This window comes from Pseudomonas donghuensis (assembly GCF_000259195.1).
In the GTDB taxonomy this organism is placed as follows: Bacteria; Pseudomonadota; Gammaproteobacteria; order Pseudomonadales; family Pseudomonadaceae; genus Aquipseudomonas; species Aquipseudomonas donghuensis.
In genome coordinates this window covers 135,740-193,410 of the sequence record NZ_JH650758.1, presented here as the reverse complement: position 1 = coordinate 193,410, position 57,671 = coordinate 135,740, and the positions used below count along the sequence as shown (strand labels likewise).

Genomic DNA, 57,671 nt, shown 5'->3' with positions numbered 1-57,671 from the left:
TGATGACGACGGCGGTAATGTTGTCGGGGGCGCCCCGGGTCAGGCCCAGGTGCACCAGGCTGCGCACCACCTGATAGGGGTCGCTGTGGCCCAGCACTTCGCGAATTTCATGGTCTTCGACGGTCTTGTTGACGCCGTCGCTGCACAGCAGGTAGGTATCGCCGGGGAGGATGTGCAGGGGCACGCTTTCGAGCTCCAGCTCAGGCTCGACGCCGATTGCCCGGGTCACGATATTGGCCCGCGGATGCACCCGTGCTTCAGCCTCGCTGAGCAGGCCGCTGTCCTGCAGTTCCTGTACATAACTGTGGTCGCGGGAGATACCTTCCAGGCGCCCATCGCGCAGGCGGTACAGGCGGCTGTCGCCGGCCCACAGGCAGACGCCCTGATCACCACGCACCGCCAGCAATACCAGGGTGCTGCCCATCATCGCCACACCACGCCGGACACTTTCTTCGCGCACCGCCGCATTGACCGCCGACAGCCTCCCGCGCAGCACCTGCGCGTAATCGTCCAGGGACGGCGTGGACGGTAACCGGCGCAAGGTATCGACGATCAGGCAACTGACGTAATCGCCCGCTGCATGCCCGCCCATGCCATCGGCAACCGCCCACAGGCCTTCACTGCCAAGGTCCAGGCAGGCGTCTTCGTTGATGCTGCGCACCATGCCGACATGGCTGTAGCTGGCTGCGGTGTAATGCAATGCCGTCATCTAGCGCGCCGCCTCATTGCCCAAAAGAAAACTGGCGAAATCCTCGCTGCGCGGCAAGCCGGCACAGCGTAACAATCCCGCCTCGATACGCTCCGATCCCCGCCCCCACCACAGGCTCATGCCGGCACAGGCACTTTCGGCCAACGCTGCCTGGCGGGCCTCGGGGGTCACTGCGCCAAAGCGCTGCAAACCAGCAACCGCAGGGCTCGAAACCACACTGAGACGAGGTACGGCACAGCCCTGCACCGCCGCATCGAACGCCTCGAAAGTGGCTTGCGGCTCCAGGGTTGCCAACAGCTGCGCCTCGCAACGCTCGAACCAGTCATCCGGGCCACTGACCACGGCCGCCAGCGACTCATCCGACAGCAGAACCTGGGCCAGGGTAAGCGGGAAATAGCGCCCTACCCGGTCGATGCTGGGCATCAGCACGCCCACTACAGCCTGCGGCCCGCACACCCCCGGCGCCAGGGCGAAGCGCCACAGCGGGCTGACCAGGTAGGCCGGCAACCAGTGCTCGGCCAATTGCTGCTGGCTGGCCATCAGCCCCGCCGCCAGCCACTGGTCCCAGGGCTGGATAAAGCTGTGCGGCAAGCCACGGCTGACAAAGTCGCCGCGGCTGGCCAGCTTGCCGTAGAAACCAACGCCATCCATCACAGCCGCTCCGGCAGGCTGAAGCCGCTGAGCACGCGGCTCTTGAACGGGTTGAAGGCGCTATTGGCACGCAACTCGTAAGACACGCTGGCACCATCGACGCGCAGGCGCAGGCTGAAACGATCCGGGCCGTTGCCAGCCACCAGGTCCGACTGGTCGAGCAGGCGGAACCAGGCCCACGGCCCTTCCAGGGTCAACCCTGAACGGCCCGTGGCAGACGGCGGCATGATCGACAGGCGCACCACGCCAATGCTGTTGGGGTTCGGCCACTGCATCGCTACCGGGCGGCTGGGGCCGTGGTCGTAGCTGATCTGCTGGCCGTCGAGATCAAGCAGGAACTGGGTGATCGAGGCGTCCATGGCCACCGGCTTGAGCTCGAAGCGCACAGTCGGCTGCAGGCCGCCAGAGCGGAAGAACGCATCCCGAATCGCGGCCGAGCGCTGGAAGGTGTGCAGCACGCCAGGGCCGATGCCAAGCTTCTGCGCCGCGCCCGGCTGCCAGCGCCAGGGGTTGGTCGAGGTATCGACGTACGGCTGCAGGTATTTGCGGAAATAGCTGTCCATCACCCCGCCAACGCCGAAAAACTGGCCGAAGTCATCCAGGGTGGCGTCCCTCGAGCTGCCCGGCGCCAACGGGTAACGACCGCTCAGGGACTGGCGGTAAACGTTGACCACCTCGCTGACCCAGGCGGCGTTGAGTTGGTTGCGCACGCCGCCCATCATGGTGTTGGTGGTCGAAGTCACCACCGATTTGACCAGGCCCTGAACCATCGGCGGCTGGCGTTGGGCGGTGAGGCTGACGCGGTTGGCAGCGGCAGTGGCCTGGTTCTTGGCTTCGCCGAGCAAGGCATCGCCGCTGGCACCGACCATGGCGCTGACCTGCACGTACAAGGCGTTCATGTCGGTGAGCAGGCCGTCGATGGCTGCCGGCTCGCCCTCGCCCTTGCTGACCAGGCTGGCCAGTTCGGCAAAGTGCGCGGTGACCGGGTCTTCAGTTTGCTGCGCCTGGCGGCTATCTGCCGGTGCATCCTGGCCCAGCAGGTTGCCCAGGCGTTGCTTGAGCTGATCGACACCGGCTTCGCCAGCCTTGGCCTGGGCGGCGGCAAGCGGGTCCTGCTGTTGCAGGTTGGTTTCCTTGGCGACTGCGCCAAGCAGTTTTTTCAGCGGCGAAGTCGGCCCGGAAATCACCCGCAATACATCGGCAGCCTGGGCCACGCTGGTGATCGGCACGAAGTCGATATCGGCCAGCAGCGCGTCCCAGTGGCGGATGTAGTCGGCGAAATACAGGCGGCGCACATCGGCGGCCAGGCTGCTGACATCGCCTTCATCGGCTTGTTCGCGGCCCAGCACCCAGCGCTCTTCGGCCAGGGTGTTGCTGTGCTGCAGACTGGTAGCGAGGAACGCCTTGCGATACCCCTCGACGGTGAACAGCCCGCTCAATGGCTCGCCCAACGGCTTGCCGCTCTTGCGGCTGAACACCAGCGCAGCATCGCGGCCAGCGGCTTCGCTCAGGCGAAAATCGCTGACGCCGTCTGGCAGCTTCTGGCGCTTGACCCGGTCATAGACGCGCTGGGCCACCGGCAGTTGCTGCAGTTGGCGACGCAAGTCTTCGATCAGGTTGGCATCCAGGCGTGCATTCGGCGGCCGTTTTGCAAACAGCGCCTGCAGGTGCTCACCCAGCGCAGCACGCTGCTCTGGGGCCAAGTCACGGGGCAGGCTTTGCTCCCAGTCGAGGGTGACCCAGGCCTTGATGAAATCCGGGTCGTAATGCTCGCCATCGGCCAGCATCAGGTAAGCCTTGAGGCCTTCGTAGAGGAAGTCCGAACCGCCGCCACTGTGCAGTTGCTCTTCGATGCGGGTGACCAGGCGCGGGGCGAACACGGCAATCAGCAACTTGCGGTAGACGCTGGCCGATTCGGCCTCAAGCATGTCGCCCTGGTACAGCCCCAGGCCCTCGGCCCAGCTGGGCGGATCTTCGGCCAGGTGGCGCACGGCATTGAGCAGCGGCAGCACTGCCAACACATCACGCTGGGCCGGGCTCAGGGTTTGCAAGGTTTGCCCCAGGGGCGCGAGCTTGTGTTCGACCTGGGCAATGTAGGCCTGGTTGGCGCGATAGCTCACCGCCCACAAGGTGCCGACCAGCACTACCAGGGCAATGCTGGCAGCGAGTGCGCCACGGGCCAGCCATTTGCGCCGGCGCTCGACCTTCGGGTTGACCCCGACCAGGCCGCGCTCGGCAAAGGCCACGGCGTTGAACAGTTTTTCGATGAAATAGCTGCGCCCGCTGCCGCTCTGGCGCGCCAGGTGCTGGCGGTCCAGGCCCATGCTTTGGGCCATGGCGCCGATCAGGCGGTCGATCGGGCTGCCTTCCTGGGTACCGCTGGTGAAGTACACGCCACGCAACAGTGCGCGCTCTTCATAGGCATTGGGCTTGAACACGCCGTCGAGGAAGCTCTGCAGATTCGAACGCAAGGCGGCGAACTGCTGGACAAAGCCGTAGACCAGATCGCGCCGCGCCGGATCCCGCTCCTGCTGCAGGCGTTCGACCAAGCGTGCGTTGAGGCGCTGCTCAAGGCCGGCAAACTCGCTCTGGAACTGCGCCAGCGGCCCTTCGGCCGACTGGTCGTCGTCCAGGGCAAAGGTCATGCCCCACACTTGGGCGCGCTCTTCCTTGCTCAGCGTGTCGAAGAACTCCATGAAGCCCGGCACCAGGTCGAGCTTGGTCAGCATCAGGTAGATCGGAAAGCGCACGCCCAGCTGGCTGTACAGCTCCTGGATACGCGAGCGAATGGCCGCCGCATGGGCGGCACGTTCCGCGTCGCTGCCCAGCAGCAGGTCGGACAGACTGATGGCGATGAAGGCGCCGTCGATCGGCCGGCGCGCGCGCTGCTTCTTCAGCAGGTCAAGGAAACCCAGCCAGGCCGCCTTGTCGACCTGGGCATGACTGTCCTGGGTGGTGTAGCGCCCAGCGGTATCCAGCAGCACAGCCTGGTCGGTAAACCACCAGTCGCAGTTGCGGGTGCCGCCAACGCCGCGAATCGCCCCGGCGCCAAGCTGCGCCGCGAGCGGAAAATGCAGGCCGGAGTTGACCAGTGCGGTGGTCTTGCCCGAGCCCGGCGGGCCGATGATCACGTACCACGGCAGCTCATACAGATTGCGCCGCTCATCACCGCCAAGACGGGCCTTTTTCAGCAGTGCCAGGGCCTCGTCCATGCGCTGGCGCAGGGTGGCCAGTTCTTCAGCGGTGGCAACGCTGGCAGGGTCCGGGGCGGTTTCTGCGGCCAGGCTGCGCATGACTTCTGCCGCCTGGCGGCGGGCCTGGATGAAGCGCCACAGGCGATAACCGATCCACGCCGCAAACAGCAGCGCGATTAGGGCCCAGCGGCGCCCCGCCGGGACCAGCACGTCCCACAGCGGGCCGATGAACCAGATGATCAGGCTCAGGGCGATCAAGCCTAGCAGCGGGATCACCCAGCGAACGACAAAACCGAAAAACGCCTTCACTCGACCCCCTCCGCCAATACAGTGATTTCAACCCGGCGGTTCTTTGCCCGGCCTTCGGCCGTGCTGTTCGGTGCCAGTGGTTCAGTGTCGCTCAGGCCCTGCGCGCTAAAGCGTGCGGGCTGGCCGGTCTTGGCTGCCAGAATCTGCTGAACCTGCTCGGCACGGGCCTGGGACAGCGCCCAGTTGGACGGGAAGCGCAAGGTTGCAATTGGCCGGTTGTCACTGTGGCCGGTGATCCGCACCTGGCCCTTGACCTGGCCAATGGCGTCGGCGATGCGCAGCATCAGTGGCTGCAAGCTGTCGTTGATACTGGTACTGGCCGAAGCGAACAACTCGTCGCCGCGGATGGTCACCACCGAGCGGTCGACGGCGTCTTCGACACTGACCCGCCCGGCCTTGATATCGCTGGCCAGGAAACCCGCCAGGCGCGGGCGTTCCACTGGCTTGGGCTGGGTCACCGGGCGGTCGATGGCCTGCACCGGGATCTCGCCCAGGGCATGAATGTTCTTGAACACCGGTTCGGCGTCGGCCGCGAGCATGAAGCGCAGGGCGAACAGCAGCGCCAGCAACAACGCCAGGGCAATGGCCAGGCCAACCCAGGGCGGCATGAACTGCGACAGTCGATCACGCGTGACGCTGACCCCGCGCCAGTGCGGCGACAGCTCGCGCTCGAACTCGCCACGGGCGCTGCGAATGGCGGCCGCAGTACGCTCACGCAAGGCGTCAAGCTGGGCACGACCGCCGTTCATGACCCGATAGCGGCCTTCGAAGCCCAGGCACATGCACAGGTACAGCAACTCCAGCAGATACAGGCGTTCGCGCGGGCTCTGCAGGCAGTGCTCAAGCAACTGGAAAACCTTCTCGCCGCCCCAGGCTTCGTTGTGCACAGTGATCAGCAAACTCTGCTTGCCCCAGTCACTGCCACTGCCCCAGGGCGTGCTCAGTACGGCTTCATCGAGGGCGGTACACAGGGCGTAACGGGCCAGCAGCACTTCGTTACGCGCCACACCGGCGGCTTCGGCGCGCTCTTCGAACTGGCGCAGGTAGGCCAGCAACTGCGCACGCAGGCTGGCCGGGGCCGGATGGGCAATGGTGCTGCGCAAGCGGGTCAGCAACGCCAGCAATGGCCCGGCGGCGCTTTCCAGCGGGTTCAGGCCAAGCGCCTGGCCACCGGGCAACGGCTGCGCCGGCATCGACGGCGGCACGGCCGGCTCCGGCGTACCGGCTTGCGGGCCACGGCCACCGGGGCGCGGCATGAACTGGGTGCGGTCGTTGGCCGGTGGTGCCGATGGGTCGTTAGGCTGCATCGCGGCTTATCCTCGGATGGCCCAGAAAGCCAGGTTCAAGCCCGGGAACTCGCCAGCAACATAGAAGGCAAAGCCGCCGGCGTTCTGCAGTTGCTGCCAATGCTCGCTACCGCGATCGAGTTCGTAGTAGGTGGAACCGGCATGGAACGGGATCTGTCGTGGCGCCACCGGCAACGGCAGCAGGCCGATGCCCGGGAGCTGCAGGTTGACCAGGTCGCGGATATGTTCGACCGCACCGATCTTGCTCTGCTGGGCGAAACGCCCGCGCAGGGTTTCGCTCGGCACATCGGCACGCACCACGAGGATGAAGCTGGCGTTGTCGAGCAGGCTGCGGTCGGCAAGCATGGCCACGTGGATACCGTAGGCCTTCTCGACGATCGGGATTGGCGTGGCCTTGCTGTCGATCAGCATCGACAGGGCTTCGCGCAGCGCCTGCATGACCGGGGCGAAACTCGCTGCCAGGTCATCATGCTGATACACCGGGAACTCACCCGGGCGGCGGTTGCTTGCACAAAACGTGGCGAACTCACCGGCCAGGCTGACCAGCTCGCTGTACAGGCGCTCCGGGTGCAGCGGGCTCAACTGGCTGAGGTGCTCAACCAGCGGTTGGGCGCGGTTGACCAGTTGCAGAAGCATGAAATCCGCGATCTCCGAAGCACCACCCGCGCCCGAGGCCACCACCCGCCCGGCCAGGGCCTCGCCACGTTGGTGCAGCAGGCCCAGCAGTTCGCTGCGAAACGCCGACAGGCTCTTGCTCGCCGACACATCCAGCACCGGCGCGATGTAGCTGTCATCCAGGACCAAAGCACGGTCGGCGCGTTTTTCCTTGATGCGCACCAGGCCCAGCGCGGCATAGTCGCTCAGGCCTTCTTCGGCGGTGATCAGGCGCAAGGCCCGGGAACCGAGGGCCACCGGCGCGCGGTTCTCGAACGGTGCGTTGTCATCGCGCACCTCCGCCACCCGGCTGACATAACGCGCACCGCCCGGGGCCTCACCTTCGTCGACCGTGTCGCGGGCGCCAGCGCGCTTGAGCGGCAATGCCAGGTACACCAGGCCATCGCGCAGGTTGTCGTCGATGTTCAGCGGGCTTGGCGCCAGGTCGTCCTGGGGGATATTGAACGGCGTACCGTCCGGGAGCAGGCCGCGGGCCGAGATGATGGCCAGCTTGCCCTGAGCCAGCAGGCCCTGGTCGATCAGCAGCTCGGAGAAGCCCCAGGCGCCTGCCGACAGCGGCCGGCTGCGGGCATCGATCAGGTTTTCGAGATAGCGGTCATGCTGTTGAAAATGCTGGGTTCCGAGGAACATGCCTTCCGACCAGACCACACGATTGTTCCAGGACATGGCTTCTCCGATCGCCTATTGGGCGGTACTGGTTGGGGAGGAATGAGCAGCGCTGCGTACAGCACGAACATCAAGGCTGACCTGGTAATCCAGCGGCGGCACCGGTAGCAGGCTGCGCCACTGCGCCTGGTCAACTTCGCGGTAGCCGACCACCAGGCCAATCTGGCGGGTCGTCGGGCTCAGTGGACGCTCGATGCGCAACTGCTCACCGGGCTGCACCAGTACTTCATCCTGATCGACCAGGTCGGCGCCCAGGGTCGCGGGTGCCCGATCGGCCAGCGCGAAGTAATCGGCGCGATTGAAGTTGGCGCTGTTCTTCAGCTCGTAGATACGCACGCGCACGGGCGCGGCCTGGCCGTTGGCGCCCGGGTTGAGCCCGGCGGCGGCACTGAAGTACAAGGTGACGCTGGTCGGCCCTGCCACCTCGGGCTGGGCCGGTACTGCAACTTCATCCTTGCTACAACCACTGAGCAGCAGTGCGGTTACCGCTGCCATCAGCATTGTTCGAATCATCCTGCGTCCTCAATGACGTGGCACTTTCCGTTTGTTTCAGGAGCGCTGCAGACGCGCGCTGTGCTCCTCATAGGCGCGGCTGAATTCGCGCCCGAACAGGTCCTGGAAGTCGTCTTCGGCTTCCCGGGAAATCTTGCTGTACAGCTCGGTGAACTGCTGCCAGTACTGGGCCTGGCGGGAGCCTGCGAACAGCTTCGACAAGCCGGCTGGCTCACCTAACCGCGACTCCAGCTGGGCCGGTTCGAAACGCGCGAGCAGGTGCTTGATGGCGGCCTCGACACCCGCCATCACTGCCAACTGGTGAGCACGCAGGTCATCGAAACTGTCACGTACTGCCTGGTCCGGCGCCATGAAGGCGTGATTGCCGTGACGCAGCAGTAACAGCAACGCTTCATCGGCATTCGGAGCAAACTTGAGCGGGTTGTTCTCCGCCGGGCGGATCATGGTCTGCTGCATGCGGAATTCGCCCTTGAGGCTGCTGCGCGCACGCAATACGTCGATCAAGCCCTCGACCATCAAGCGGTAACTGCGGCCAAGGGCCTCCATCTGCGCCTCGACCTGCGCGCTGTCGATACGCAGTTGCTCAAGGCCTGCCCCGCGCAGGAAAGCCTGGACCAGCGCTGCTGATTCGGCAGGCTGGGCCGGGGCCTCGACGACGGCCACCGGCGCAGGCGCTGCGGTCGCGACAGGCGTCGGTGCGGGAGCGGGAGCAGGTGCAGGTGCAGGTGCAGGTGCTGAAGGCTCGGCAAACAGGTCCCAATCTGCGGGAATCACCCCAGGGCTCGCCGGGGCCGGCACCGCCACAGGGACGATCGGCGCGGGCGGACGAAAGTCATGCTGCTGGGCAGGTACATGGTCAGGCTGGGTTACCGGCGCAATGCTTGCCGGCGCGAGAAAATCAAACAGGTCCGGCAGGGTGTCGCTGCTTGACGCACCGTGCACGAGCGCCGGTGTGCCTGCGTGAGAAAGGACAGGCGCAGGGCTGGCCTGGTTAGCCATCAACGCTTCGAAACTATTGCTGGCATCGCCGCCGATCGGATTGCCATCCCCTACCTTGAAGCTCGAATCAATCCGCGCCTGGATCTCGTACTCGCCAATACGGATGATTTCGCCATCCATCAAGGGCTCGCTATTACCGCGGCGCAAGCGAATACCGGCGTGAATTAACTCGACACCGTTTGTGCTGTTATCAGTCAGGTAGTAGCGGCCATCTTTATATTGAATGACACAATGTTGCGAAGAGACCAGACGCTCCGGATCGGGCAATACCCAATCATTATCAGAGCCACGTCCGATGCTGATGGCGCCTGATTCGATGAACTTTTCAGGACATTGGCCAGGGGTAATCTTGTGATAACTGGTAATAGTCAGACTCAGCGACATCACGCCTCCTTAGCCACATCCCGAACCGTCTGCTGGCCCGCTGCAGGCCTGACACAGAAAAGCGATTCGCTTCCAATCCCTGAAAAACTCTACTGAATATCCGATTTTCGGCAGTTTCTAGCCGAACCATGTCAGTTTCAAATGACATCCACCGCCGCCCTGACCAACAAGTCAAAAACCCTGTTTGGCCCAGCACTCAGGTCACGGTGGGCCGATAGCTTACCTTGACAGCCAATTGGAAATAAACCAAAAATGCGCAACTTGCTGAACGAGCGTGATATCACTTTGATATCAACTAAGGATAACTCAGCAAAATATGTGCGCCCTGTCACAAAATTAACTTGCGCACATTAGCTACCCCCACCACGGGACGATACGGAGATCGATATCTGGTGAACTCAGCGCATTTGCTCGCTGCCGTTTCGGAGAACTTCCCCTGCGGCGACGACCTTGAATACGACCCGGACTTCCTGCAATTGGAGCGTGATGCCCAAGGCAAGCCCGAGCGTGTCATGGGTGATGCCATCCAGCCTGCCGAGCCTCCCCAGTGGCGGCAGATCGAACAGTCCTGCACGGCCCTGCTGCAACGCAGCAAGGACCTTCGGGTCACGCATTTCCTCTTGCAGAGTGCCCTGGCCCTGCACGGTATTGCCGGCCTGGCCAGCACCCTGCAACTGATCAACGCGCTGCTGCGCCAGTACTGGCCACAAGTGCACCCGCAACTCGACGCCGATGACGACAACGACCCGACGGTACGCATCAACGCCCTCGCAGGTCTGGTCTGCGAGACCAACATCACCCTGCTGCGTGAAAGCCTGCTGACCCGCTCCCGTGCATTCGGCCCGGTCAGCCTGCGCGCGGCCCTGCACGCCAGTGGCCTGCAGCACTTTGCCAGCGAGACGCTCAACGCCGACGAGCTCGGCGGCGCCCTGCGCGACAGCGATGCCGACCAACTGCAGGCCACCCGCGAGGCCCTGCAGCAAGCCCGCGAAGCCGCCGAGGCAATCGAGCAGTACGTCAACGAGCAGGTCGGCTCGGCCAGCGGTATTGATCTCGGCGCCCTCAAGCAACCGTTGCGCCAGGCTGCACAGATCCTCGCCGAACAGGCGCCGGCAGGCGAGCAAGCCGCCAACGACACCGCAGCCGAAATCAGCACGGTTGCCGACAATCCGCCGCCTCTCGACAGCGCCGTTCCCGCAGCCCCTGTTGCCCGTGCCTCAGCGGATATCGCCAGCCGCGACGAGGTGCTGCGCAGCCTTGACCGAATTCTCAAGTATTACGCCCGTCACGAGCCCTCGAGCCCGTTGCCGGTGCTGTTGAATCGCGCGAAAAATCTGGTGAATGCCGATTTCGCCGCGATCGTCCGCGACCTGATCCCCGATGGCCTGTCGCAGTTCGAAACCCTGCGCGGGCCGGAGACCGACTGAGGGCTGCGGGCCAGGCCCAACGCAATTACGCAACACCGTTACCGGCAACGATCGATGACGCCAATACCGTCGCACCTGCGACCAGGAGGAACAACGTGGCGAACCCCAGTTCTCAGAAATTCATTGCGCGCAATCGCGCGCCGCGGGTGCAGATCGAGTATGACGTCGAGCTCTACGGCGCCGAAAAGAAGGTCCAGCTGCCTTTCGTCATGGGCGTCATGGCTGACCTCGCAGGTAAGCCCGCCGAGCCGCTGGCGCCGGTGGCCGAACGCAAGTTCCTGGAAATCGACGTCGACAACTTCGACTCGCGCCTCAAGGCCATGCAGCCACGGGTAGCCTTCCACGTCCCCAACGAACTCACCGGGGAAGGCAACCTGAGCCTGGACATCACCTTCGAGAGCATGGACGACTTCAGCCCTGCCGCCGTAGCGCGCAAGGTCGACTCGCTGAACCAGCTGCTCGAAGCGCGGACCCAACTGGCCAACCTGCTGACCTACATGGACGGCAAGACCGGCGCCGAAGAAATCATCATGAAAGCCATCAAGGATCCGGCCCTGCTCCAGGCCTTGGCCAGTGCGCCAAAGCCCCAGGATGCCGAGCCGAACGCTTAATCAGGACAAAGCCTCATGACCGATCCGATGCGTGATACCCAGGCCCAGCCAGCGGCCACCGAGCAAGCCAGCGAGTTCGCCTCGCTGTTGCTGCAAGAATTCAAACCCAAGACCGAGCGCGCCCGCGAAGCGGTCGAAACTGCGGTGCGCACCCTGGCCGAACAGGCCCTGGCGCAAACCGACCTGGTGTCCAATGATGCGATCAAGTCGATCGAATCGATCATTGCCGCCATCGACGCCAAGCTCACCGCCCAGGTCAACCAGGTCATCCACCATCCCGAGTTCCAGAAGCTGGAAAGCGCCTGGCGTGGCCTGCACTACCTGGTCAACAACACCGAGAGCGACGAGCAGCTGAAAATCCGCGTGCTCAACATCTCCAAGCCCGATCTGCACAAGACCCTGAAGAAATTCAAGGGCACGGCCTGGGACCAGAGCCCGCTGTTCAAGAAGATGTACGAAGAGGAATACGGCCAGTTCGGCGGCGAACCTTACGGCTGCCTGGTCGGCGATTACTACTTCGACCAGTCGCCACCGGACGTCGAGCTGCTCGGCGAGCTGTCCAAAGTGTGTGCCGCCATGCACTCGCCATTCATCGCTGCGGCCTCGCCGACCGTGATGGGCATGGGCTCGTGGCAGGAACTGTCGAACCCGCGCGACCTGACCAAGATCTTCACCACCCCCGAGTACGCCGGCTGGCGCTCGCTGCGTGAATCGGAAGACTCGCGCTACATCGGCCTGACCATGCCGCGCTTCCTCGCCCGCCTGCCGTATGGCGCCAAGACCGACCCGGTGGAAGCCTTCGCCTTCGAAGAAGACACCGACGGCGCCGACAGCGCCAAGTACACCTGGGCCAACGCCGCCTACGCCATGGCGGTGAACATCAACCGTTCGTTCAAGTACTACGGCTGGTGCTCGCGGATTCGCGGCGTCGAGTCCGGTGGCGAAGTGCAGAACCTGCCGGCGCACACCTTCCCCACCGATGACGGTGGCGTGGACATGAAGTGCCCGACCGAAATCGCCATCTCCGATCGCCGTGAAGCGGAACTGGCGAAGAACGGCTTCATGCCCCTGCTGCACAAGAAGAACACCGACTTCGCCGCGTTCATTGGCGCCCAGTCGCTGCAAAAGCCTGCCGAATACGACGACCCGGACGCCACCGCCAACGCCAACCTGGCGGCGCGCCTGCCGTACCTGTTCGCCACCTGCCGCTTCGCCCATTACCTGAAGTGCATCGTGCGCGACAAGATCGGCTCGTTCAAAGAGAAGGACGAGATGCAGCGCTGGTTGCAGGACTGGATCCTCAACTACGTCGATGGCGATCCGGCCCACTCCACCGAGACCACCAAGGCCCAGCACCCGCTGGCAGCGGCTGAAGTGGTGGTCGAAGAAGTCGAAGGCAACCCGGGCTACTACAACTCGCGTTTCTACCTGCGTCCGCACTACCAGCTTGAAGGGCTGACCGTGTCGCTGCGCCTGGTATCGAAGTTGCCATCGGCCAAGGGCGCCTGAGCCCTGGCTCGCTGAAGCGCCCCGCAATGCGGGGCGTGCACTGAAAAACAATGTGGTAGATGCCACACTCTGGAGACAACATGGCAGTTGATATTTTCATCAAGATCGGCGACATCAAGGGCGAGTCCATGGACAAGGCCCACAAGGACGAGATCGATGTGCTGAACTGGAACTGGGGCATGTCCCAGTCCGGCAACATGCACATGGGCGGTGGCGGTGGCGCCGGCAAGGTCAACATCCAGGACCTGTCGCTGACCAAGTACGTCGACAAATCCAGCCCCAACCTGATGATGCATTGCTCCAGCGGCAAGCACATCGACAAGGTCAAGCTGACCGTGCGCAAGGCCGGTGGCGAAAGCCAGGTCGAGTATCTGGTCATCAACCTCGAAGAGGTGCTGATCAGCTCGCTGAGCACCGGTGGTTCGGGCAGCGATGATCGCCTGACCGAAAACGTCACCCTGAACTTCGCCAAGGTCACGGTCGATTACCAGCCGCAGAAAGCTGACGGCACCAAAGACGGCGGCCCGGTCAAGTACGGCTGGAACGTGCGCCAGAACGTCAAGATCTGACATGCGCGTCGCCCTTATCGCTGGACAAACCCACCGTGTAGGGGCGGGCTTGCCCCGCGATAAGGCCAACGCAATCTTGAATCCCACCACCGGAGCCGCCCCTTGGTAGCCGAAATCGCTGCACGTGACCGCCTGCAGCCTTCGCTGCTCGATCGTCTGACCGACGACGAGCCCGGCAACCTGCAAGAAGCCAACGACAAACGCGTGCTGTCGCTGAACCAGCTCAAGGCCTCGGTTCTGCGCGATCTCACCTGGCTGCTCAATACCACCTCACTGCTCGATGCTGCCGCCACGCTCAATACCCAGGCCGGCAACTCGGTAGTCAACTATGGCCTGCCGGCACTGGCCGGTAACAGCGCCTCGAACATTGATATCAGCGCACTGGAGAGCATCATTTACCAGGCCATTGCCACTTTCGAACCGCGCATCCTGCGCAGCAGCCTGCGGGTTCGCGCTCAGGTCGCACCAGGGGAAATGAACCACAACGCCCTGAGTTTCGAGATTGAAGGCGATCTGTGGGCCCAGCCAGCGGCACTGCCGTTACTGCTGCGCACCGATCTGGACCTGGAGTCCGGGCATGTCCGGGTCGCCCCTGCCGAGCGCCGGAGACGTCCATGAACCCGCGCCTGCTCGAGCTGTACAACCAGGAGCTGCAACACATCCGCGAAAGCGCCGCCGAGTTCGCCAGGGAATACCCGAAAATCGCCGGGCGCCTGACCCTGTCCGGTATCGACTGCGCCGACCCCTATGTCGAACGCCTGCTCGAAGGCTTTGCCTACCTGACCGCACGGGTGCAACTCAAGCTCGACGCCGAGTACCCGACCTTCACCCACAACCTGCTGGAGATTGCCTACCCGCACTACCTGGCACCGACACCGTCGATGACCGTGGTGCAGATGCAGGCCGATCCCGACGAAGGCTCGCTCAGTGCTGGCTTCACCCTGCCCCGTGGCAGTGTGTTGCGTGCCACCCTTGGCCGCGATTCGCAGACACCGTGTGAGTTTCGCAGTGCCCACCCGGTCACCCTGTGGCCACTGCAGGTAACCCAGGCCGAATACTTCGGCAATCCGGCGGCCAGCCTCGGGCGCCTTGCCGCCAGTGAACCGAAAGCCCGCGCCGGGTTGCGCATTACCTTGCGTACCGGCGCCGAGCTGCCGTTCAACGCGCTCGATCTCAGCAGCCTGCCGCTGTACCTGAACGGCGCCGATGAACTGCCGTTTCGCCTGTACGAGCAACTGCTGGGCAACGCCTGTGCCGTTTTTGCCCGCCAGCCTGGCAGCGACTGGGTCGAGCGCATTGCGCCCTCGGCCCTGCGCCCTTGCGGCTTCGATGACCGCGAAGCAGCCCTGCCTGTGGTCCCGCAGGCATTCCAGGGTTACCGCCTGCTACAGGAGTACTTCGCCCTGCCGCAGCGTTTCCTGTTCGTCGAATTCGCCGAACTGGAGCGCGCAGTCAAACGTTGCGACGGTCAGGAGCTGGAGCTGATCGTGCTGTTCGAGCGCTACGACCAGACCCTGGAAGGCAGCGTCGGCGTCGAGCAGTTCGTGCCCTTCTGCACCCCGGCGATCAACCTGTTCCCGCGCCGGGTCGACCGCATCCACCTGAGCAACCGGGTCAACGAACACCATGTAATCGCCGACCGCACCCGGCCGACGGATTTCGAGATCCATTCGCTGAGCAGCGTGACCGGTCATGGTACCGGCCCCGACCAGGGTTTCCTGCCCTTCTATGCCGTGCGCGACCCGTCCCGTTATGGCCGTGACCAGGCGTATTACATCGTGCGCCGCGAGCCGCGCATGCTCTCCAGCGAGCAGCGCCGCAACGGCACCCGTTCGACCTATATGGGCAGCGAAACCTTCATCAGCCTGGTCGATGGCCAGCAGGCGCCTTACCGCCACGACCTGCGCCAACTGGGCGTCAGCGCCCTGTGCACCAACCGCGATCTGCCGCTGTTCATGAATGTCGGTGATGGCCGCAGTGATTTCACCCTGGCCGACAGCGCCCCGGTAGCCGCCATTCGCTGCCTGGCCGGGCCAAGCCGACCACGCGCCAGCCACGCCCACGACAACAAGGCCTGGCGATTGATCAGCCAGCTGTCGTTGAACTACCTGTCGCTGACCGAACAGGGCCAGGGCGCCGCCGCCCTGCGCGAGCTGCTGCGCCTCTACGGCGACAGCCATGACGCCGCCCTGCAATTGCAGATCGACGGCCTGCGCGAAGTCAGCAGCAAAGCCTGCACACGGCGGCTGCCGATGCCCGGGCCGATCGTGTTTGGCCGTGGCCTGGAGATCACCCTGGAATTCGATGAAAACGCTTTCCGCGGCACTGGAGTGTTCCTCCTCGGTGCAGTGTTCGAGCGCTTCCTGGCACGTTACGTGTCGATCAACAGCTTTACCGAGACGGTGCTTCGTACCACCGAACGCGGCGAGATCATGCGATGGAAAGCCAAGCCCGGACGCCGTCCGACCCTGTGAACATCCTCAGCGAGATGCAGGCCGAACCCTGGAACTACGATTTCTTCCAGGCCCTGCGCCGACTGGAGTGCGAGTCGCCGCAATTGCCGCGCTTCGGCCATTCCCTGCGTCTGGCCGATGAGCCGATTCGCCTCGGCCAACAGCTCGACTGCGCTTTCGCACCGGCAACCCTGGCATCGCTGACCCCTGCCACAGAACAGGGCCCGGCGCGCCTGGAGCAGTTCTTCTTTGGTCTGGGCGGCCCTAACGGACCGCTGCCGCTGCACCTGACCGAATACATGCGCGAACGTCAGCGCAACAACGCCGACAGCACCAGCAAGCGTTTTCTCGACGTGTTCCATCACCGCCTGCTGAGCCTGTTCTACCGGGCCTGGGCCGAAGCACGGCCAACCGTCAGCCATGACCGCCCCGCTGACGACTACTGGGCCGCGCGCCTGGCCGCCCTCAGCGGCCGCGGCACCCCGGCACTGCGCGACCAGGGCCCGTTGCCGGACACCGCCAAGCTGCATTACAGCGGACACCTCGCCGCCCAGACCCGCTATCCGGATGGTTTGCGCGGCATTCTCGGGGCGTATTTCGGCGTGCCGGTGAGCATCGAGGAGTATGTCGGCCAATGGCTGCAACTGCCCGAGCGTAGCCGCCTGGGCGCAAGCGCCAACCAGTTGGGCATGGATGTATGCCTGGGCAGTCATGTCTGGGATCGCCAGCATAAATTTCGCATCTGCCTGGGGCCGCTGAGCCTCGAGCACTACCTGGCGCTGCTGCCCGACGGCAGTGCCTTTGCTGAACTGGTGGCCTGGGTCGCCGAGCACCAGGGGCACGAGCTTGACTGGGACCTGAAGCTGATCCTGCAGCAGGACGAGATACCCGCCCTGCAACTCAACACCGGCCGACGCCTGGGTTTCGATACCTGGCTCGGCCGCCCGCAACACGATGCCAGCGACCTGACACTGGCTCGGTACTACGCCGAGCAGGCGACCGCATCGCAATCCACAAGGAGTCCGGAACATGGGTGAAATCAGCCGCGCCGCGCTGTTCGGCAAACTCAACAGCGTCGCTTACAAGGCCATCGAGGCCGCCACGGTGTTCTGCAAGTTGCGGGGCAATCCCTATGTGGAACTGGCCCACTGGTTTCACCAATTGCTGCAACTGCAGGACTCGGACCTGCACCGCATCATCCGCCAGTTCAACCTTGAGCCTGCGCGCCTGGCCCGCGAGCTGACCGATGCCCTGGACCGCCTGCCCCGCGGCTCGACCTCGATCACCGACCTGTCCTCCCACGTCGAAGAAGCCGTCGAGCGTGGCTGGGTGTATGGCAGCCTGATGTTCGGCGAAAGCCAGGTGCGCACCGGCTACCTGGTGCTCGGCATCCTCAAGACGCCGAGCCTGCGCAATGCCTTGCTCGGCCTGTCGTCGGAGTTTGCCAAGATCAAGGTCGAAGCCCTCAGCGAGCGCTTTGACGAGTATGTCGGCGACTCGCCGGAAAACGCCCTGAGCGCCAGCGACGGTTTCAATGCTGGCGCCGTGCCGGGCGAAGCCAGCGGTGCCATGGCGCCCAGCGCCCTGGGCAAACAGGAAGCGCTCAAGCGCTTTACCGTCGACCTCACCGAGCAGGCACGCAGCGGCAAGCTCGACCCGATCGTCGGCCGTGATGAAGAGATCCGCCAGTTGGTGGATATTCTCATGCGTCGCCGGCAAAACAACCCGATCCTCACCGGTGAAGCCGGTGTGGGCAAAACCGCAGTGGTCGAGGGTTTTGCCCTGCGTATCGTCGCCGGCGATGTCCCGCCATCGCTCAAGGACGTCGAACTGCGCAGCCTGGATGTCGGCCTGTTGCAAGCCGGGGCGAGCATGAAAGGCGAGTTCGAGCAGCGCCTGCGCCAGGTCATCGAGGACGTTCAGGCCTCGCCGAAACCGATCATTCTGTTCATTGACGAAGCCCACACCCTGGTCGGTGCCGGTGGCGCTGCCGGTACCGGCGATGCCGCCAACCTGCTCAAGCCAGCCCTGGCCCGCGGCAGCCTGCGTACCGTGGCCGCCACCACCTGGGCCGAGTACAAGAAACACATCGAGAAAGACCCGGCCCTGACCCGCCGCTTCCAGGTGGTGCAGGTCGCCGAGCCGAGCGAAGACAAGGCGCTGCTGATGATGCGCGGCGTGGCCTCGACCATGGAGCAGCACCACCAGGTGCAGATCCTCGATGAAGCCCTGGAAGCCTCGGTCAAGCTCTCCCACCGCTACATCCCGGCGCGCCAGCTGCCGGACAAATCCGTCAGCCTGCTCGACACCGCCTGCGCCCGCGTCGCCATCAGCCTGCACGCCGTGCCGGCCGAAGTGGATGACAGCCGCCGACGCATCGAAGCGCTGGAAACCGAGCTGCAGATCATCGCCCGCGAACTGGCCATCGGTATCGCCATCGGCAACCGCCAGCAACAGTCTGAAACCTTGCTGGCGGCCGAGCGCGAGCGCCTGGCCGAGCTGGAAAGCCGCTGGGCCGAAGAAAAAGCCCTGGTCGACGAACTGCTGGCCACCCGTGCGCAATTGCGCGAAAACGTCGGCGTGGTCGACCGCGACACGGGCAGCGAACAGAGCCATGAGCTGCGCGAAAAACTCATCGACCTGCAACAGCGCCTGAGCGACCTGCAAGGTGAAACCCCGCTGATCCTGCCGACCGTCGACTACCAGGCGGTGGCCTCGGTGGTTGCCGACTGGACCGGCATCCCGGTCGGGCGCATGGCGCGCAACGAGCTGGAAACCGTGCTCAAGCTCGACCAGCACCTGGCCAAGCGCATCATCGGCCAGGACCATGCCCTGCAGATGATCGCCAAGCGCATCCAGACCTCGCGCGCCGGCCTCGACAACCCCAACAAGCCGATCGGCGTATTCATGCTCGCCGGCACTTCCGGGGTGGGCAAGACCGAAACCGCCCTGGCCCTGGCCGAAGCCATGTACGGCGGCGAGCAGAACGTTATCACCATCAACATGAGCGAGTTCCAGGAAGCCCATACCGTCTCGACCCTCAAGGGTGCCCCGCCTGGCTATGTCGGCTATGGCGAAGGCGGCGTGCTGACCGAGGCGGTACGGCGCAAGCCCTACAGCGTGGTGCTGCTGGACGAGGTGGAAAAAGCCCACCCGGATGTGCACGAGATCTTCTTCCAGGTCTTCGACAAGGGCGTGATGGAGGATGGCGAAGGCCGGGTGATCGACTTCAAGAACACCCTGATCCTGCTCACCACCAACGCCGGGACCGAGCTGATTTCCCAGGTGTGCAAGGACCCGCAAAACATCCCGGAACCCGACGCCATTGCGACGGCCCTGCGCCAACCGCTGCTGGAGATCTTCCCGCCAGCGTTGCTCGGACGCCTGGTGACCATCCCCTACTACCCGCTCAGCGACGAGATGCTCAAGGCCATCACCCGCCTGCAGCTCGAACGCATCCGCAAGCGTGTGCAAGGCACCCACAAGGTCGCCTTCGACTACGACGACGAGGTGGTCGAGCTGATCGTCTCGCGCTGCAGCGAGACCGAAAGCGGCGGACGGATGATCGACGCGATCCTGACCAACAGCCTGTTGCCGGACATGAGCCGCGAGTTCCTCACCCGCATGCTCGAAGGCAAGGCCCTGGCCGGGGTACGCATCAGCCGCCGCGACAACGACCTGCACTACCACTTCAGCGACGCGCCGTGATGGCGCGTTTCACGAGATAAACGATGCTATTCAAGCAATTCACCCGACTGGCGCAAATCAACAGCCCCCTGGGCCCTGATGCGCTGATCCTGGCGGAAATGGGCGGCGGCGAAGAGCTGGGGCGACTGTTCGACTACGAGTTGCAGCTGACCTCGGACAATTCGGCCATCGACCTCAACCAACTGCTGGGCAAGCCGATGAGCTTGAGCCTGCAGCTGGAGCTGGGCCGCTCGCGGTATTTTCATGGCATCGTCGCGCGCTGCAGCCAGAGCATCGACCGCGGCCAGTTCGCCAGTTACCGGGTGACCCTGCGGCCGTGGCTGTGGCTGCTGAGCAAGACCTCCGATTGCCGCATTTTCCAGAACCAGAGCATCCCGCAGATCATCAAGCAGGTGTTTCGCGACCTGGGTTTTTCCGATTTCGAAGACAGCCTCAGCCGGCCCTATCGCGAGTGGGAATACTGCGTGCAGTACCGCGAGACCAGCTTCGATTTCGTCAGCCGCCTGATGGAACAGGAAGGCATCTACTACTACTTCCGCCACGAAAAAGACCGTCACGTACTGGTCCTGGCCGATGCCTATGGCGCCCATCAGGTGGTACCGGGCTACGAGTCGGTGCCGTACTTTCCGCCCGATGGCCAGCATCGCGAGCGCGACCACCTCAATGACTGGCACCTGGCCCAGGAGGTGCAGTCTGGCTCGCTGGAGCTCAACGACTACGACTTCCAGCGCCCCAGTGCGCGCATCGACGTGCGCTCGGAAATGCCACGCCCGCACACCGCTGGCGATTACCCGCTATACGACTACCCCGGCACCTATGTACAGAGCGAAGACGGCGAGCATTACGCCCGCACCCGTATCGAGGCGCTGCAAAGCCTGCATGAACGCATCGAGCTGCGTGGCAATGCCCGGGGCCTGGCGGCGGGCAACCTGTTCAGCATGAGCGGCTTCAGCCGTCAGGACCAGAACCGCGAGTACCTGATCGTCGGTGCCCGCTACTACGTCGTCCAGGAACGCCTGGAAACCGGTGGCGGTGGTGGCAACGCGCAGTTCGAAAGCAACCTCAGTTGCATTGATGCGCAGCAGAGCTTCCGCCCCCTGGCCAGCACCCTGCGCCCGCAGGTCAGAGGCCCGCAGACCGCCATCGTGGTCGGCCCGGCCGGTGAAGAGATCTGGACCGACCAGTATGGCCGGGTCAAGGTGCATTTCTACTGGGATCGCCATGACCAGTCCAACGAAAACAGCTCGTGCTGGATCCGCGTATCCCAGGCCTGGGCCGGCAAGAACTGGGGCTCGATGCAGATCCCGCGGATCGGCCAGGAAGTGATCGTCAGCTTTCTTGAAGGTGATCCGGACCGGCCGATCATCACCGGCCGGGTGTACAACGCCGAGCAGACCGTGCCCTACGACCTGCCGGCCAATGCCACTCAGAGCGGGATGAAAAGCCGTTCGAGCAAAGGCGGCACGCCAGCCAACTTCAACGAAATCCGCATGGAGGACAAGAAGGGCGCCGAGCAGCTGTACATCCATGCCGAGCGCAACCAGGACATCGAAGTCGAGAATGACGAGAGCCACTGGGTGGGCCACAACCGCAACAAGGTGGTGGACTTCAGCGAAGTGGCGACCATCGGCGAAGACCGAATTCGCGCGGTCAAGCGCGACGACATCCTGCTGGTGGGCTCGACCAAGACCGACAGCATCAGCCGCAGCTACCTGATCGAGGTCGGCGAGAACCTGCGCCTGGTGTGCGGCAAGAGCATCCTCGAGCTCAATGCCAGCGGCCAGATCAACCTCACCGGCGTGCAGTTCAACTTCAATGCCGAAGGTAATGCCCAGTTCAACACTGGCGGCACCCTGGACCTGAACATCGGCGGCGGCCCCGGCGCCACCCCGGATGGGCAAGGTGTAAAAGGCACCATCGATGGCGCCGTGGAAGCGATCTTCCCCAAGCCCAAAGCCAGCCAATAACGAGATTTGCGCGTCATGACCTATCGCCTGAATGAATTCCAGTTCGCCCTGCCCGATGAAGAGGTGCAGGACACCAGCATCAACATCCTGCGCTTTGCCAACCTGGGGACCTCGCTGATTGTCAGCCGCAGCCTGTTGGCCGACGGTGAAACCCTGCAAAGCAACTTCGACGGCCAGCTCGAACGCCTGCAGCAGCAGGTCAAGGATCTACGTTTCCAACCGGGCCAGGCTGTACGCCTGGGCGCCGACCAATCGGTGGACGGCATCGAACTGCGCAGCCAGTTCAGCAAGGGCAGCGAGAAGGTGTTCCAGTACCAACTGGCCCTGGTGTTGCCGGGCACCCGCAAGATGTTCGCCCTGAGCTACGTCAAGGCCCAGCCGCTGGGTGATGCCGAGGCTTCGCACTGGACGGCGATCAAGCAATCACTGAACTTCGACGCCCTGAGCTGATGAGCACCCTGCATGTCTGACGCCTTGTGGGCCGCCCGCCAGGGCGACGCCCTGATGCACACCTCGATGATGGCCGACATCGTCAGCGGCGTGCTGGAAGTCGCCGCCAACGTCGCCATCGGCATGCTGGCCACCGCGGCGGTGACCGCGGCGCTGGGCCTTACCGTGGCTACCGGCGGCCTGGGCTGCTTCGTGCTCGGCGCGGTGGTGGGCATCGTGGTCGGCGTGGCCATGAGCAAGACCGGCGCCGACAAGGGTTTAAGCAGTTTATGCGAGGGCATCGGCAACTTCCTGTTCCCGCCCTCGGTGCAAGCCAACATCCTCACCGGTTCGAAGAACACCCACACCAACGGCAAGCCGGCCGCCCGCGCCGCCGGTGTCATCGTTGCCGCTGCGGCGCCCGCTGGCAGTGATGCCGCTCAGCCGCCGGCCGAGGAGGAGGAAGAAAGCTTCCTCGACATGGCCAAGGGCTTTTTCTCGCAGATGTGGCGGCCCACGGTCGCCAGCCCGGCGCCGAACACCGAGCCTGCCGACGACGACAAGATCCTCTGCAGCAAGCACCCGCCGATGCCGCCGCAGTACCTGGCCGAAGGTTCGAGCAAGGTCACCATCAACGGCCATCCGGCCTGCCGCAGCGGCGATCGCAGCACCTGCGAGGCGGTGATCGTCGACGCCGGGCTGATCTCCGATAACGTACGCATCGGCGGCGGCTCGATCGTGGTCCGCGAGATTCGCAGCGGCAATACCCCGGGCATCGGCCTGGCGATTACCGCGTTGATGCTGCTGCGCGGGCGCGGCGGCAAGTTCTACAGCAAGTTCGGCTGCATGGTGATCGGTGGCATTGCCAGCGCGGTCACTAGCCAGGTGAGCGGGGCGATCACCAATGCTATTGCCGGCTCGCTCAATCCGGTACATGCACCGACCGGCGCAAAAATCCTCAGTGGCGAAGAGGAGCTTGACTTCAGCCTGCCGGCGCTGATCCCACTGGACTGGCAGCGCTATTACAACAGCCGGGATGAACGCCGCGACGGCCTCTTCGGTGCTGGCTGGAGCGTCGATTACGAAGTCTTCGTTGCCATTGAAACGCATCCTGAAGGCAGCGAGCGCCTGCTGTTCACCGACGAGCAGGCGCGGGTCGTCGACATGGGCAACATTCCCCGGGGTGATGCGGTGTTCAGCGCTGGCGAAGGCCTGAGCGTGCGTCGCGCGCTTGACGACGAGTTGCTGATTGAAAGCAGCAGCGGACTCTATCGTTTGTTTCAGCCGACCCCGGGCAACCCGCAGCACCTGCGCCTGGCGCAACTGGGCGACCGCAACGACAACCGCCTTTACCTCGACTATGACGCCAGTGGCCGCTTGCTCAGGCTGCGCGACACTTTCGACGTGGTTCAGGTGCAGTTGGTTTACAGCGCGCAATGGCCGGCACGGGTCAGCCATATCGAGCGCCTGTACAGCGATGATTCAAGTGAGCTGCTGGTCAGCTATGCCTACGACAGCAACGGCGACCTGGCCGAAGTCCGCGATGCCGCTGGCCAGTTGCAACGGCGCTTCGCCTACGACCAGGGCCGGCGCATGGTCGAGCACCAGTTGCCCAGCGGCCTGCGCTGCTTCTACGAATGGACTCGTGCTGCAGACGACTGGCGCGTGGCCCGACACTGGACCGACGACGGCGACGAGTACCGTTTCGACTACGACATCGAGGCGGGCATCACCCGCATCACCGATGGTTTGCAGCGGGTCAGCACACGCTATTGGAACCCGCAGTACCAGATCACCGAATACACCGACGCCGTGGGTCTGACCTGGCGCTTCGAGTGGAACGACGAGCGCCAGCTGCTGGGCGCCACCGACCCGCAAGGCGGACAATGGCAGTATCTGTACGACGAGTCCGGCAACCTCTGCGAAAGCATCGACCCACTGGGCCGCAGCGAGTCGACCCTGTGGCTGGAACACTGGTCGCTGCCCCGGGTACAGACCGACAAGGCCGGCAAGCGCTGGAGCTACCGTTACGATCAACGCGGCAACTGCAGCAGCGAAACCGATCCACTGGGCCGCACCACCCGCTACCGCTACGACGATCGTGGCCAGGTGGTGGAGATCATCGATGCGGCGGGCAAGCACAAGCAGTTGCACTGGAACGATCTGGGCCTGCTGATTGAGCAGGTCGATTGCTCGGGTTATCCGACCCGCTTCAGCTATGACCGGCGCGGCTATTTGCAGGCGGTCATCGATGCCCTCGGCGAGCGCACCGAATACCAGAATGACGCCCAGGGGCGAGTCGTTGCCACGCAGTTGCCGGATGGCCGTAGCGAGCGTTATGAACTGAACAGCAGCGGCCAGCTCAGCCGCTACATCGATCCGGCCGGGCATGTCCTGCAGTTTCGCTACAACCGCCGTGGCCAGCTCCTGCAACGCATAGACCCGCACGGACGTCAGGTGCAGTACAGCTACGACAACTACGGCCGTCTGCTGGCCCTGACCAACGAGAACGGTGAGAGCTATCGCTTTAGCTGGGACCTGGTAGACCGCCTGACCCGGCAACAAGACCTCGACGGCAGCGCCAGACGCTATGAGTATGGACCGCTGGATAATGTCAGCCGCCTGGAGTTTGTCCCTGCGCCATACGGCAGCGGTCTGGCCCTGGTGCCGGACACAACGCCGAAGTCGATCGTTCACCAATACACCCGCGATGCTGCCGGCCGGTTGCTTGCCAAACAGACCGACGATGGCCGCACCGACTTCAGCTATGACCCGCTGGACCAACTGACCACGGTCTGCTTCACCGACAATGACGGCAACACCGAGCAGCTAGCCTTTGCTTACGATGCTGCCGGCCAGCTCGTACAGGAACACAGTGCCAATGGTGCGCTGCAGCATCACTATGACGAGCTCGGCAACCTGGTCCAGAGCCAACTGCCCGATGGCCGCTGGCTCAACCGCCTGTACTACGGCAGCGGTCACCTGCATCAGCTCAACCTCGATGGCAAGGTAATCAGCGACTTCGAGCGCGACCGTTTGCACCGTGAAGTGCTGCGCACCCAGGGCCGTGTCAGTACCCGCAGCGAGTACGACCGCAGTGGTCGCTTGCGCTCGCGCCTGCGCCGCCCCAGCCATCAGCCGCCGCAACTGCCGGCTGCGGTGCAGCAACGCTTCGATTTCGACCCGGCAGACAACCTGACCAGCCGCTTCAACCAGCAACCCGGCAGCCAGCACCAGCAACTGCTGCACTACGACGCCAGCGGGCGGATCATGGCCAGCCAGGACGCCGGCCAGGGCCAGAGCGAAGCCTTTACCTACGACGCCGCCGCCAACCTGCTCGATGGGCCACAGGCCGGCGCGGGGCTGGTACGCCACAACCGGCTGCTGACCTATCAGGACAAACGTTACCGCTACGATGCCTTCGGCCGCCTGATTGAAAAACGCAGCAGCCGGCGCGGTGTGCAGCACTTCAGCTACGACGCCGAGCACCGCCTGGTGCAGGTGCGCAGTCAGCACGGAGGTCGCGAGCGGGTACTGAACATGCGCTACGACCCGTTGGGTCGGCGCACTGAAAAAAGCGAGTATGACGAGCACGGCAACTTGCTTGATCAGACCAGGTTTACCTGGGACGGCCTGCGCCTGCTGCAGGAACACCGGCACAGCCAGACCAGCCTCTATCTGTACGTGCAGAACAGCTATGAACCGCTGGCCAGGGTCGACGGCACTGGCCCGCAGCAACAGGTACGCTATTACCACAACGACCTCAATGGCCTACCCGAGCAGCTGACCGAAGACACTGGCGAAGCCTTGTGGCAGGCGCGGTATCAGGTCTGGGGCAATACCCTGCAGGAAGTGCGCGAGGCGCATTTCATCGAGGAGCAGAACCTCAGGTTCCAGGGTCAGTACCTGGATCGCGAGACCGGGTTGCACTACAACCTGTTCCGCTTCTATGACCCGGATGTCGGACGCTTTACCCAACCGGATCCGATCGGCCTGGCCGGCGGCTTGAACCTGTACCAATATGCCGCTAACCCTGTGGGCTGGATCGACCCGCTCGGGCTCAACGCATTGCTGCCCGGTGAGGGCGGCGTCGGCGCCTATGGCAAGCTGCCCGGCACGCCAGGGGATAACCTGACCGGTCACCACATGCCGTCAGCCGAATACATGAAGCAAAAATTCGGTATCAGCCGCAACAAATCCATCGCCATGCAGATGGAGCATATTTATCCTGAGAACAAAGGCCGTCACCCGATGACCCGCTCCTATTCAAGGCGACCTTTCCTCAATGAGAAACCCAGGGATGCGCTCGCTCGAGATATCTGGGACGCCCGCAAGATCTACAAGCAGCAGGGGCTTTACACCAAGGAAATCCAGGCGGGTCTACGGGAAACGATACGGCAGAACAAAAGTACCTTTCCGAATATATTCAAGAAACCATCGAAATGCGGAGGAAAATAGGATGAGCCTGACAGAAGCCCTCAACGACTGTGCAACCTTCAACAGCGACGCTGAGGTGGCGCGTTTTTCCAAAATACTGCGCGACATGGCGCAGACCCGCGACACGCAATACCTTCCGGTCATGCTGTCGCACCTGGACGATGACTGCGAATATGGCGACGTCATGAAGGAAATAATCGGTATGGCTGAATCCTTCGACCCCGCCAACTATGTCGAAGCAGTGATTGAAGTCACCGACTCCCTTAAAGAAAAGGCCAGTGACTGGCTGGAAAGCATCCACTATCGGATTTTCAATTCCCCCGAATACACCAAACTCTACCGCGCCGCCCTGGCGCAAAGTGCCAACAAGGCAGCGATCAAAAGCTACCTCCAGGACTTTCTGGCCAACAACCCGGAGAAGCAGTCCGAGGTGGATTCGGTTCTGGCAGGATGAATGAAAGCTGCGGCGGCCAATTCCGCTATGGCCGCCGCTGACGTATCATCCGCGCCCCGCTTGTATTCACATGGACGTCCGATGAAAGCCCCCGCGCGCCTGCTCCTTGCTGCCCTTTTCGCTGCCTGCCTGCACAGCCCTGCAACCGTTGCCGCGGGCTTTGACTGCAGCAAGGCCAGCACCCTGCTGGAAACCGCCATCTGCACCACGCCGTCGCTGTCGGCCAAGGACGATACGCTCAACGAACGCTACAAGCCGCTCAAGGACCGCAAGATCTTCCGTGAGCTGGAGAACTTCTGGCTGCGCGAAGTGCGCAATCGCTGCGAGACCGCCGCCTGCCTGGAAGTCGCCTACGACCAGCAGATCAAGCTACTGACACCGGTACCGGCACTCACACAGATCGATCCCAAGAGCCTCCAGCCCCTGCCTCGCGATCAGCGCTACACGCAGGTCGAGGATGAGCCGTGGCAGCGCTTTCCCCTGGCCACCGTCGCCGACATGAGCGAAGACAGTTTTGCCTACTTGGTGGACGTCGCCACCCTCGATGGCGTGCTGAACGTGGTGTTGTTCGTTTCCGAAAAGCAGGATGACGAAGGCAGCAACCCCGGCAATATCTATGACAGCCGCCCGATCGGCACCCTCTACGAATACTCCGATGCTCGCCCTGGCCTGCACCCGTTCGCGCGCAATGTGCGCTTTGATGGCTGGAACAGTATCACCGCCAACGATCAGGGCCGGCGCTATGCCGGGATCATTGACGGGGTGTTCTACTACCGGCAGAAGCTGAGCGGCGAAGCGCAGCAAAGCATGGCCTACAAACTGGGCTCCAAGGCTGCGCCGCAACCTTCAACGCAACTGTACGCGGCCGAGTCCAACAGCAAGCGTTTTGCCAAGGCGCAGATCAGTGGCGACCTGAACCAGGACAACTCCGGCCTGCTGATCTATTACCCGCACCTTACCGGCGACAGCAACCCCTACGACCGGGTGATGGACAAGGATGCCGGCGGCTGGAGCCTGGTCAACCCGACCTGGAGCCCGACCCGGCCAGTCCTGTACTTCGACAACAATGGCGGCTTTGCCTGTATCTGGCGGGTCGACCTGGTGAGCAAGCGCCTGGAGAAGATCGTCCCCGAACACGAAGCGGTGGCCGCCCGCCCGGTGGACGTCATTGGCCGCGAGGCGATCGTCTACCTGGAAGCCGACCAGCTGATGTTTGCCATCGCCCCGGATCAGTAAAGGTTCTACTCTCGGCACCAGCGGTGTGCGCGATGATCGGCATCGCTGCGCTGCCAGCCGTACCAGGCAATCAGCATCACCAGCAATTGCGCGCTCATGATCAGCGGCACACAGCCTGGCCAGCCCCAGCGTTCCCAGAACAGCGCCGGCAACAGCGCGCCGGCGCTGCCGCCCAGGTAGTAGAAGGTCAGGTAGCAACCCACGGCGCCGGCCTTGTTGTGCTTGGCGGTGCTGGTGACAAAAGCATTGGCGGCCGCCTGGGCCAGGAACACCCCGGTGGAACTCAACGCCAGGCCCAACACGATCCACCACAGGCTGCCGAGCAGTGTCAGCAACGACCCAAGCAGGCCCAGCACGCCAGCCGCCAGCACCAGATGCGCAGGCGGCCTGGCACCGGCCAGCTTGCCGGCAATCGGCGTGACCACCAGGGCCAGAAGAAATACCGCATAGACCGAACCTAGCGCCGCGACGCCGAGATTGAAGGGCGCGGCCAGCAGATGGAGGCCGACATAGGTGAAGGTGGCAATCTGCGAAAACAGCACGCAAAAACCGACCAGGTAGGCCGCCAGCAACGGCCTGTTGCGCAGCATGCTGATACGGTTGTGGGTGAGGTTGCTTTCGATCAGGCGCCCGCCACCGGGCAGCAGCCAGTGGATACTCAAGCCAATCAGCAAGGTCAGCATTGCCAGTAACACGAAGGCTTCGCGCCAACCCAGGTATTCGGTCACCAGCCCCGTGAGGAAGCGCCCGGCAAAACCGCCAAGGATGGTCCCGGCGACATACAGGCTGGTGACTTCAGTAACCATCGCGCCCTGCCAGCGCTCGCCGATGTAGGCCACGCTGGTGGCGAAGATCACCGGGATCAGCATGCCCTGAACGAAACGCCAGAGCAGCAGGCTGTTCAAGTCACTGGCCCCTGCCAGCATCAAGCCCGGTACGCTGAGCAACAGGGCTGCTGCCACCAGCACGGCCTTCTGGCTCCAACGCTGGGTCAGCACGCCGACAAAGGGCGCGACCAAGGCCACGGCCAGGGTGGTGGCGGTGATGCTCCAGCTGACGTGCCGGGCATCCACGGCGAAGCTCTGCGCCAGTTCGGCGAGAATGCCCTGGGTGGCGTAGAGCGGCAGAAACGCGGCGCATCCGCAGAGGAACATGGCGAAGCGGGTGGCGGACAGGCGCGATGGCATGGGAAAACTCGTTACAGTGACGAGCAATGTTTATAAGGTGCGGTCATTGGCCGTGACCAATACCGAATTCGGACCGATTGATACCTCAAGGTGCAACATGCTCGATGTGCGAAAACTGCGCTATTTCATTGCCGTCGCCGACGACCTGCATTTCGGCCGCGCCGCGCAGCGCCTGCACCTGGCCCAGCCAGCACTGACCCGACAGATCTCGGCGCTGGAAAGCCAGCTGGGGTTTCGCTTGTTCGAACGCAGCAGCCGCGCCGTCAGTTTGACCGTCGAGGGTCAGCAATTCGTACCTTATGCCCGCAGCGTACTGGAGCAACTGACACGCAGCGAGCGTTTTGCCGCCAAGCTGGCCGCCGGCACTGCCGGGCAACTGAGCCTGGGCTACGCCAGTTCGGTGGCCTTGAGCGATCGTTTCACCCAGGCCATTCAGCAGTTTTCCCGCGCTTACCCCGAAGTCCGCCTGACGCTTGTCGAGGAAGCCTCTACGGCGCAATGGCAACACATCGTCGAAGGCTCCCTGGAGATTGGTCTGAGCCGTCTGTTACCACCGCCGCAGCTCAACGAACTGCAGGTCCAGCCGCTGGATCAGGAGCCACTGCTGGTGGCGCTGGCTGAGGACGATCCGCTGGCAGCCCTGGAAACCATCAGCCTCGTTGAGCTGCAAGCCCATCCTGTGGTGCTGTACAGCGACGAACAGGGCACCGGCCTCAACGATGCCATCGAGCGCTTGTTCCAGCATTGCGAGCTGCCCTTGCTGCGCGGGCCGAGGGGACGCCAGATCACGTCGATCATTGCCTTGGTGGCCGCCGGCCAAGGCATTGCGTTGGTTCCCGCCTGCGCCCGCGCCTTGAACCAGCGCGGCGTGTGCTACCGGCCCCTGAAGGAAGCTGCGGCCACCATCGGTTTACTCGCCGTCAGCCATCGCCATCGACGCTCACGGGCCGCCGACGCTTTTCTGCAAATACTTGCTCAGGCAACCGAAACCAGCGCATGAGCGCGGCCGCCTGACAAGCACGGCGGGGATAAAAGTGTTTTACCGAAACCACTGGTTTTCTAAGCCAATGCTTTGCCTATCCTAGGAAGGATCTCTCATATCAGCGGAAGATCCATGAAAGCTTCGCTTCCCAGCCGCTACGCCTGCTTGGTCGGCTGCCTTGTTTTCACCTTTGCCAGCCTGCCCTTTCTCGCTGCCCATTCCTGGCTCTGGCCGTTCACCCTGATCAGCGCACTGCTCAGCCTGGTCGGTCTCAATGACCTGCGCCAGAGCCAGCACGCCGTGCGGCGCAACTACCCGATCCTGGGTAACATCCGCTACCTGATCGAAACCATCCGCCCGGAGATTCGCCAGTACCTGCTCGAAGGCGACGATGACAAGCTGCCGTTCTCCCGGGCCCAGCGCTCGCTGGTGTACGCGCGGGCCAAGAACGAAAGCGCCGAGAAAGCCTTCGGTACCCTCAACGATGTCTACCGGCCGGGCTTCGAGTTCATCAGCCATTCCATGTTGCCGGTCGAAACGCCCGACCCCGCCTCGTTTCGCATCAGCATCGGCGGCCCGCAGTGCCGCCAGCCCTACTCGGCGTCGATCTTCAACATCTCGGCGATGAGCTTCGGGGCGCTCAGCGCCAACGCCATTGGCGCCCTGAACAAGGGGGCCAAGCTCGGCCGCTTTGCCCATGACACCGGTGAGGGCAGCATCAGCCCCTACCATCGCGAGCATGGTGGCGACCTGATCTGGGAAATCGGCAGCGGTTATTTTGGCTGCCGCACAGCAGAAGGTCGTTTTGATCCTCAGCGCTTCGCCGAACAGGCCCGCGACCCGCAGGTGAAGATGATCGAGGTCAAGCTCAGCCAGGGCGCCAAACCCGGGCACGGCGGGATACTGCCCGGGCACAAGGTCAGTGCCGAAATCGCCGCCACCCGTGGCGTACTGATGGGGGAAGACTGTATTTCGCCTGCGGCGCACAGCGCCTTTCGCAGCCCGGTACAGTTGCTGGAGTTCATGGCGCAACTGCGCCAACTGTCCGGCGGCAAGCCGGTGGGTTTCAAGTTCTGCCTGGGCCACCCATGGGAGTTCATGGGCATCGCCAAGGCCATGCTGGTCACCGGCATCGTTCCGGACTTCATCGTCGTCGATGGCAAGGAAGGCGGTACCGGCGCCGCGCCGCGGGAGTTCAGCGACAACATCGGTGTGCCGATGCGCGAAGGCCTGATGTTCGTGCATAACACCCTGGTGGGCCTGAACCTGCGCGACAAGATTCGCATCGGCGCTGGCGGCAAGATTATCAGCGCTTTCGACATTGCCAGCGTGCTGGCCATTGGCGCCGACTGGGTCAACTCGGCCCGTGGCTTCATGTTCGCCATCGGCTGCATCCAGTCGCAAAGCTGCCACACCAACAAATGCCCGACCGGCGTGGCCACCCAGGATCCGTTACGCCAGCGTGCTCTGGTAGTACCGGAAAAAGCCGACAGGGTTTACAGCTTTCACCGCAACACCCTGCATGCCCTGGGCGAAATGCTCGCCGCTGCGGGCCTGGAGCACCCGGCCGAACTCAAGCCCAAGCACCTGGTGCGGCGCATCAGCGCCAGCGAGATCCGTCTGTTTTCCCAGTTGCACGTGTTCCTCAAGCCTGGCGAATTGCTCAGCGGCGCGATCGACAGCGAGTTCTATGCACGGATGTGGCGGATGGCCCGCAGCGACAGCTTCGAGCCAGAGAGCGGCGAGGCAGTGACGATCAAGCCCATCCCGCGCCGAAAACAAACAACCCCGGCCTAGGCCGGGGTTGCTGGAGACACCAGACAGCTATCAGAGAATGCTGATCGGGTACTCGACGAATACGCGGACTTCGTTACCGTCGTCGTTGTAGCCGTTCTGACGAACGCTGTCAGAAGTACGCAGGAACGAGCTACGCAGTTTGACGGACAGGTCCTTGGCAGGGCCTTCCTGAACCACGTACTTGAACTGGTTGAAGATTTCGCGCTCTTTACCTTCGCCGAAGCCGTGGGTGTTGATGTTGTCACCACGCACGTAGGCCACTTTGTAGGTCAGGCCCGGTACGCCGAAGGCGCCGAAGTCCAGGCCGTAGCCCAGCTGCCAGGAACGCTCGTCTTCAGCGTTGAAGTCGGACCAGTAGGAGTTGGCCAGGTAGATGGTCGAACCACCGTCACCCACGCCACCGGCGTTCTGGTAGAAGCCGTACTGATAACCGGTGTCGCCAGTGCTGCGCTGGTGCGCAATGGTGATCGAGTGCGGGCCGAAGGCGTAGGTGGCCGCCAGGCTCCAGATGGTGTTGGAGTCACCGGTCAGGTCGGCGGCAGCGACGTACTTCTTGTCGATGTCCGACTTGTAGCCGTTGAAGTCCAGGGTCAGCGACTGGTCGTCGGCGATAGGGTGAACGTAGTTCACGCCCAGGTAGTGCTTCTTCAGTACATCTTCAACATCGGAGGTGTACAGGGAAGCCGACAGGTTTTCGGTGAACTTGTAGCTGCCGCCGAATACGTTGATCGACTTCAGGCCACCGCTGTCACGGCCTTCAGCACTCTTGCGGGCTTCCTGGGTGAAACGACCGGCGTTCAGTTCCAGGCCCTTGATCTCCTTGGAGGTGATCAGGGTACCGGTGTAGCTTTCTGGCAGCAGGCGACCGTCGTCGTACTGCAGCACTGGCAGTTCCGGCATCTGGTCACCGTACTTCAGTACAGTGTTGGAGATGCGGAATTTAACTGCTGCGCCACCACGGGCCAGATTGTGCGGGGAGTTCTGCTGGTTGGTTGGCGAGTCGCCGTCCGCCGGCTTGAAGAAGTCGATACCGCCACCGCCGTTGCGGCCTTTACCACCGTCCAGACGCACAGCGTACAGACCGAAAGCGTCGACACCGACACCAACGGTGCCCTGGGTGTAGCCAGAGGAGAACTTGCCGATGAAGGCCTGGCCCCACTCGCTTTGGTCTTTGGTATGGTGCTTCTTGTCACGGTTGATGAAGGCGTTGCGCAGCAGAACGCTGGCTTTGCTGTCTTCTACGAAGCCCTTGGCTTCGGCCTGGTCATTGGCCATAGCCTGAGTCGCTGCCATAAGCCCCAGCGCGATCAGACTGATCCTGGTTTTCAACATTTTATTTTCCTTATTACTTAGTCAAAGACGCTCTGCGACCAAACGCCAAAAACCACGCCCCCTGCGTGGGTTGACGCTCACGGGTCTAAAAATGAAAAGCCCGCCTGCGAGTGATCGCAGCGGGCCTTTTATTCTGGACTCTTGGCCGATGGGCCTACAGGCGTTGACCGAATCCTATCCGTGTGCGGATCGGCGTGTCAAAATTTCGTGAAAAGTAAGTGTTTCTGCTTACAAGTCGCAGCCATTCGGAGCGCAAAACGCTGGGTTAGAGGCATTTGCGTCCGCGCTCAGGTAGAACTCCCGGTCCAGCCATTGCACGAAGGCATCGGGCTTGCCGAGGAAGGGACCGATATCGATCACCTGCAGCCGCCCTTCCCGTTCCAGCACCAGGGTTGGAAAACCCTGCCCGCCGACGCTGGCCATGAACGCGCGGCTGGTACCCATGTGGCTTTCTGAATCCACTTCCAGCAAAGCGCTGGCAAAGGCGTGTGCAGGCAGCCCCATCTCGGCGGCGATGGCCTTGAGCACCGCATCATCGGCAATCCGTCGGCCTTCTATGTAGTGCGCACGCTGCAACCGCGCCAGCAGTTCAAGGCCACGGCCCGCCAATTGCTCCGCGGCAAGGATGGCGGCAATTGGCGGCTGCGAATCGAATACGGCGTCGTTGTCGCGCAGCAGTCCTTCGAAGTAATCCCGGCCAAAAGGCTGCCCGGTGTACTCGGCGATGCGCCGGTCATGGGGCATGACGAAGGCGCGCAACTGCGCCGAAACCTTTTGCCGATTGGCACCGGCCATCATCCCGCCACCATGCAGCACGACCGGCATCAGGCCACTGGCAGCATTGATCAGCGGTTCGGCACCATAGCACCAGCCACACAACGGATCGAAAACATAGTGAAGGGTGGTTTGCACGGGCATGAGCGCCTCCGAGAAAAAGTGATGCCGTCAGGTTAGGCCGGATGGAGGTTGCGAAAAACGCTGCACTGGTTACAGATTTGTTGCGAAAAACAGCACAAATAGCTGACCAGCCCCAAGGCCAATCAATAGAAATATTTTGAAACAAACACCTCGCCAGCATGTTTAGAAACAGTTAACGTTAGTAAATGGCAAGCATTATCATTCGCGCGATTTTTCATTTCTCGTAAATGCCCGGATGTCCGCCATGTTTGCCCCCTGCCGTCTTTCTCCCCTGACCCTGGGCCTATCGCTGTTTTTCAGCTCAGGCCTGGTCGCCGCTGCCACCACCACGCTGCCCGAGGTCTCGGTCACCGCCGAGTCCGACCGCGAGCGCGATGACCCGCGGGTACGCGAAGTCAGCACTGCCACCCGAACCTCGACGCCTGCCCGCTATGTGCCTCAGGCCATCGACGCGGTGAAGACCAGCAACGTGCTGGACTACGGCAACAATGACCTGGGCAAGGCACTCAGTGGCATCCCCAACGTCAGCAGCGGCGCCGATACCCGCTTTGACAGCGTGCGCATCCGCGGCTTCGACGCCAGCAACGACTTTTACCTCGACGGGATCCGCGACGACAGCCAGTACGTGCGCGACCTGCACAACATCGAGCGGATTGAAGTGCTCAAGGGCCCGGCCGCCGTACTCTATGGCCGCGGCAGCCAGGGCGGGATCGTCAACCGCGTGAGCAAGATGCCGGAAGCCGGCCGGCGTTCCAGCATCGAGGCCCAGGGCGGTAGCGAAGACCTGCGCAGCCTGTATGCCGACCTCAGCGCCGATCCGACCGATAACATCAGCCTGCGCCTGAACATGGGCAACCAGGACAACAACAGTTTCCGCGACGGCATCGATGGCAGCCGTCAGCTGTTCGCGCCATCGATGAGCTGGCAGCTGACCCCGGAGCTGAACTGGCTGGTGCAATATGAGTACAGCCGCTACAACCGTACCCCGGATCGCGGCATCCCCAGCGTCAACGGCCGCCCGGCCGACGTCGGCCGCGACACCACCTACGGCGATACCCAGCGTGACTTCATCGACGACAAGGCCCAGTCCCTGCGCTCGCGCCTGAACTACCAGCTCAGCGACAACTGGCAGGTGCGCCACACCCTGGGCCTGTTCAAGCTCAACAGCGATTTCGACAACACCTACCTGACCGGCTACAACGCCGCCACCAACCAGGTCACCCGCCAGCGCTGGCAGCAGGACCTGAACACCCGCAACCTGTTCAACAACCTTGAACTTGAAGGCAACTTCGACACCTTCGGCCTGCAGCACACCCTGCTCACCGGCCTTGAGTTCGGTAACCAGCGTCGCGACCCGATCCTCTACACTGCAGCGACCTCGGGCGCGGGCTTTCGCCCGGTTCCGGGCCTGGACCTGAACAACCCCAACCGTGACCTGCAACACAACGGTCGCATGGTGGTCTCCAGCAACAACCACACCGTAGTCGACAGCCGCGGTTTGTACCTCCAGGACCAACTGCGCCTGAACGATCAATGGCAAGTGCTGGCGGGGGTACGTTTCGACCAGTTCGAGGTGGAAACCATCAACAAGGTCCGCGGCCTCTCCGAGAAGCAGGACAGCAACAGCACCAGCCCGCGCCTGGGCGTGGTCTATTCGCCCTGGCAGGAACATTCCTTCTATGCCTCCTGGAGCAAGACCTTCTCGCCAGTGGGTGGAGGCCTGATCGGGATCACCCCGGGCGCGGCCGGCAACACCAACGAAACCAGCCCGGAACAAACCCGGCAGAAGGAAATCGGGGTCAAGAGCGACTGGCTCGACGAGCGCTTGAGCACCACCCTGGCGGTCTATGAGCTTGAACTCTACAACCGCCGTACCAGCGACCCGAACAACCCTGGCATCACCCTGCTCTCGGGCCTGCAGCGTTCCCGCGGCGTCGAGCTGACCGCCACCGGTAACATCGTTGGCAACTGGTACGTGCGCGGCGGTATCGGTATTCAGGATGCAACCATCGTCAAGGACAACAACGGCCAGGAAGGCAACCGCGTGAGCAACGTCGCCAAGCACAATGGCAGCCTGTTCGTGACCTGGAAGCCGGAGATGGGCTGGTACGGCGAGACCGGCCTGACCCTGGTCGGCGAGCGTTATGCCGACAACCAGAACACCGCCGTGCTACCGGGCTATGGCCGCTGGGATGCCCTGGTGGGTGTGCGTACCAAGGACTGGGACCTGCGTGCGGCGCTCAACAACATTACCGACAAGACCTATTACAGCTCGGCCACCAGCGCCGCGCAGATCCAGTTTGGTGACCCGCGCAGCCTGATCGTTACCGGTACCTATAGTTTCTAACAGCACAGCAACAAAAAAGGGCGGCATTGTTCAGACAATGCCGCCCTTTTCATTGCTGCTGCCGAACCACCTAGCGGCTGCCATCACCCAGCAGCGCTTCCAGCTCTGCTTCAGTAAGCAGGCCTGCCGGATAACGCGCCAGCAACGAGCGACGCTGATCGGCCTTCCTGACCCGGTTTGCTCCATTGTGTTTCAACCACTGCGCCACGCGCTGGAGGGACTCGTGATTCACCGCTGATGGGGGCGAAGCCGGCTCACTTGCTGCATTCATTTCGACACGTACTCCCTGGGGCCGTGAGCGGCTAACCTACTCAAACTTTGTGACAGAACTGAGGAGCCCTATCTGTTTGAAATACAATGCAAAACAAATACAAGAGGTGTGCCAAAAAGCTATGCCGATCGTCGTCCGCGGATAAAAAAAAGCCCGTCAATCGACGGGCTCTTTGCTTGCTGCACTTCAGCCTTTGGCGGGAGCCGGTTGCTGCTGGGTCAGGCAATGAATGTTGCCGCCCCCCAGAAGCATCTCGCGTCCAGGGATCATGACCACTTCGTGATCGGGGAACACCCGCGCCAGAATCGCTCTAGCCTCAGCATCTGCCGGGTCGTCGAAGCTTGGGGCGATGATGCCACCGTTGACGATCAGGAAGTTGACGTACGAGCCGGCCAGGCGTACCGACGGGTTGCGCTCCTGGCTGCCGGCCACCGGATCGACCCCGGCGCACTCTTCTTCGCTGGCGAACAGCGGCCCCGGAATCGGCATCTTGTGCACGGTAAAGGCGCGACCTTTGGCGTCACGGCTGTTCTCCAACACCTCGAGTGCACCATGGCAGCGTGCGTAGTTGGGGTCTTGCGGATCATCGGTCCAGGCCAGTAACACTTCACCTGGGCGAACGTAACAACAGAAGTTGTCGACGTGGCCGTCGGTCTCGTCGTTGTACAGGCCATCGGGCAGCCAGATGATGGTGTCCACTGCCAGGTGATCACGCAGGATCGCTTCGATCTGCTCGCGGTTCAGGTGCGGGTTACGGTTGTGGTTGAGCAGGCATTCCTCGGTGGTGATCAGCGTGCCTTCACCGTCAACGTGAATCGAGCCACCTTCGAGTACGAAACCTTCGGTGTGGTAGCGCTGGCAGCGCTCCATCTCCAGCACCTTGCTGGCCAGTTGCTCGTCACGATTCCATGGCGAGTACAGGCCGCCCTCGAAGCCGCCCCAGGCATTGAAGCCCCAGTCGACGCCACGCACTTCGCCGCTGTCATTGATGACGAAAGTCGGCCCGGTATCACGCACCCAGGCATCGTCGTTGCTGATTTCCACCACGCGGATGTTCGGCAGGTCGAGCCGGGCGCGAGCGTTGTCGTACTGGGCGGCGGAGACGGCGACGGTCACCGGCTCGAAACGGGCGATGGCCTTGGCCAGCGTCACATGGGCAGCCTGCACCGGCTTGCCGCCCAGGCGCCAGTTGTCCGGGCGCTCGGGCCAGACCATCCAGACCTGGGTTTGTGGCGCCCACTCGGCGGGCATGTGGAAGCCGTCGGCGCGCGGGGTACTGGTGAGAGTTTTCATAGATGATCCTTGCTGAACTATCAGGATTGCAGCGCGCCGTCGAGGGTCTTCACCGGGCCGTACAGCGTCGGACGACGGTCTCGGAAAGTGCCCCAGGCACTGCGGGTGTGCTCAAGTTTGTCGAGGTCGAAAGTATGCACCAGCACACCCTCCTCGGTCTCGTTCAGCGCCTGGACCTTCTCGCCGAACTGGTCGGCAATGAAAGAGGAGCCGTAGAAGGTGATGTCGTAGCCGTCCTGCTCTTCGCGGCCGATGCGGTTGCTGGCGATCAGCGGCATCAGGTTGGCGCCGGCATGACCTTGCTGTACACGCTGCCAGTGGTCGCGCGAGGAGATGGTGTTGTCGTGCGGTTCGCTACCGATAGCCGTCGGGTAGAACAGCAGCTCGGCACCGAGCAGGGCCATGCTGCGTGCGCACTCGGGGAACCACTGGTCCCAGCAGATGCCTACGCCGATTTTCGCGTAACGGGTCTGCCAGACCTTGAAGCCGGTGTCGCCCGGGTTGAAGTAGTACTTTTCGTGGTAGCCGGGGCCGTCCGGAATGTGGGTTTTACGGTACACGCCCAGGTTGCTGCCATCGGCATCGATGATCGCGATGCTGTTGAATCGCGCACGCCCGGCCAGCTCGTAGAAGCTGATCGGCAGCACCACCTGCAGCTCTTTGGCGAGCTTCTGGAAATGGCCGATGGCGGCATTGGCCTCAACCGGCGTGGCCAACTGCAGATAGTCCGGGTTGGGCTTCTGGCAGAAGTACGGGGTTTCGAACAGCTCCTGGATCAGGATGATCTGCGCGCCCTTGGCGGCCGCTTCACGGACCAGCCGCTCGGCGCTTTCCAGGTTGCCCTGGCGGTCCCAGGAGCAGGCCATCTGGGTGGCGGCAACAGTAACGGTGCGGCTCATTTACTCCTCCTCGACAGGTGGCTGGACCGACTAGGCCAGGCCATCACGGTGATGATGGAGGCTTTTATATCCGATAAATATCGACTTTAAAAGAGGCATCTTAAAAAACAAAGCCAATAAAAAGCCGGTTAATCCGATAACAATCGAACTACCGGCTTTAGCTCAGGCGTTACAGGTCTTCTGACAACACCCGGTCGATGCTGTCGACGAAGTAGTCCACGCTTGCCCGGGTGGTGCACATCGGCGGCTTGATCTTGAGGATGTTCAGGTAATCGCCTGTGGGCTGCATGAAGATGCCCAGGTCGCGCAGGCGGTTGCACAGGAGGGTGGTCTCGGCACTGGCAGGCTCCAGGGTCTGGCGATCACGCACCAGCTCCAGCCCCAGGTAAAAGCCGGAACCGTGCACGGCACCCGCCAGCGGATGTTTATCGACTAACTGCTGCAGCCGTGACTTGAAGTAGCCGCCGACTTCCCGGGCGTTGTCCCACAACCCCTCTTCTTCCATGACATCGAGCACGGCCATGCCAATGCGGCAACTGACCGGGCTGCCACCGGCGGAGGAGAAGAAATAGCCTTCGGCCTCCAGCGCTTCGGCAATCTCCCGGCGGGTGATCACCGCACCCAATGGCTGACCGTTACCCATGCCCTTGGCCATGGTGATGATGTCCGGCACAACCCCCTGTTCTTCGAAACCCCAGAACCAGGTACCCAGCCGGCCATAGCCGACCTGCACTTCATCGGCAATGCACACGCCGCCCGCTGCCCGTACCTTGGCATAGACTTGTTGCAGGTAACCCGGCGGCAGCGAGATGCCGCCGGCATTGCCGTACACCGGCTCACAGATGAAGCCGGCCAGCTGCCGTTGCTCGGCAGCCAGTGCGTCGAGCTTGGCATCGACATCACGCAAATAATCGGCGGTGCTTGCGGCGCCACGGAAGGCACCGCGATAGGTGTTGGGGGCAATCACCGGATGAACCCATTCCGGCCGGGTGCTCAGGGCCTGGGGATTGTCAGCGATGGAAGTGGAAATCGCATCGGTAGCCACCGACCAGCCGTGATAGGCCTCGAGCACACTCAACAAGTCGCGCCCACCGCTGTAGGCCCAGGCCAGGCGAATCGCCAGGTCGTTGGCCTCGGTACCGCTGTTGACCAGAAACACCCGGTCCATGCCGCTCGGCGCCAGGGCCAGCAAGCGTTCGGAAAATTCGGCGATGGCCGCATAGTGAAAGCGCGAGTTGGTATTGAGCAGCGACCATTGCCGCGCCGACTCGGCAACCATGCGCGGATGCCCGTGACCAAGAACTGCAACGTTGTTGAGCATGTCCAGGTAAGCCCGCCCCTGCATGTCGAACAGGTAGTTGCGCCAGCCGCGCTCGATATGCGGCGGCTGCTGGTAGTAGTGCTTCTGCGAGCGGGCGAAACTGGCATCGCGCCGGGCCAGCAAAGCCTGGGCATCGACCAGCGGTTCGGCGTTGCAGGCAACACCGAGGATGGCCTGTGGCGAGGGGCACACTGCTTGCCAGGCCCGAGCCCGCGAAGGCACGACAAAGGCCGGCGGGTACAGCCCGGCAACCCGGCACAGCTGAACCTTCAACAGTGCGGCACTGGCGCCCAGTGACTGCCCCTGGGCTATCACCTGCCCCGCGGCTGGCGCCTGGCTCAGCCCATGCAGCCACAAGTTGCATTCATTGCCCGCAAGGCAACCGCTGTCTTCGCCGTACTGGTGCCAGGTACCGGCCCAGGGCGCCTTGAGCGCCGTGGCTACGGGCAGGTGCACCTCAACATTCAGGGCGAAGGTTGCCGGCTCCGCGGGGTTATCGATGTGGGTCTGCGACAACCGGTACTGCCCGTACAAGGTGCAGGCCGCGCCTGAATCGCCAGCCTGCTGGGCCAGCAAGCGCTGATCGATGCCCGGCTGCTCCCAGTTCCCTGCCTGGTAATGCTCGCTGAGCACGCCAAGATCCACCCCTACCACCTGTGCTGCGACCGAGGGTGGCAACAGCGGCGTGAAATCTTCCAGCACCCGCGCGGGCAATTCATGCCCGGTCACTTGCAGGATCGCCGCCTCCATCAGCTCGAAGGGCACGCTGGTGGCGACATCGAAGATCTCCCACTCATGGGCCAGGTTGTCGCGGCTGTAACTGTTACCAGGGTCGACACTCAGCTGTTGTTCACCGCTCAGCACCAACACCGCGGCCCGGGCTACCACTAGCGGCCACAAGGCCTGGAGTTCGGCTGTGGTCAGCGGGTTGAGCGCATGGTAGGCCTCGATCGCCGGCAGTATCCGCAAGGGGTCACCCTCGGCATGGTGCAGCAATGCCGCGCAAGTCACCGAGAGATCAGCGATGCGCCAGGTGTGCATCAGGTCGCCAAAATCAATCACCCCTTGCAGCTGCCACTGCCGCTGCTCATCCCGCGCCCAGACGGCGTTGTCATCGGTAATGTCCAGGTGCACCGCCTGCAGCGGCAATTGGTCGACCAACGGTTGCAGACGCACCCTGGCCTGCTGTGCGGCAGCGCTTATCCGCGCTTGATACGGGCTTTCAGCCAGCACCGGCAACAGATGCTCGATCAATGCCTGGGCGTGGCGTGGGTCCCATTGCAGGGTACGTTCGAGCCCTGGGTGGGTGAAATCGGCCAGGGCTCGGTCGACTCGCGCGCAAAGACGGCCAAGCTCCGCCACCAGGCGTGGCTCCATGTGCTTGATTCGGGTCAGCGAATTACCGTCTATATAGTCGAGCACGCGCACGCGCAAAGCTTGACCACCCACCTCTACTGCCAGCAGTTGCTCGCCCGTTCGCGATGCCAGCACGGCGGGCACCCGTAGCCCTTGATCGCGCAGGTAACCCAGGGCGCTGTGCTGGGCCTGCAGTTCGGCCATGGCGTAATCACCATGGCAGATTTTCAGCACATAGCGCCCCTGGGGGGCGTCCAGGCGAAAATTCAGGTCCTGCTGACTGCCCAGCGCTTGTAATGCGCCGCTGAGGCCGAAATGCTCCTGCAACAGGCAAGCGGCCTGCTGTTCACTGACTTCAGGGCATGGCTGACTGGAGCGATGGATCAGGGTACTGAGCGACATGGGCTGGGGACCTCATTTTTTTGTTGCCTATATCGCCACTGCTTGTGCCAGTTGGCAAGAATAACGGCTAAAATCGCAGCAGAATTGCTCTGCTGCCTCGAGCATCTCAAGGGAAAGGCACAGCTCGGCGCTTTTTGCTTGCGCCTGTCTCCCCCTGGCCACAAGCTATGTCCTTTAATTTTCAATGTCAGTTACGGAAGAAAGGCAGTCCGACATGCGAATTCTCATCACCGGCGGGGCCGGCTTCATCGGTTCGGCGCTGGTGCGTCACCTGATCAACAATACCGAGCACGAAGTACTCAACCTGGACAAACTGACCTATGCCGGTAACCTGGAGTCGCTGACCAGCATCGCGACCAATACCCGCTACGAGTTCGTGCAGGCCGATATTGCCGATCAGGCAATCGTCAGCGGCGTGCTTGAGCGCTTCAAACCCCACGCAATCATGCACCTGGCCGCGGAGTCGCATGTTGACCGTTCGATCGACGGTCCTTCGGACTTTATCCACACCAATATCGTCGGCACCTACAGCCTGCTGGAGGCCACCCGCGCCTACTGGTTGACCCTGCCGGCCGATGAGCGCGCGGCATTCCGCTTCCATCACATTTCCACCGACGAAGTGTATGGCGACCTGCATGGCGTCGATGACCTGTTCACCGAAACCACGCCTTACGCGCCAAGTTCGCCGTACTCGGCAAGCAAGGCCGCGTCCGACCATCTGGTCCGGGCCTGGCAACGCACCTACGGTCTGCCGGTACTGGTGACCAACTGCTCGAACAACTACGGGCCGTTCCACTTCCCGGAAAAACTCATTCCGCTGGTAATCCTCAATGCTCTGGCTGGCAAACCGCTGCCTGTGTATGGCAACGGCCTGCAGGTGCGTGACTGGTTGTTCGTCGAGGACCACGCCCGCGCCCTGTTCAAGGTAGTGACCGAAGGCAAGGTGGGCGAGACCTACAACATTGGCGGGCATAACGAACAGAAGAACATCGATGTGGTCCGCGGCATTTGCGCACTGCTCGAAGAACTGGCGCCGCAACGTCCGGCGGGCATTGCCAACTATGCCGACCTGATCACCTACGTTCAGGATCGCCCTGGCCATGATCAGCGTTATGCGATCGACGCCAGCAAAATCGAACGTGAACTGGGCTGGGTCCCTGAAGAGACCTTCGAGACCGGCCTGCGCAAGACCGTACAGTGGTACCTGGACAACCTGGAGTGGTGCCAGCGGGTCCAGGACGGCAGTTATCAAGGCCAGCGCCTGGGCGCCAGCGAATTCAAGGATCTGATTGCATGACCAAAGGTATTGTCCTGGCGGGCGGCTCCGGCACCCGTCTGCATCCTATTACCCTGGGTGTTTCCAAACAGCTATTGCCGATCTACGACAAACCGATGATCTATTACCCGATCTCGGTATTGATGCTTGCCGGCATACGCGAAATCCTGCTGATCTCCACCCCACAGGATCTGCCGCAGTACAAGCAGCTGCTGGGTGACGGCAGCCAGTTCGGTATCGAGCTCAGCTATGCCGAACAGCCGTCTCCGGATGGCCTGGCACAGGCGTTCCTTATCGGCGAAGAATTCATCGGCGACGATTCGGTCTGCCTGATCCTGGGCGACAATATTTTCCATGGCCAGGGTTTCAGCGAACAACTGCTGCGCGCCATCAAACAGCCCTCCGGCGCTACCGTATTCGGCTATTGGGTCAAGGATCCTGAGCGCTTCGGCGTTGTCGACTTCGACCAGGATGGCCGTGCACTGTCCATCGAAGAGAAGCCGGCCAAACCCAAGTCCCACTACGCAGTTACCGGCCTGTACTTCTACGATAACGATGTGGTGAACATCGCCAAGAACGTCAAGCCTTCGCCACGTGGCGAGCTTGAGATCACTGACATCAACAATGCCTACCTGCAACGCGGCGACCTGCGAGTCGAGCGTTTCGGCCGCGGCTTCGCCTGGCTGGATACCGGAACTCACGACAGCTTGCTGGAAGCCTCACAATATGTGCAGACCATCGAGCACCGGCAAGGACTGAAAGTCGCCTGCCTGGAAGAAATTGCTTTTGAACATGGCTGGATCAACCGTGAACAATTGCTTGAGCGCGCCCAGGCGTTTGGCAAGACCGGGTATGGACAATACCTGTTCACGCTTGCCGGAGACCACCAATGACGTCAGGCGTGAACAACGCTTTGAACATCCTCATCAGCGGCCAACACGGCCAGGTATCCCGGGAACTGCAACAGCGCCTGGGCGACCTGGCGCAGTTGCATGTGCTGGGTCGTGACCAGCTCGACCTGGCCAACCCCGAAGGCATTCGTGAACGCGTACAGACGCTCAAACCCGACCTGATCATCAACGCCGCGGCCCATACCGCAGTCGACAAGGCCGAGAGCGAACCGGAACTGGCCTTCGCAATCAATGCCCGGGCACCGGGTATCTTTGCCGAAGAAGCCGCGAAGCTCGGTATCCCGCTGATCCACTACTCCACCGACTATGTGTTCGATGGTAGCAAGGACAGCCCCTACACCGAAGATGACGAGCCCAACCCGCTCGGCGTCTACGGGCGCAGCAAACTCGCCGGCGAGCAGGCGATTGCCGCAGTCGGCGGCCAGCACCTGATCCTGCGCACCAGCTGGGTGTATTCACGGCACGGGAGCAACTTTCTGCTGACCATGCAGCGCCTGCTGCAGGAAAAGCCAGAGTTGCGCATCGTCGCCGACCAGATCGGCGCGCCGACCTGGGCCGGCACCATCGCCATCAGCACCCGTGCCCTGATCGAGCGCTGGCAGGCTGGCCAGGCCGGTGCCTGGGGCACCTATCACCTGACCGCCCAAGGCGAGACATCCTGGTTCGGTTTCGCCCAGGCCATCGGCGAGCAACTCAAGGCCCAGGGCCTGCCTTGTGCCGAGTTGCTACCGATTCCTTCCAGCGATTACCCGACCCCGGCCCGCCGCCCGCTGAACTCGCGCCTCGATTGCAGTCGCCTGCAACGCGAGTGGCAGGTCAGCCAACCGCACTGGCAGCAGGCACTGATCGACTGCCTGAAGTAGCGCATAATGCGCCAGATCATTCTGGCGCAGTTGCGATGACCATGACCCCACCCGTTCCCCGCCGCCCTCGCTGGCGCAGCCTGGCCATACTCGCAGTGTGCCTGGCCCCATTGCTATGGCCGTTGCAGCATCTTGCCGAGCGCTATTACCAAGACGAACTGGCCGGGCAGAACCGCCAGACCCTCGATCTCTACGTGGCCAACCTGCTCGGTACCCTGCACCGCTACGAGACCCTGCCGCAGATCCTCGGTGACCTGCCGGCATTGCGCGCAGTGCTGGCCGACCCGCTGCGCCTGGAAACCCTGACCAACGCCAACCGTCTGCTCAAGGACATCGCCACCCAGACCGGCGCCGAAGTCATGTACCTGATGGACGCCAACGGCAATACCCTGGCCGCCTCCAACTGGGACAAACACGACAGTTTCGTCGGTCGCAATTTCGCCTTTCGCCCATATTTCAGCGAAGCCATCGCCGGGCGTCTGGGACGCTTCTTCGGCCAGGGCACCACCTCGGCCAAGCGCGGCTACTTTTTCGCCGCCGCCGTGCGCGACCGCGACCGGGTGATCGGCGCGCTGGTGGTCAAGGTTGACCTTGACCATACCGAAACCCTCTGGGGCAAGACCCCGGAACAGCTGCTGCTGACCGACCACAACGGCGTGGTGATCCTCACGTCGCGTCCCGACTGGCGTTTCCGTGCCACCCGGCCCCTGACCGATGCCGAACGCGCAGCCATTGTCGCCATCCAACCCTACCCGACCCAGTCGCCCAAGCCGCTGACCCTCGACCCCAAGGCCTGGCTGACCCAGACCCAGGCCATCGAGGAAACCGGCTGGCAGGTCAGCATCCTCGCTCCGCGCACCCTGATCGACCGCTCGGTACGCACCGTGGTTGCCATTGGCGGTGCCACCTTGCTGGTGCTGATGCTGCTGCTAGGGCTGATCATGCAGCGCCGCCGGCATTACATGGACCGCATCGACTTCGAGGCCCATGGCCGCCAGGAACTGGAAAAACGGGTGATCGAACGTACCGCCGACCTCGAAGGCCTCAACAGCCGCCTGAAGGAGGAAGTACTGGAACGTGAACAGGCCCAGCAGGAGCTGGTACGCGCTCAGGACGAACTGGTGCAGGCCGGCAAGCTATCGGTGCTGGGCACCATGTCGGCGAGCATCAGCCACGAACTCAACCAGCCGCTGGCGGCGATCCGCAGCTATGCCGAAAACGCCGAGATCCTGCTCGACCACCAGCGCACCGACGATGCCCGCAGCAACCTCAAGCTGATCAGCGAGCTGACCGGGCGTATGGCCTCGATCATCGCCCACCTGCGCGCCTTCGCCCGCCGCGACCGCCATGCCCCAGAGAGCGTAGCCCTGCAGCCGGCCTTGGACGATGCCCTGGCGCTGCTGGCCAAGCGCCGCCGAGCCATGGCCGTGGAGCTGGTGCGCGACCTGCCCGAGGCCACCCTGTGGGTGCAGGCCGGCGAAACCCGCCTGCGCCAGGTGCTCGGCAACCTGCTGGCCAATGCCCTCGACGCCCTGACCGAAAAGGCCAACCCGCGCAAGCTGTGGCTCAGTGCCGAACAGCGCGATGGCAACGTCTACCTGTACATTCGCGACAACGGGCCGGGCTTTACCAGCCAGGCCCTGGCCCGCGCCCGCGAGCCGTTTTTCACCACCAAGACGCGCACCCAGGGCCTTGGCCTTGGCTTGGCGATCTGCGATACCTTGATGCGTGCACTGGGCGGCGAGCTGCTGCTGGGCAACCACCCTGAAGGCGGTGCCCTGCTCACCCTGCAGCTACGCATCGCCAAGCCCGGCGCTACACTACCTACTTCGGAGGACCCATCGGCATGACGACCGAGCCGCTCATCGACAGCCGCACGCAGGTGATTCTGGTCGACGACGACCCGCACCTGCGCCAGGCCCTGAGCCAGACCCTCGACCTTGCCGGGCTGAAGATCCTGCCGCTGACCGACGCCCAGGGCCTGGCCGGGCGAATCGAGCGCGACTGGCCGGGCGTGGTGGTCAGCGATATCCGCATGCCCGGTATCGACGGCCTGGAGCTGCTGCAGCAGCTTCACACCCAGGACCCGGAACTGCCGGTGCTGCTGATCACCGGCCATGGCGACGTGCCGCTGGCCGTGCAGGCCATGCGCGCCGGGGCCTATGATTTTCTGGAAAAACCCTTCGCCAGCGATGCGCTGCTCGACAGTGTGCGTCGTGCCCTGGCCCTGCGCCGCCTGGTGTTGGACAACCGCAGCCTGCGCCTGGCCCTGAGCGATCGCCAGGAGCTGAGCACGCGCCTGGTCGGCCACTCGGCACCGATGCTGCGCCTGCGCGAGCAGATCGGTGCCTTGGCCGGCACCCGCGCCGACGTACTGATCCTTGGCGAGACGGGCGCCGGCAAAGAAGTTGTCGCTCGCGCCCTGCACGATTTGTCGAGCCGCCGTGATGGCCCGTTCGTGGCAATCAATGCCGGCGCCCTGGCCGAATCGGTAGTCGAAAGCGAGCTGTTCGGCCACGAGCCGGGGGCGTTCACCGGAGCGCAGAAGCGCCGTATCGGCAAGTTCGAATTCGCCAATGGCGGTACGCTGTTCCTCGATGAAATCGAAAGCATGAGCCTGGATGTACAGGTCAAACTGCTGCGCCTGTTGCAGGAGCGGGTCGTCGAACGCCTGGGCGGCAACCAGCTGATCCCGCTGGATATCCGCATCATCGCTGCGACCAAGGAAGACCTGCGCCAGGCCGCCGACCAGGGGCGCTTTCGTGCCGACCTGTACTACCGCCTGAACGTTGCACCGCTGCGCATTCCGCCACTGCGCGAGCGTGGCGAAGACATTCTGGTGCTGTTCCAGCACTTTGCCGAAGCCGCCGGCGAGCGCCATGGCCTGCCGGTGCCCCCGCTGCAACCGACGCACCGGGCGCTGCTGCTGCGCCATGAATGGCCGGGTAACGTGCGCGAGCTGCAAAACGCCGCCGAGCGCTTCGCCCTGGGCCTTGAACTGGCGCTGGACGGTGACGTGCCGCCAGCCGCCGACGATCCCACGCCAAGCACTGGCAGCGCTAACCTCAGCGAACAAGTCGAGCAGTTCGAACGCTCGCTGATCGCCGCCGAACTGGCACGCTCGCACAGCTCCCTGCGCAGCCTGGCCGAAGCCCTCGGTATCCCGCGCAAGACGCTGCACGACAAGCTGCGCAAACACGGCCTGAGCTTCGCCGACAGTCACCAAAACAGCGATGACCTGGAGGACAACCGTTCATGAGCGCGGACAGCCATTACCTTGAATCAGTGCTGCACAGTGACATCCCGCTGACCCGCCAGATGGGCCTGCAGGTCCTCGACTGGCAGCAGCATTGCCTGCGCCTGCAGCTGCCGCTGGAGGCCAACGTCAATCACAAGAGCACCATGTTCGGCGGCAGCCTGTACTGCGCCGCGGTGCTGGTCGGCTGGGGCTGGTTGCACCTGAGGTTGCGTGAAGCGGGGATCGATGACGGCCATATCGTCATCCACGAAGGCCAGATCAGCTATCCGCTGCCGGTCACTGGCGCGGCCATCGCCACCTGCGCAGCGCCGGACGAGAAAGTCTGGGCGCGCTTCATCGCCACCTATCAGCGCCGTGGCCGGGCGCGCCTGAACCTGCACACCCAGGTCAGCAATGCCGGCAGCAGCGAGGCTGCCGTGCAGTTCAGCGGTCAGTACGTGCTACACCGCTAGGGCTTGCTGCAACAGCTTGTCGCGCCACGGCGCGGCAGCTGGCAAGGCCAGGAAGAACGGGTTGAGCAAGGAATCGCGCGGCGGGTAGACGAAGGCCTGGCCATCGAGGCCGAGCACTTCACCGCCGGCGCCTTCCAACACCCCTTGCGCCGCAGCGGTATCCCACTGCGAAGTGGGGGCCAGACGCGGGTAGCAATCGGCCGCACCTTCGGCCAACAGGCAGAATTTCAGCGAGCTGCCGATATTGGCCAGCTCCAGCTCCCCCACGGCCAGGCTCAAGCCCGCCAGCAAGGCTTCCTGTTGCGGGCTCGAATGACGCCGGCTGGCGACCACGGTAAAGCGCTCACCCGCAGGCGGTGCCGTGCGCACGTTGATGACTTCAGGTACACCGGCGGCTGCTTCGAGCCAGGCGCCAAGGCCTTTGCCACCGTAATAACAGCGGCCATTGGTGGGAATTGCCACTACGCCAAACACCACCCGCCCCTGCTCGATCAGGGCGATGTTGACAGTGAACTCTTCAGTGCCGGCGATGAATTCCTTGGTGCCATCCAGCGGATCGACCAGCCACCAGCGCTGCCAGCCTTGCCGTTCACTCAGGGGGATGTTGCAGTCTTCTTCAGACAGCACCGGGATTTCCGGGGCCAGCACGCGCAGGCCTTGGGCAATGACCTCATGGGCCGCCAGGTCGGCTGCAGTGACCGGCGACTCATCGGCCTTGGCCGTCACCGCCACGTCGGCGCGCCAGTACGGCAGGATCGCCTTGCCCGCCTGGCGGGCCAGTTCCACCACCTGCTGCATCAGGGCAATGTCGCTCATACCGGGAATACCCCACGCTGGCTCAGCAAATCACGCACCAGGTACAGCGCCGCCAAGGCCCGGCCTTCGGAAAACTGCGGATGCTGGGCCAGGGCCGACAGCTCGCGCAGGTTGATCTTGTCGACGCGCATCGGCTCCGGCTCGTCGCCTTCCAGGCGCTCCTCGTAGAGGTCGGTGGCCAGCACTACCTGAATCTTCTGGCTCATGTAGCCAGGCGAAAGCGACAGCTCGGTCAGGTGCTCAAGCTGACGGGCGCCATACCCGGCTTCTTCCTTGAGCTCCCGGTCAGCCGCCGCCAGCACGTCTTCACCCGGCTCGATCAAGCCCTTGGGCAATGACAGTTCATACTCGTCAGTACCGCCGCAGTACTCTTCCACCAGCAGCGCATGCTCGGCATCGAGCATCGCCACGACCATCACCGCGCCATAACCGTTACCGCGCCCGACCAGGCGTTCGTAAGTGCGCTCAGCACCGTTGGCGAAGCGCAGCTGCACGGCTTCGACGCGGAACAGGCGGCTGCTGGCGACGATCTCGCGAGAGAGGACGGTGGGTTTCTGGCGCATGGGGCGGCTCCTTGGCGTGAACGGGTTACTATACCGTGGCTTGCCCGGCCGCTGCCTCCTGACTGTTCGAGAATTTCATATGCCCGTTTTAGCCTGGTCCACCATCGATACCGTCCTGCTGGACATGGACGGCACCCTGCTCGACCTGCACTTCGACAACCACTTCTGGCTCGAGCAACTGCCGCAGCGCTACGCCGAGCTGCACGGCATCAGCCGGGCCATGGCCGAGCTTGAATTGCAGCCATTGTTCGAGCAACACGCCGGCTCGCTGAACTGGTACTGCCTGGACTTCTGGAGCCGCGAGCTGAACTTCTCGGTGCGCGAGCTCAAGCTTGAGACCGCCCACCTGATCGCCTTGCGTCCAGATGCCGATACGTTCCTGCAGGCGATCAAGCAGGCCGGCAAGCGGGTAATCCTGATCACCAACGCCCATCGCGATTCGCTGTCGTTGAAACTGGAACGGGTGGAGCTGGCACCCTACTTCGAGCGCCTGATCAGCTCCCATGACTACGGCTACCCCAAGGAGAACCCACAGTTCTGGAGCGCCCTTGAGGCCGATATCGGCTTCAGCCCGCAACGCAGCCTGTTTATCGACGACACCTTGTCGATCCTGCGCAGTGCCCGCGACTTCGGCGTGGCGCACCTGCTTGCGGTGCGCCAGCCGGACAGCCGCAAAGGGCCTCGGGATACCGAAGAGTTCGCTGCGGTGGAAGACTACCGGGCGTTGCTCGAAGGGTTGTGATTACTCGGGAATGCGCAGGGTCTGGCCCGGGTAGATTTTGTCCGGGTGACTGAGCAGCGGCTTGTTGGCGTCGAAAATCTTGTTGTACAGGTTGGCATTGCCGTACACCGCCAACGAGATGGCACTGAGGGTGTCGCCTTTCTTCACCACGACAAAACGGGCTGCAGCCACAACCGGGCCGGTGACGGTGATCTGATCATCCACCGAAGCCACACCGGCAATGTTGCCCACCGCCAGCAGGATCTTCTCTTTCTCTTCCTGGCTGCTGACTTCGCCAGTCAGGGTAACCTTGTCACCGTCGACGGTGGCCTGAACGTTCGGGTTACCCAGCCCGACCTTCGCCACATGCGCCTTCAACTGCTCGCTGGCATTGGCATTACCCGGGGTCAACAGGTCGATGAGTTTCTCGCCTGCTTCTTTGACGAAACTGAAAATGCTCATGCCGCTCTCCTTGGTGATGAATCTCGGAGCCTGGAGTCTAGGACAGGTTAGAATGCTTCGCCTGCTTTGCGCCGTGGAGCGACGATGGACATCAAACAACTCAAATTCCTCATCGCCCTGGATGAAACCCGCCACTTCGGCCAAGCCGCCGCGCGCTGCCACGTGACCCAGCCAACCCTGTCGATGCGCCTGCGCAATCTCGAACAGGAACTGGACCTCGCCCTGGTCAATCGCGGCCAGCGCTTCGAGGGCTTTACCGCCCAGGGCGAACGGGTACTGGCCTGGGCCCGCTCGGTAATCGCCGCCTACGACGGCCTGAATGCCGAAGCTGCCGCTTGTCGCGGCCACTTGGTCGGCACCTTGCGCCTGGGCGTGGTACCGCTGTCGAGCTTCGATCCCCTGCCGCTGCTGCGGCGCATGCACCAGCAGCATCCGGAACTGCGCTTTGAACTCAGCGCCCTGAGCTCCGAGCAGATCCTCGAACAGCTGACCAGCAACCAGCTGGACCTGGGCGTGTCGTACCTGGATCGCCTCGATCATGAACGCTTCCAGTCGCTGCCGCTGGGCGAGACGCGCATGGGGCTTTTATATGATCCAGATCATTTCTGCTTCGACGACCACCCCCTAAGCTGGCAACAGCTGACCGAACTGCCGCTGGGGTTGCTTACCGCCGGCATGCATTTTCGCCAGTCGATCGACCACAACTTCCACAGCCGTGGCCTGACACCGCAGCTGTTGCTGCAGACCGATGCCGTCCATCAGTTGGCCCAGGCCGTCAGCGGAGGCCTGTGTTGTGCCATCATGCCGTTGGCGGCCGGCCTGGAAGTGCTCACCGAACGGCTGCGCCTGCAACCGATCGAACAGGCCTGCACCCTGGCGCCACTGGGCCTGATCATGCGCCGCACGGCGCCACGCTCGGCCCTGGCCGAGGTGTGCCTGGCACAATATCAAGCGCTGCAAGGCGAGGGTTGATCGACGCCGTCTATCAAGGCATCAGCATTAGCGATTAGACGATACCCGAGCGCAAGCCTAGGCTTAAAGCTGAACAGCCGCCGGTACCTCTGCTGATGAGCACAAAACCCCCGGCCTGTGCGGCGTCCACCCCGCTTGTGACTGCGCCCGCGGCCAGCAATACCTACGACTACTGCCACCTTACCGACGACAGCCAGGCGCACACTGCACTGGCCGAAGAAGTCGCCCTGGCGATTGCCTACAACGGTATCAGCCAGGCAGTGATGCTGGTCAGCCCCACCGACCTCGAAGACTTTATCGTCGGTTTCAGCATCGGCAGCGGCATCATTGCTTCGGCCAATGAGATCTACGACGTCAAGTTCACCAGCACTGGTTCGGCCATACACGCCGACGTCGAGATCGCCAACCGCGCCTTCTGGAACCTCAAGACCCAGCGCCGGCAACTGGCCGGCACCAGCGGCTGCGGCCTGTGCGGCGTGGAAGCGGTGGAGCAGGCCCTGCCCGACCTTGCCGTGTTGCCGGGCGCGCCGCTGCCACCTGCGCAATGGCTCGCGGGCCTGCGCCAGCGCATGGATGCCTTCCAGCCCCTGGGCCAGCACTGCGGTGCGGTACATGCGGCATTGTTCATGAACAATCAGGGGGAAATCCTCCTGGGTCGCGAAGACATCGGCCGGCACAACGCCCTCGACAAGCTGATCGGCGCCTTGGTCCGCCAGCACCTGAGCCTCGACGGCGGCCTGGCAATCGTTACCAGCCGCTGCAGCCTGGAGCTGATCCAGAAAGTACTACGCGCCGGCATCCAGACCCTGGTCAGCCTGTCCTCGCCCACCGGCCTCGCCCTGCAGTGGGCGCGGCGGCACAACCTCAACCTTATTCACCTGCCCAAACACAGCGCGCCACGGGTGTTCAGCCCCGTGCGGGAGAACAGAACGTGAGCCTGCATCACCAAGCCGATCAGAAGCCTGTCCCTCGCTATAAACCCTACAACGGTGCTGCTGGCGGCTGGGGCGCACTGCGCAGCGTGGCCCAGGCCTGGATCGGCAGCGACAACGCCCTGAAGAACATTCGCGCGCTGCTCAAGACCAACCAGAACGGCGGTTTCGACTGTCCCGGCTGCGCCTGGGGCGACTCGCCGGAAAGCGGCATGGTCAAGTTCTGCGAGAACGGCGCCAAAGCAGTGAACTGGGAAGCGACCAAACGCCGGGTCGATGCGCCATTCTTCGCCCGCCACAGCGTCACCTCGTTACTGGCCCAGAGCGACTACTGGCTCGAATACCAGGGCCGGCTGACCGAACCGATGGTCTACGACGCCAGTACCGACCGCTACACACCCATCGACTGGGACAGTGCCTTTGCCCTGATCGCCAAGCACCTGCAACAGCTTGAAAGCCCCGACCAGGCTGAGTTCTATACCTCTGGCCGGGCCAGCAACGAAGCGGCCTACCTGTATCAGCTGTTCGTCCGTGCCTATGGCACCAACAACTTCCCGGACTGCTCGAACATGTGCCACGAAGCCAGTGGCGTGGCCCTGGGGCAGAGTGTCGGGGTTGGCAAGGGCACGGTGACGTTCGACGATTTCGAGCATGCCGATGCGATCTTCGTCTGGGGCCAGAACCCCGGCACCAACCACCCGCGCATGCTCGAACCGCTGCGTGAAGCGGTCAAGCGCGGTGCCCAGGTGGTGTGCATCAACCCGCTCAAGGAACGCGGCCTGGAGCGCTTCCAGCACCCGCAGCACCCGCTGGAGATGCTCACCAACGGCGACCGCCCGACCAACACTGCCTACTTGCGCCCGGCTCTGGGCGGCGACATGGCGGTACTGCGCGGCATGGCCAAGTTCCTCTTGCAGTGGGAGCGCGAAGCCCAGGCCAGCAATGCCCCGGCGATTTTCGACCACGATTTTCTCAACCAGCACACCCAGGACGTCCTGGCTTACCTGGCAGCGGTCGACGCCACCTCCTGGGAGCAGATCAGCGCACAATCAGGCCTGACCCTGGCCGAGATCGAGTACGCCGCGCGCATGTACTGCAAGGCCAAAAAAGTCATCATGTGCTGGGCCATGGGCATCACCCAGCATCGCCATTCGGTGGCGACCATCCAGGAAATCGCCAACCTCATGCTCCTGCGCGGCAACCTCGGCGTACCCGGCGCCGGCCTGTGCCCGGTGCGCGGCCATAGCAACGTGCAGGGCGACCGCACCATGGGCATCAACGAGCGGCCACCAGTGGCCCTGCTCGATGCCCTGGAACGCCGCTTCGGCTTCAAGGTGCCGCGCCATAATGGCCACAACACGGTCGAAGCGATCCGCGCCATGGCCGACGGCCAGGCCAAGGTGTTCATCGCTCTGGGCGGCAACTTTGCCCAGGCCACCCCGGACACCGAGCGTACCGCCCAGGCCCTGCGCAACTGCGAGCTGACCGTGCAGATCAGCACCAAGCTCAACCGTAGCCATCTGCTGCATGGCAAGCAGGCGCTGATTCTGCCGTGCCTGGGGCGCACCGATATCGACCTGCAGGGCGAAGGCCCGCAGGCCGTGACCGTGGAAGACTCGTTCAGCATGGTCCACGCCTCCAACGGCCAGTTGCAGCCGCTGTCGCGGCAGATGCGCTCGGAGCCTGCAGTGATTGCCGGGATTGCCAATGCCACCCTCGGCGCCAGACCGGTGGACTGGAACTGGCTGATCGCCGATTACGCACGGATCCGCGACCTGATCGACCAGACCATCCCAGGCTTTGAGAGCTTCAACCAGCGCCTGGAGCATCCGGGCGGTTTCTACCTGGGCAACAGCGCCGGCCAACGGCAATGGAAGACCAGCAGCGGTCGGGCCAACTTCAAGGCCAATGCCCTGCCCGCTGACCTGCTGCACGAGCGCGTGCGCGCCAGCGGCCAGGTACCGGACCTGATCATGCAGTCGATGCGTTCCCACGATCAGTACAACACCACTATCTATGGCCTGGATGACCGTTACCGTGGAGTGAAGGGCCAACGCAACGTACTGTTCGTCAACGAAGCCGACATCATCCGCCTGGGCTTCCACCCCGGCGACAAGGCCGATATCGTCTCGCTGTGGAGTGATGGCCGCGAGCGTCGGGTCAAGGGCTTCACGTTGCTGGCCTTTGATATCCCGGCCGGTCAGGCGGCGGCCTACTATCCGGAAGTGAACCCGCTGGTGCCGCTGGAAAGCGTTGGCGATGGCAGCCATACGCCGACCTCGAAGTTCGTTGCGATAAAGCTGCAACCTGCCAGCGACAACGCCCGGATCCTCTGACAGAATCGGCGGCAAACAGGCACAAAAAAGGCCCTGACATCACTGTCGGGGCCTCGTTCCAAGTAAGCTCAGACAAGCGAAAATCAATAAAGTTTCACAGTTAAAACAGTAACTTAGAAAATTGTGTACAACTCGTGTTACTCGTCGGATTTCGTTTGCCAGCCCCCCTCTGCGGCCTCAGGATCGCGGCGTCATCCCTATGAGGCTCTCTTGATGAAGTACTCCTCGATTCTGTTGTTGTCTCTTGGCCTGCTCAGCGGCGTTGCCTCGGCAGGTGGCACCACCGAAGCCGGTATTGGCGGCGCATTGGGTGGGGTACTGGGCTCGGTGGTCGGTCAGTCGATCGGCGGCAGTACCGGCTCGGCGATCGGCGCGGGCCTGGGCGGCGCAGCCGGCAGTGCCGTGGGTGCCGACAAGCGCCAGCGTGGTGAAGCCGCAATCGGCGGTGCCCTGGGCGCAGCCGGCGGTAACGTTGTAGGCCGCAGCATGGGCGGCACCACGGGCAGCTACATTGGCGCAGCCGCAGGCGGTGGTGCCGGTGGCGCGCTGGGTAACTACATGGGCAACAGAGCCGATGAAGACGACCGCGATGACCGTCGCTACCGTCGCGGCTACGACGACCGTCGTTACTACGACCGTGGCCATCACTACGGGCACCGCAAGCACAAAAGGCACTGGCGTCACGACTAAGCCATTTCGGGCTTAAGCCAAACTCCTAGTCCCTGCCCTCACGGGCAGGGATCGCTGCAACACCCCGCACGTTACCGATCAAGCCTTGCAGGCCGATCCTGCGGCCAGTCCAGGCAGGCCCTGCTTCCCCTTCTCCTTGTCAGCTTCCCGCGACCTAGGGGCAACCCCGATTCAGGCGGATATAGCCAGTAGCTATCATCGGCCGTTCCCAATCAGCCAATGGACGCAGGGAATGCGCATCTATCACGCAAAGACGGCCCGATTGCCCAGTGCACGAGGGGTGTGAGATGCCAGCCGACAGCCGCCCTCCGATGCTGAGTGAAGCCCAGTTCCTGCGCTTTCGCACCCTGGTCAGCCAGCGCTCTGGCGTGTTCCTCGCCGCCGACCGCCGTGCGGCTGTGGCTGCCCGCCTGGGAAAGCGCCTGCGGCATTTGCAACTGACCTCCTTCGAACAGTATCTGCAACTGATCGAGCAGCCCGATCAACATCAGGAACAGCAGCAGGTACTCGACTTGCTGATTGCCCGGGACACCTACTTCTTTCGCGAACACCGCCATTTCGAATGCCTTGCCCAATGGCTGCGCGACATGCCACGGCCGCTGAGGCTCTGGAGCGCTGCCTGCGCCTCGGGCGAAGAAGCCTACAGCCTGGCCATGGTTGCCAGCGAACACGCCGTCAACGACGACTGGAGCGTGCTGGCCAGCGACATCAGCCCCCATCTGCTACAGCAGGCAGCCGAAGGCATCTACGACGTCTCCCAGGCCCGTTACTTCCCTGAAGGCTGGTTGCAACGTTACTGCCTGTGCGGCGTCGGCGAGATGGCCGGGCGCATGCGCATGGCGGCCACCTTGCAGGAGCGGTTGACGTTTCGCCAGATCAACCTGATCCAGCCACTGCCCGCTGACCTGGGCCTGTTCGACGGGATTTTTCTGCGCAATCTGCTGACCTATTTCAGTCAGGATGAGAAACAGCGCGTGGTTCAACGTTTGCTGGCTTGCCTGCGCCCGGGCGGCCTGCTGCTGATCGGACATAGCGAGAACATCCATGGCCTCGACCTGCCACTGCGGCCGATCCTGCCATCGGTGTTCGAACGCCTATGATGGCCT

At 63.1% G+C, this 57,671-nt stretch carries 45 protein-coding genes (1 of these 45 cut by a window edge); 28 read left to right on the top strand and 17 right to left on the bottom strand.

Annotated features, from left to right (window positions below):
• The 7 genes in view from UW3_RS0105465 to tagH are tightly spaced (at most 36 nt apart) and all read right to left on the bottom strand, a layout consistent with a single transcriptional unit that may run on beyond the window.
• A protein-coding gene (locus UW3_RS0105465; RefSeq protein ID WP_010221285.1) for a PP2C family protein-serine/threonine phosphatase crosses the window boundary here: on the bottom strand, positions 1–709 show its 5' portion. The gene continues 11 nt to the left of window position 1, outside the view; the window shows 709 of its 720 coding nt (coding positions 1–709); its start codon is at positions 707–709; its stop codon lies beyond the left edge, outside the window.
• On the bottom strand, positions 710–1,360 hold the full coding sequence (gene tagF / locus UW3_RS0105460; RefSeq protein ID WP_010221284.1) for a type VI secretion system-associated protein TagF: 651 nt from the start codon (positions 1,358–1,360) through the stop codon (positions 710–712).
• Positions 1,360–4,863: a type VI secretion system membrane subunit TssM gene (tssM, locus tag UW3_RS0105455; protein WP_010221283.1), complete on the bottom strand. Its 3,504-nt coding sequence runs from the start codon at positions 4,861–4,863 to the stop codon at positions 1,360–1,362. Before tssM ends, tagF begins: the two co-directional genes overlap by 1 nt.
• Positions 4,860–6,170 (bottom strand): DotU family type VI secretion system protein, encoded by a 1,311-nt coding sequence (locus UW3_RS0105450; RefSeq protein WP_010221282.1) that lies wholly within the window; start codon positions 6,168–6,170, stop codon positions 4,860–4,862. The genes tssM and UW3_RS0105450 overlap by 4 nt, the downstream gene beginning before the upstream one ends.
• A gap of 6 nt (positions 6,171–6,176) precedes the next feature.
• Positions 6,177–7,511 carry a type VI secretion system baseplate subunit TssK gene (gene tssK / locus UW3_RS0105445; RefSeq protein ID WP_010221281.1) on the bottom strand — a complete coding sequence of 445 codons (1,335 nt, stop codon included), beginning with the start codon at positions 7,509–7,511 and terminating at the stop codon, positions 6,177–6,179.
• Positions 7,512–7,526: 15 nt separating this feature from the next.
• Positions 7,527–8,024 (bottom strand): type VI secretion system lipoprotein TssJ, encoded by a 498-nt coding sequence (tssJ, locus tag UW3_RS0105440; protein WP_026001200.1) that lies wholly within the window; start codon positions 8,022–8,024, stop codon positions 7,527–7,529.
• A 36-nt stretch (positions 8,025–8,060) separates the two neighbouring features.
• Entirely contained in the window at positions 8,061–9,407 is a 1,347-nt protein-coding gene (gene tagH / locus UW3_RS0105435) for a type VI secretion system-associated FHA domain protein TagH (RefSeq protein ID WP_010221279.1), read from the bottom strand.
• Between the two features lie 392 nt (positions 9,408–9,799).
• On the opposite strand from tagH, the gene tssA reads away from it, so the two are divergent.
• The 13 genes from tssA (at position 9,800) to UW3_RS0105370 (ending at position 28,207) form a co-directional block, all read left to right on the top strand.
• A complete protein-coding gene (tssA, locus tag UW3_RS0105430) occupies positions 9,800–10,834 on the top strand; it encodes a type VI secretion system protein TssA (RefSeq protein ID WP_010221278.1) in 1,035 nt (344 codons plus the stop codon).
• Between the two features lie 95 nt (positions 10,835–10,929).
• A complete protein-coding gene (gene tssB, locus UW3_RS0105425; protein WP_010221277.1) occupies positions 10,930–11,445 on the top strand; it encodes a type VI secretion system contractile sheath small subunit in 516 nt (171 codons plus the stop codon).
• Between the two features lie 15 nt (positions 11,446–11,460).
• Positions 11,461–12,954, top strand: a complete 1,494-nt coding sequence (gene tssC, locus UW3_RS0105420) for a type VI secretion system contractile sheath large subunit (RefSeq protein ID WP_010221276.1) — start codon at positions 11,461–11,463, stop codon at positions 12,952–12,954.
• A gap of 80 nt (positions 12,955–13,034) precedes the next feature.
• Positions 13,035–13,523, top strand: a complete 489-nt coding sequence (locus UW3_RS0105415; protein ID WP_010221275.1) for an Hcp family type VI secretion system effector — start codon at positions 13,035–13,037, stop codon at positions 13,521–13,523.
• Between the two features lie 102 nt (positions 13,524–13,625).
• Positions 13,626–14,141: a type VI secretion system baseplate subunit TssE gene (gene tssE, locus UW3_RS0105410; protein WP_010221274.1), complete on the top strand. Its 516-nt coding sequence runs from the start codon at positions 13,626–13,628 to the stop codon at positions 14,139–14,141.
• Positions 14,138–15,997, top strand: coding sequence for a type VI secretion system baseplate subunit TssF (gene tssF / locus UW3_RS0105405; RefSeq protein ID WP_010221273.1), 1,860 nt, complete (start codon positions 14,138–14,140; stop codon positions 15,995–15,997). Before tssE ends, tssF begins: the two co-directional genes overlap by 4 nt.
• Entirely contained in the window at positions 15,961–17,013 is a 1,053-nt protein-coding gene (gene tssG, locus UW3_RS0105400; protein WP_010221272.1) for a type VI secretion system baseplate subunit TssG, read from the top strand. The genes tssF and tssG overlap by 37 nt, the downstream gene beginning before the upstream one ends.
• A complete protein-coding gene (tssH, locus tag UW3_RS0105395) occupies positions 17,006–19,684 on the top strand; it encodes a type VI secretion system ATPase TssH (RefSeq protein WP_010221271.1) in 2,679 nt (892 codons plus the stop codon). The genes tssG and tssH overlap by 8 nt, the downstream gene beginning before the upstream one ends.
• A gap of 23 nt (positions 19,685–19,707) precedes the next feature.
• Positions 19,708–21,651: a type VI secretion system Vgr family protein gene (locus tag UW3_RS0105390; protein ID WP_010221270.1), complete on the top strand. Its 1,944-nt coding sequence runs from the start codon at positions 19,708–19,710 to the stop codon at positions 21,649–21,651.
• A gap of 15 nt (positions 21,652–21,666) precedes the next feature.
• Positions 21,667–22,101, top strand: a complete 435-nt coding sequence (locus tag UW3_RS0105385) for a DcrB-related protein (protein ID WP_010221269.1) — start codon at positions 21,667–21,669, stop codon at positions 22,099–22,101.
• A gap of 12 nt (positions 22,102–22,113) precedes the next feature.
• Entirely contained in the window at positions 22,114–26,538 is a 4,425-nt protein-coding gene (locus UW3_RS0105380; RefSeq protein WP_010221268.1) for an RHS repeat-associated core domain-containing protein, read from the top strand.
• A gap of 1 nt (position 26,539) precedes the next feature.
• A complete protein-coding gene (locus tag UW3_RS26550; RefSeq protein ID WP_010221267.1) occupies positions 26,540–26,971 on the top strand; it encodes an Imm30 family immunity protein in 432 nt (143 codons plus the stop codon).
• An 81-nt stretch (positions 26,972–27,052) separates the two neighbouring features.
• Positions 27,053–28,207 carry a lysozyme inhibitor LprI family protein gene (locus UW3_RS0105370; RefSeq protein ID WP_010221266.1) on the top strand — a complete coding sequence of 385 codons (1,155 nt, stop codon included), beginning with the start codon at positions 27,053–27,055 and terminating at the stop codon, positions 28,205–28,207.
• Positions 28,208–28,212: 5 nt separating this feature from the next.
• On the opposite strand, the gene UW3_RS0105365 is transcribed toward UW3_RS0105370, so the two are convergent.
• Positions 28,213–29,394, bottom strand: a complete 1,182-nt coding sequence (locus UW3_RS0105365) for an MFS transporter (RefSeq protein WP_010221265.1) — start codon at positions 29,392–29,394, stop codon at positions 28,213–28,215.
• A 97-nt stretch (positions 29,395–29,491) separates the two neighbouring features.
• On the opposite strand from UW3_RS0105365, the gene UW3_RS0105360 reads away from it, so the two are divergent.
• Both UW3_RS0105360 and UW3_RS0105355 read left to right on the top strand, forming a co-directional pair.
• Positions 29,492–30,394: a LysR family transcriptional regulator gene (locus tag UW3_RS0105360; protein ID WP_010221264.1), complete on the top strand. Its 903-nt coding sequence runs from the start codon at positions 29,492–29,494 to the stop codon at positions 30,392–30,394.
• 114 nt (positions 30,395–30,508) lie between these two features.
• The gene (locus UW3_RS0105355) at positions 30,509–32,173 is read left to right on the top strand and encodes an FMN-binding glutamate synthase family protein (RefSeq protein ID WP_010221263.1); all 1,665 of its coding nucleotides are present in this window, start codon (positions 30,509–30,511) and stop codon (positions 32,171–32,173) included.
• Positions 32,174–32,203: 30 nt separating this feature from the next.
• Here the strand turns inward: UW3_RS0105355 and UW3_RS0105350 are convergent, their stop codons facing one another.
• The gene (locus UW3_RS0105350) at positions 32,204–33,505 is read right to left on the bottom strand and encodes an OprD family porin (RefSeq protein WP_010221262.1); all 1,302 of its coding nucleotides are present in this window, start codon (positions 33,503–33,505) and stop codon (positions 32,204–32,206) included.
• A 228-nt stretch (positions 33,506–33,733) separates the two neighbouring features.
• A complete protein-coding gene (locus tag UW3_RS0105345) occupies positions 33,734–34,423 on the bottom strand; it encodes a DsbA family protein (RefSeq protein ID WP_010221261.1) in 690 nt (229 codons plus the stop codon).
• A gap of 244 nt (positions 34,424–34,667) precedes the next feature.
• Between UW3_RS0105345 and UW3_RS0105340 the strand changes: the two genes are divergently transcribed.
• The gene (locus tag UW3_RS0105340) at positions 34,668–36,770 is read left to right on the top strand and encodes a TonB-dependent receptor (RefSeq protein WP_010221260.1); all 2,103 of its coding nucleotides are present in this window, start codon (positions 34,668–34,670) and stop codon (positions 36,768–36,770) included.
• 70 nt (positions 36,771–36,840) lie between these two features.
• On the opposite strand, the gene UW3_RS29275 is transcribed toward UW3_RS0105340, so the two are convergent.
• The 4 genes from UW3_RS29275 to UW3_RS0105320 all read right to left on the bottom strand — a co-directional run bounded on the left by UW3_RS29275 (position 36,841) and on the right by UW3_RS0105320 (position 42,312).
• Positions 36,841–37,041: a hypothetical protein gene (locus tag UW3_RS29275; RefSeq protein WP_036995321.1), complete on the bottom strand. Its 201-nt coding sequence runs from the start codon at positions 37,039–37,041 to the stop codon at positions 36,841–36,843.
• Between the two features lie 186 nt (positions 37,042–37,227).
• Positions 37,228–38,334: an agmatine deiminase gene (aguA, locus tag UW3_RS0105330; RefSeq protein ID WP_010221259.1), complete on the bottom strand. Its 1,107-nt coding sequence runs from the start codon at positions 38,332–38,334 to the stop codon at positions 37,228–37,230.
• A gap of 20 nt (positions 38,335–38,354) precedes the next feature.
• Complete coding sequence (gene aguB, locus UW3_RS0105325) at positions 38,355–39,233, bottom strand: N-carbamoylputrescine amidase (RefSeq protein ID WP_010221258.1); 879 nt, start codon at positions 39,231–39,233, stop codon at positions 38,355–38,357.
• 169 nt (positions 39,234–39,402) lie between these two features.
• Complete coding sequence (locus UW3_RS0105320) at positions 39,403–42,312, bottom strand: aminotransferase (protein ID WP_010221257.1); 2,910 nt, start codon at positions 42,310–42,312, stop codon at positions 39,403–39,405.
• Between the two features lie 214 nt (positions 42,313–42,526).
• Here UW3_RS0105320 and rfbB point away from each other — a divergent pair, with 214 nt between their 5' ends.
• From rfbB to UW3_RS0105290, 6 genes are read left to right on the top strand one after another with little or no spacing between them, the layout of a single operon-like run.
• Positions 42,527–43,609 carry a dTDP-glucose 4,6-dehydratase gene (gene rfbB, locus UW3_RS0105315; protein ID WP_010221256.1) on the top strand — a complete coding sequence of 361 codons (1,083 nt, stop codon included), beginning with the start codon at positions 42,527–42,529 and terminating at the stop codon, positions 43,607–43,609.
• Positions 43,606–44,481, top strand: a complete 876-nt coding sequence (gene rfbA / locus UW3_RS0105310) for a glucose-1-phosphate thymidylyltransferase RfbA (protein WP_010221255.1) — start codon at positions 43,606–43,608, stop codon at positions 44,479–44,481. The genes rfbB and rfbA overlap by 4 nt, the downstream gene beginning before the upstream one ends.
• A gap of 8 nt (positions 44,482–44,489) precedes the next feature.
• Positions 44,490–45,362: a dTDP-4-dehydrorhamnose reductase gene (gene rfbD / locus UW3_RS0105305; RefSeq protein WP_237716723.1), complete on the top strand. Its 873-nt coding sequence runs from the start codon at positions 44,490–44,492 to the stop codon at positions 45,360–45,362.
• Between the two features lie 35 nt (positions 45,363–45,397).
• The gene (locus UW3_RS0105300; protein ID WP_010221253.1) at positions 45,398–47,212 is read left to right on the top strand and encodes a sensor histidine kinase; all 1,815 of its coding nucleotides are present in this window, start codon (positions 45,398–45,400) and stop codon (positions 47,210–47,212) included.
• Positions 47,209–48,621 (top strand): sigma-54-dependent transcriptional regulator, encoded by a 1,413-nt coding sequence (locus UW3_RS0105295; RefSeq protein WP_010221252.1) that lies wholly within the window; start codon positions 47,209–47,211, stop codon positions 48,619–48,621. The genes UW3_RS0105300 and UW3_RS0105295 overlap by 4 nt, the downstream gene beginning before the upstream one ends.
• Positions 48,618–49,073, top strand: a complete 456-nt coding sequence (locus UW3_RS0105290) for a YiiD C-terminal domain-containing protein (protein ID WP_010221251.1) — start codon at positions 48,618–48,620, stop codon at positions 49,071–49,073. The genes UW3_RS0105295 and UW3_RS0105290 overlap by 4 nt, the downstream gene beginning before the upstream one ends.
• Here the strand turns inward: UW3_RS0105290 and cysQ are convergent.
• On the bottom strand, positions 49,062–49,889 hold the full coding sequence (gene cysQ / locus UW3_RS0105285; RefSeq protein WP_010221250.1) for a 3'(2'),5'-bisphosphate nucleotidase CysQ: 828 nt from the start codon (positions 49,887–49,889) through the stop codon (positions 49,062–49,064). The two genes, UW3_RS0105290 and cysQ, sit on opposite strands and share 12 nt — an antisense overlap.
• Entirely contained in the window at positions 49,886–50,452 is a 567-nt protein-coding gene (gene nudE / locus UW3_RS0105280; protein WP_010221249.1) for an ADP compounds hydrolase NudE, read from the bottom strand. Before nudE ends, cysQ begins: the two co-directional genes overlap by 4 nt.
• A 79-nt stretch (positions 50,453–50,531) precedes the next feature.
• Between nudE and yrfG the strand changes: the two genes are divergently transcribed.
• Complete coding sequence (gene yrfG, locus UW3_RS0105275; protein WP_010221248.1) at positions 50,532–51,194, top strand: GMP/IMP nucleotidase; 663 nt, start codon at positions 50,532–50,534, stop codon at positions 51,192–51,194.
• Here yrfG and lysM read toward each other — a convergent pair whose 3' ends face one another.
• Entirely contained in the window at positions 51,195–51,635 is a 441-nt protein-coding gene (gene lysM / locus UW3_RS0105270; protein WP_010221247.1) for a peptidoglycan-binding protein LysM, read from the bottom strand.
• Between the two features lie 84 nt (positions 51,636–51,719).
• Between lysM and UW3_RS0105265 the strand changes: the two genes are divergently transcribed.
• The 5 genes from UW3_RS0105265 (at position 51,720) to UW3_RS0105245 (ending at position 57,665) form a co-directional block, all read left to right on the top strand.
• The gene (locus UW3_RS0105265; protein ID WP_010221246.1) at positions 51,720–52,607 is read left to right on the top strand and encodes a LysR family transcriptional regulator; all 888 of its coding nucleotides are present in this window, start codon (positions 51,720–51,722) and stop codon (positions 52,605–52,607) included.
• Between the two features lie 95 nt (positions 52,608–52,702).
• Positions 52,703–53,542: a formate dehydrogenase accessory sulfurtransferase FdhD gene (fdhD, locus tag UW3_RS0105260; protein WP_010221245.1), complete on the top strand. Its 840-nt coding sequence runs from the start codon at positions 52,703–52,705 to the stop codon at positions 53,540–53,542.
• Positions 53,539–55,875, top strand: coding sequence for an FdhF/YdeP family oxidoreductase (locus UW3_RS0105255; RefSeq protein WP_010221244.1), 2,337 nt, complete (start codon positions 53,539–53,541; stop codon positions 55,873–55,875). Before fdhD ends, UW3_RS0105255 begins: the two co-directional genes overlap by 4 nt.
• 210 nt (positions 55,876–56,085) lie before the next feature.
• Positions 56,086–56,565: a glycine zipper domain-containing protein gene (locus tag UW3_RS0105250; RefSeq protein ID WP_026001198.1), complete on the top strand. Its 480-nt coding sequence runs from the start codon at positions 56,086–56,088 to the stop codon at positions 56,563–56,565.
• Positions 56,566–56,852: 287 nt separating this feature from the next.
• Positions 56,853–57,665 carry a CheR family methyltransferase gene (locus UW3_RS0105245; protein WP_010221242.1) on the top strand — a complete coding sequence of 271 codons (813 nt, stop codon included), beginning with the start codon at positions 56,853–56,855 and terminating at the stop codon, positions 57,663–57,665.
• The last annotated feature ends 6 nt before the right edge of the window (positions 57,666–57,671 follow it).

What these genes read in the sequence shown, in the direction of transcription:
- UW3_RS0105360 (WP_010221264.1), top strand. Translation starts at nt 29,492, where the DNA reads ATGCTCGATGTGCGAAAACTGCGCTATTTCATTGCCGTCGCCGACGAC.
- UW3_RS29275 (WP_036995321.1), bottom strand. Translation starts at nt 37,041, where the DNA reads ATGAATGCAGCAAGTGAGCCGGCTTCGCCCCCATCAGCGGTGAATCAC.
- tssF (WP_010221273.1), top strand. Translation starts at nt 14,138, where the DNA reads ATGAACCCGCGCCTGCTCGAGCTGTACAACCAGGAGCTGCAACACATC.
- UW3_RS0105265 (WP_010221246.1), top strand. Translation starts at nt 51,720, where the DNA reads ATGGACATCAAACAACTCAAATTCCTCATCGCCCTGGATGAAACCCGC.
- UW3_RS0105345 (WP_010221261.1), bottom strand. Translation starts at nt 34,423, where the DNA reads ATGCCCGTGCAAACCACCCTTCACTATGTTTTCGATCCGTTGTGTGGC.
- UW3_RS0105385 (WP_010221269.1), top strand. Translation starts at nt 21,667, where the DNA reads ATGACCTATCGCCTGAATGAATTCCAGTTCGCCCTGCCCGATGAAGAG.
- UW3_RS0105340 (WP_010221260.1), top strand. Translation starts at nt 34,668, where the DNA reads ATGTTTGCCCCCTGCCGTCTTTCTCCCCTGACCCTGGGCCTATCGCTG.
- aguA (WP_010221259.1), bottom strand. Translation starts at nt 38,334, where the DNA reads ATGAAAACTCTCACCAGTACCCCGCGCGCCGACGGCTTCCACATGCCC.
- yrfG (WP_010221248.1), top strand. Translation starts at nt 50,532, where the DNA reads ATGCCCGTTTTAGCCTGGTCCACCATCGATACCGTCCTGCTGGACATG.
- rfbB (WP_010221256.1), top strand. Translation starts at nt 42,527, where the DNA reads ATGCGAATTCTCATCACCGGCGGGGCCGGCTTCATCGGTTCGGCGCTG.
- UW3_RS0105365 (WP_010221265.1), bottom strand. Translation starts at nt 29,394, where the DNA reads ATGCCATCGCGCCTGTCCGCCACCCGCTTCGCCATGTTCCTCTGCGGA.
- tagH (WP_010221279.1), bottom strand. Translation starts at nt 9,407, where the DNA reads ATGTCGCTGAGTCTGACTATTACCAGTTATCACAAGATTACCCCTGGC.
- tssG (WP_010221272.1), top strand. Translation starts at nt 15,961, where the DNA reads ATGGAAAGCCAAGCCCGGACGCCGTCCGACCCTGTGAACATCCTCAGC.
- UW3_RS0105320 (WP_010221257.1), bottom strand. Translation starts at nt 42,312, where the DNA reads ATGTCGCTCAGTACCCTGATCCATCGCTCCAGTCAGCCATGCCCTGAA.
- UW3_RS0105290 (WP_010221251.1), top strand. Translation starts at nt 48,618, where the DNA reads ATGAGCGCGGACAGCCATTACCTTGAATCAGTGCTGCACAGTGACATC.
- UW3_RS0105245 (WP_010221242.1), top strand. Translation starts at nt 56,853, where the DNA reads ATGCCAGCCGACAGCCGCCCTCCGATGCTGAGTGAAGCCCAGTTCCTG.
- tssK (WP_010221281.1), bottom strand. Translation starts at nt 7,511, where the DNA reads ATGTCCTGGAACAATCGTGTGGTCTGGTCGGAAGGCATGTTCCTCGGA.
- tssH (WP_010221271.1), top strand. Translation starts at nt 17,006, where the DNA reads ATGGGTGAAATCAGCCGCGCCGCGCTGTTCGGCAAACTCAACAGCGTC.
- UW3_RS0105390 (WP_010221270.1), top strand. Translation starts at nt 19,708, where the DNA reads ATGCTATTCAAGCAATTCACCCGACTGGCGCAAATCAACAGCCCCCTG.
- cysQ (WP_010221250.1), bottom strand. Translation starts at nt 49,889, where the DNA reads ATGAGCGACATTGCCCTGATGCAGCAGGTGGTGGAACTGGCCCGCCAG.
- UW3_RS26550 (WP_010221267.1), top strand. Translation starts at nt 26,540, where the DNA reads ATGAGCCTGACAGAAGCCCTCAACGACTGTGCAACCTTCAACAGCGAC.
- UW3_RS0105370 (WP_010221266.1), top strand. Translation starts at nt 27,053, where the DNA reads ATGAAAGCCCCCGCGCGCCTGCTCCTTGCTGCCCTTTTCGCTGCCTGC.
- tagF (WP_010221284.1), bottom strand. Translation starts at nt 1,360, where the DNA reads ATGGATGGCGTTGGTTTCTACGGCAAGCTGGCCAGCCGCGGCGACTTT.
- UW3_RS0105415 (WP_010221275.1), top strand. Translation starts at nt 13,035, where the DNA reads ATGGCAGTTGATATTTTCATCAAGATCGGCGACATCAAGGGCGAGTCC.
- nudE (WP_010221249.1), bottom strand. Translation starts at nt 50,452, where the DNA reads ATGCGCCAGAAACCCACCGTCCTCTCTCGCGAGATCGTCGCCAGCAGC.
- rfbA (WP_010221255.1), top strand. Translation starts at nt 43,606, where the DNA reads ATGACCAAAGGTATTGTCCTGGCGGGCGGCTCCGGCACCCGTCTGCAT.
- UW3_RS0105355 (WP_010221263.1), top strand. Translation starts at nt 30,509, where the DNA reads ATGAAAGCTTCGCTTCCCAGCCGCTACGCCTGCTTGGTCGGCTGCCTT.
- UW3_RS0105450 (WP_010221282.1), bottom strand. Translation starts at nt 6,170, where the DNA reads ATGCAGCCTAACGACCCATCGGCACCACCGGCCAACGACCGCACCCAG.
- tssJ (WP_026001200.1), bottom strand. Translation starts at nt 8,024, where the DNA reads ATGATTCGAACAATGCTGATGGCAGCGGTAACCGCACTGCTGCTCAGT.
- UW3_RS0105295 (WP_010221252.1), top strand. Translation starts at nt 47,209, where the DNA reads ATGACGACCGAGCCGCTCATCGACAGCCGCACGCAGGTGATTCTGGTC.
- fdhD (WP_010221245.1), top strand. Translation starts at nt 52,703, where the DNA reads ATGAGCACAAAACCCCCGGCCTGTGCGGCGTCCACCCCGCTTGTGACT.
- UW3_RS0105380 (WP_010221268.1), top strand. Translation starts at nt 22,114, where the DNA reads ATGTCTGACGCCTTGTGGGCCGCCCGCCAGGGCGACGCCCTGATGCAC.
- aguB (WP_010221258.1), bottom strand. Translation starts at nt 39,233, where the DNA reads ATGAGCCGCACCGTTACTGTTGCCGCCACCCAGATGGCCTGCTCCTGG.
- tssC (WP_010221276.1), top strand. Translation starts at nt 11,461, where the DNA reads ATGACCGATCCGATGCGTGATACCCAGGCCCAGCCAGCGGCCACCGAG.
- UW3_RS0105350 (WP_010221262.1), bottom strand. Translation starts at nt 33,505, where the DNA reads ATGTTGAAAACCAGGATCAGTCTGATCGCGCTGGGGCTTATGGCAGCG.
- lysM (WP_010221247.1), bottom strand. Translation starts at nt 51,635, where the DNA reads ATGAGCATTTTCAGTTTCGTCAAAGAAGCAGGCGAGAAACTCATCGAC.
- UW3_RS0105300 (WP_010221253.1), top strand. Translation starts at nt 45,398, where the DNA reads ATGACCATGACCCCACCCGTTCCCCGCCGCCCTCGCTGGCGCAGCCTG.